We start from the raw sequence: 57,480 nt of genomic DNA on the forward strand, positions 1-57,480 counted from the left end.
CCGCAACGGCTACCGGCACTACCGGTCCGACCCGGCACAGTGCAGGACCTGTCCGCTGCTGGCCTCCTGCACGTCGAACGCCAGGGCGGTTCGCACCATCACCCGGCATGTGTGGGCGGACGCCCGCGAACGGACGGACAGTTACCGCAAGACGGCGTGGGGNAAGGCGATCTACAAGCGACGCAAGGAGACGGTGGAGCGCTCGTTTGCCGACGCCAAACAGCTGCACGGGCACCGTTATGCGCGCTTGCGGGGGCTGATGAAGGTGACCTGGCAATGCCTGCTGGCCGCGGCCAGCCAGAACATGAAGAAGATCGCGCTGGCGATGACCCGCCAGCCCCGCCTGGCGGCGGCATAAAGCCCTCTCGCCCCTTCATTATCTTCACTTCGTCAGGCATCGGCAGCGCCCCCGCGCTCTGTCATCCCGCCCAAACAAAAAACCCGCCAAAAAATCGGCCGGTTTGTCAGCAGTCTGAAGGCCACCCGAAGGTGGCCTTGATCGGTCTTTTCTCGGGATCAGCGCGACACGAAGCAGCTGCCGCCTGCCGCCTTGTAGCGGGTGCAGAGCTGGATGGCCTCGTCGCGGCTCGATGCCGGGATGCGCACCCGGTAGTAGGTGCCGCGGCCCTCGATGTCGGCGCGGACGATGTCGACGCCCCTGCCCTGGAGCACGCTGCCATAGCGGCGGGCAAGATCCTGATAGGCGGCCTGCGCGCCCTCGGCGGTCGGCTGAGAGGCGATCTGCATCGACCAGCCGCCTGCAGCCTGGCCTGCCGGCGCGGCAGCGGTCGACGCCGAAGCCGGGGTCGGTGCCGGGGCCGCCTTCTGCTGCGGCTGCGGTGCCGCTGCCTGACGCTGCGGGGCCTGACCGGGCTCCACGCGAGGCGTCGGAACGACGGCGACCGTCTGCGGCGTCTCGACGACGATGCCGTCATCTTCTGCCTCGGCCGAAAGTGCGGCGGCGCCGTCAACCGAAGGTGTGCCGACAGCCGGAGCTTCCAGAACCGACGTCGCGGCATTCTGCTGTGCCGGAGCGGCTTCGGCGACCGGAGCCGGATCCTCGCGCGGCACCAGCGTGCCGTCCGGTCGGACGACCATGGTGCGCACCTTGCGCGGCGTGACGGCTGCGACTTCTTCCGCCGGTGCGTTTTCGGCCGGCTGGGCTGCCGGATCTATACGATCCTCGGACTTCGGCTGGCCCATCACGGCGGCGAGCTCATCGCTGCCGTCATCCTCGGAGCTGCCGACTTCCATGCCGACCATGTCGTCGGCGTTGCCCTGATCGTCGATACCCGGCGCAAGAGCGGAGTCGCTATCGGTCTGCTGCAGCACATCAACCGGCTCCTCGGCGGTCGAGATCAGGCGTTCCTGACCTGGAGCAGTTTCTGTGCCCTTGCTCGCAACGCTTTCATAAACCTTGCTGTTCTGGTTCGGCACTGTAGTACCGCCCGGGTTTTCGGGGCGAACCTTCAGCGGCTCGTCATCCGCCTTCACCAGCGCCGGGCCGTCAGAACCCTCGCCGAAGAACGATGCGCCGACGAAGCCAACGGCAGCGACGATGGCGATGCCAGCAACAGCGGCGGCGAGCATCGTGCCGCGGCGGCGGGGTGCCGCTTCGACGCGCTTGGGCTCATACGGAGCAGCAGCGAGTTCCTGATCGACTTCCGATTCATAGTCGAAGCTGTCGTCGGACATCGGCGGGGCGGAGAGCCAGCGGGCCTCCTCCTCGGCAAGATCCGGCTTGCTCGCGTCGGCCCTGGACGGCGCGGCAGCAGCCGGCGCAGTCGACGCGTGGGGATCCTGCATGTCATCGAAGCCATGCGCGAGCTCTGCCTCAAACGAGTCGAACGGATCGGCCGGAGGCGTGGGTTCCTCGTACGGGACTTCCGGAATGTCGAGGTCGTCTTCGAGGCGCGGAGCGGCCTCGACCACTTCGATGGTCTCGATCTCCGGGGCTTCCTCCTTTGCGGCAGCGGCCGGCGTGCCCCAGGACGAGGTGGCAGCAGAGGTCGAACCGTAAGAGGTCGACTGGCCATAGGAGGTCGTTGGCTCGGCCTTGGGCTCAGCTTCGCCGAAGGACGGCGTTGCACGCGATGTCCAGCTGCTGGCGGCTGCAGCACCAACCGCAGCGGCTGCACCGGCAGCAACGGCCGCTTGCGGGAAGTAGGACGGTGCCGGCTGGGCCTTCGGTGCCTCGTTCTCGACGTGAATGTCGAAGTCCTCGTCAAAGATGGCGTCGAAATCCGGCTCCTCAACCGGCGGCATCACGCGGCGCGGCGCTTCCACCACAACCGGTTCCGGCGCCTGCTGGGGCTCGGCCGCTACCGGCTCGTCAATATCGAGCGAGAAGTCACCAAAGATGTTGTCGAGATCATCGTGCTCCGGTTCCGGCTCACGAGAGACGGATGCAGGAGCGGGCTCCTCATCGAACGCGATTTCCGGCTCGGAAAGGCTGGCTCGACCGAATGTGTTGACCGAAGGCTGCCAGGAGTTGGCGGCCGGCTGCGGGGCCGGTGCGGCGACAGCGGCAGGCTTTTCCTCGGCATTCAGCAGCGCGGTCAGCTCGTCCTCGAAAGATGGCTCGGCCGGCGCGATGTGCAGGTGCGTCGTCGAAGTCGGGAAGATCGGTGCGGGATCAACGGCGACAGTCTCAACCACAGGGGCTTCGTCTGCCGGTTCATCGTTCAGATCGAACTCGAACGGCTCGAACGAGAAATCGTCCTCGGCAGCCTGAGCCGCAGGCTCCTCTGCGTGAACAGTCTCAGGCTCAAGTGCTACCGGCTCGGCCGGCGCGTCGGTGAGCTCAAGCTCGAACGGCTCGAAGTGGAAGTCATCGGCCGCATTATCGGCGATCTCAACCGGAGCAGCTTCTGCCTCGACGGCCTCAACCGTCTCTTCCGGCTCGGCAAGCGCCTCGTCGTTCAGGTCGAGCTCGAACGGCTCGAAGTCGAACGTGTCCTCGGTCGCCTCGGCAGCAACGGCCGGAGCAACGTCTTCGTCGAAAGCATCAGCCTCGAAGGTTACCTCAGGGACCTCGTCGTAGGCGGCGACAGGCTCTTCCTCGGCAACGGCCGCGAGCGGCTCGTCCTGTTCGAAATCGTCCAGAGGCCCAAAATCAAAGTCGAGATCATCGATGTCCGCAGCCTGCACTTCTTCCTCGGCAGTAGGCGCAAACTCCTCGACAGGTGCTTCAACCTCGGCGGTTACCGGCGCCACAACCGGAGCGACCTGCTGGACGACCGGAGCCACTTCAACGCTGTCAGCCGTCGATTCTTCCGGCTGCTGCTCGTCTTCTGCCTCGGCAGGAACCTCGGTCATGAAGGGCTCGAGCTTTTCGAGCGGCCAGAGTTCGTCGTTGTTGAGATAGAGTTCCGCGGCAGTCGCGATCACCTGGGCCGGGTCAACAACCTCGACCTCATCCTCCTCCTCGTCGGAGGTAGCCGCCGGCGCGGGTTCCGCGCGCGTGACGACCGGTTGCGGCGCAGGCTGTGGCTGAGCGACAGCCTGCGGAGCCTCGGCCTCTTCTTCCTCGTCAAATTCGGTGGTGGCGAGCAGCTCGCGCGCGAGAACTTCGTCCAGGCTCTCGTCCCAGTTCGACGCCTGCGGCTGCGGGGCAGGCTCGGGCTGGTGGGCGACGACAGGCTCAGGAGCCGGCTCAAATGTCGGTTCAGCAGGTGCTGCAGCGACGGATGCCGAATCGTCTGACCACTGGACCGACGGCGCAGCTTCCGGCTGGGCAAACTCGTCAGACGCGAGTTCGCCCATCAGTTCCTTTTCAAGGTCGATACCGAAATCGTCTTCCGCAGGCGCGGCGGGGGCGGCCGCCGAAGCGGCCGGGCGCGGGTCGAGACCCATTATGCGCGTGAGTTCTGCGAACGGATCATTGTCCGGCAACTGGCCGCGCGTGTTCTGATTGGTGTCTGCCATGCTTTTTCCCGCACTCGGACTCGATCGGACGCCGGCGACGTCACGTTAGGTTGCGTTACCAAGGCATTGTGGGCAAACGGTGGCAGAACGTTTTGAGAACCCTAGCGCATTTCCGTAGGCGCATCTGCGCCGATCAACGCAAGGCCAGATGTCAGAACATCCGAAACGGCCTGCACCAGTCCCAGCCTGGCGTGCGTCAATTCTGGTTCGTTAACCTTAATAATCCGTAACGACGGGTTGTCGGTGCCGCGATTCCAGTGCGAATGGAACACCTGCGCAAGATCATAGAGGTAGAAGGCCAGGCGATGCGGCTCCATCGACTGCGCAGCAGACTCGATCAGGCGCGGATATTCTGCCAGCTTCCGGATGATGGCGATTTCGCCTTCATCGACCAGCAGATGCGCGGTTTCCTGCATCTTCTTGCGGTCGGTCCAGCCCTCGCCGAGCTGTTCCTTCGCCTGCCGAAAGACAGAGTGACAGCGCGCTGAGGCGTACTGCACGTAGAACACCGGATTGTCCTTCGACTGCTCGGTGACCTTCGCGAAGTCGAAATCAAGCGGCTCGGTGTTCTTGCGATAGAGCATCATGAAGCGGATCGGATCGCGGCCTACTTCGTCGACCACGTCGCGCAGCGTGACGAACTCCCCTGCCCGCTTCGACATGCGGACCGGCTCGCCGTTGCGGAACAGCTTCACGAGGTTGCAGAGCAGGATCGTCACGTCGACGGAGCCGCCGGACAGCGCCTTGCCAAGCGCCTCCATGCGCTTGACGTAGCCGCCGTGGTCGGCGCCGAGGATGAACACCAGCTCCTCGAAGCCGCGGCTGATCTTGTCCTTCATGTAGGCGACGTCAGCCGCAAAGTAGGTGAACGAGCCATCGGACTTCACCAGCGGGCGGTCCTGGTCATCGCCGACTACCGTCGAGCGGAACAGGGTCTGCTCGCGGTCTTCCCAGTCCTCGCTCTTCTCGCCCTTCGGAGGCGGCAGCTTGCCCTTGTAGACGTGCCCCTTGAGGGTGAGGTCGGCGATCGCTGTGCGGATCGCGCTGCCATTGCCCTCATGCAGCGTGCGCTCTGAGAAAAAGACGTCGTGGCGCACGTTCAGCGCCTCGAGGTCCTCGCGGATCATCTGCATCATGGCCGCAATGGTGCGTTCCTTGACAATCGCGATCGCTTCGTCCTCGGCCATCCACAGCAACTTCTCGCCGAACTCGTCGGCCAGCGCCTTACCGACCGGCACGAGATAGTCGCCCGGATAGAGGCCCGACGGGATCTCGCTGATCTGCTCGCCCAGCGCCTCGCGGTAGCGGAGCATCACCGAGCGGGCCAGCACGTCGATCTGCGTGCCGGCATCATTGATGTAGTATTCCTTGGTCACGTCGAAGCCGGCGAACGCCATGATGTTGGCGAGCGCGTCGCCGACGACCGCGCCACGGCAGTGGCCGACATGCATGGGGCCGGTCGGGTTGGCCGATACGTATTCGACATTGACCTTGCGGTTGCCGCCCACCGTCGAGCGACCGTAATCGGTGCCCGCATCAAGGATTTCGCTGAGACGCTCCTGCCAGAAGCCGTCGGCAAGGCGCAGGTTGACGAAGCCCGGACCGGCAACTTCCGCTGCGGCCACATCGGCATCCTCGGCGAGCACCTTTGACAGCTTTTCGGCCAGCGCGCGCGGTTTTTCGCCGACGCTCTTGGCCAGCACCATGGCGGCGTTCGTGGCCAAATCGCCGTGGCTCGGATCGCGCGGGGGCTCGACGGCAATTCGCGAAAGGTCGAGCGTGCCGCCGTCTTTCGGCGTCAGCCCGAGCTGTTCAATCGCATTGTTGATGCGCGACGCGAACTGCGTGAAGATATTCATGGTCAGCTACCCAGCTTCGATGCGGGAATGGGCCGTGCGGCCCCGTGAATTTTGCGCTCCGCCTATCCCAATTCGGGAGTGTGGTCAAACAGGCGCTTGTGCTCGCGGATCGCGTAGGTGTCGGTCATACCGGCGATGAAGTCGCCCACATCGCGCGCTTTGATGCGATCTTCGGCCTGGTTGAGCCCCTCGCGCCAGCCCTCCGGCATGTCACGCGGATTGGCAAAGTAGTGACCGAACAGGTCGCGGACGATCTTGTCGGCGCCACGGCGCTTTTCCATCACGTCGGGATGGCGGTAGAGCCTCGAGTACATGAAGCGCTTCAGCTCCTTCTCCGCCGCCGTCATTTCCTCCGAGAAGGCGACGATCTGTCTGCCGGCATCGTGGATATCGGCCGAACTCTGCGGCTTCAACTCGTCCAGATTGGCCTTCGCGGTGCCGATCGCATCCTCGACCATGCGGGTGATCTGCCGACGCATCAGTTCGTGGCCGGTGCGCACCGCATCGAGCGCGGGATATTTTTCGCGCACCTCCGCAAGAATCTTCGACGGCAGCGGCGTATCCTCGAGCATCGACAGCGTCAGAAGCCCGGAACGCAGGCCGTCATCTATGTCATGCGCATCGTAGGCGATGTCATCGGCGAGAGCCGCCGCCTGCGCCTCGATCGAAGCGTGCTTGGAAAGCTCAAGGTCGAACAGCTCGTTGAAAGTGGCAATCGTCAGGGGTAGCTCGCCCTTTAGCGGCTTTCCCGTGTTGTCAGTCAGCGGGCCATTGTGCTTGACCAACCCCTCCAGCGTTTCCCAGGAGAGATTGAGCCCGTCGAACTCGGCATAGCGGCGCTCGATGCGGGTGACGATGCGCAGAGACTGGGCGTTATGGTCGAACCCGCCCCACGGCTTCATCATCTCGTCCAGCGCGTCCTCGCCGGTATGGCCGAACGGCGTATGGCCGAAATCATGGACGAGAGCGATGGCCTCGGCGAGGTCTTCGTCAACGCACAGCGCCCTCGCGAGTGCGCGGGCAATCTGAGCAACCTCTATCGAATGTGTCAGGCGCGTGCGGTAGTGGTCGCCCTCGTGGGCGATGAAGACCTGGGTCTTGTGCTTCAGCCGCCTGAAGGCGGTGGAGTGGATGATCCGGTCGCGGTCGCGCTGGAAGGGCGTGCGGGTCGGGCTTTCCGGCTCGGGATATAGGCGTCCGCGAGACTTCGCCGGGTGGCATGCATATGGGGCTCGGGGGCGATATCCGAAGCCGATCCCTTCGAGCGTTCCTGACAATCCGGTCACTTGAGACCCACCGCTTGTTGACTTGCCTGATGGCTGTTCATACCTATTGTGCAAATGCGAACGCAAGGTGACGGCTATGGGCGTCGATGCAAAGACAGGCATGAAGAGCGTCGAGCTGACCGACTCGGCTGCCAATCGAATCAAGAAGATTGTGGCTGGCGAGCCCGGCAAGATCGGCCTGCGCATCGCGGTTGAAGGCGGTGGCTGCTCCGGCTTCTCCTACAAGATGGATCTGACCGATACGCGCAATGACGATGACGTCGTCTTTGAAAAGGACGGTGCGATGGTGCTGATCGATGACCTGTCGCTCGTCTACATGGGCGGTTCGGTGATTGATTTCGTCGACGACCTGATGGGCCAATCGTTCCAGATCAAGAACCCGAATGCCGTGGCATCCTGCGGCTGCGGCACCTCCTTCTCGATCTGAGCTCCATGAAAATCGCGACCTGGAACATCAACGGCGTCAAGGCACGCATCGACAACCTGCTGACCTGGCTCAAGGACAGCCAGCCGGACATCGTCTGCCTGCAGGAAATCAAAACCGTCGATGAGGGTTTTCCGCGACTCGAGATCGAGTCGCTCGGCTACCACGTCGAGACTCACGGCCAGAAAGGCTTCAACGGCGTAGCGATTCTGTCGAAGCTGCGCTTCGACGAGGTGAACCGCGGCCTCCCTGGTGACGATGAAGACGAACAGGCGCGCTTCATCGAGGGTGTGTTCTCGACATCGCAGGGCGCGCTGCGCGTCGTCTCGTTGTACCTGCCCAACGGCAACCCGATCTCAGAGGATCGCAAGTTCGGCTACAAGCTGCGCTGGATGGACCGGCTCGAGCGTTGGGCGAAGGACCGGCTCGCGCTGGAAGAGCCGCTGATCCTTGCTGGCGACTACAACGTGATCCCCGAACCGCAGGACGCGAAGTACATCGAACAGTGGTTCAACGACGCCCTGTTCCAGCCTGAGAGCCGGCAGGCGCTGCGTCGCATTTGGCACCTCGGCTTCACCGATGCGATCCGCACCACCACAGATGAAGCCGGCGTTTATACCTTCTGGGATTACCAGGCCGGCGCCTGGCAAAAGAACAACGGCATCCGCATCGACCACCTGCTGATGTCGCCGGAAGCCGCGAACTATCTGACCTCGACCAGCGTCGAGAAATACGTCCGCGCCTGGGAAAAGCCGTCAGACCACGTTCCGGCAGTCGCCGAACTCGCGCTCAATTAAGACTCAGAAGAGATCGGGAGCAGAGGGTCAGTTCTCGCCCTGGACGAGCATGTCCTGAGCAAGGGCGATAGCCGTCCTGCGGTCAGCTTCGTCAGCCAGCGCGAACGCCTCTTCCTGCATGCCCCGGATCCACTGCTTGTCGCCCGGACGGGCACGCTCAAGCGCAGCAGTCATCATGGCGAGGCCACGGACCACCTTGCCGCTCTGGAAAAGAAGGTTGCCAAGGGTCGCCTGCGCGCCCGCGTGGCCCTTCTGGGCAGCGAGCTGGAACCAGCGACCCGCCTGCTGGATGTTGGCCTTCATGCCCCCTTCCCCGTTCAGCAGCATGTTGCCGACCTCGAACTGGGCCTCGGGGTTGCGGTAGGTCGCGGCGGCGCGCATGAAATAGTCCTGCGCGGCAGCGGGATTAGGCTGGACCGGAGTGCCGGGAATGCCCCACTGGGTGTAGCGGCCAAGCGCCACCAGCGCGTCGGCGACATAGCTGCCGTCGGGCGAGCCGGGCTCCACATCCTGCGCCGCGATCTCCTGGAAGAACTTGTACGCTTCGTAGTCGTTGCGGGTGACGCCGTCACCCTCGGCGTACATGCGGGCAAGCTTCCAGCGGGCGCCGAGCTGGCCGTTTTCCGCCGCGTAGCGATAGGCCTCGATGGCCTGTTCCTTGTGCCCGCTCTTGTAGGCACTGAAGCCGAGACGGAAAACTGCCCAGGGATTTCGCTTTTCTGCTTCTTCCGGGGTGCCGATGACCGACTGATCGAGGGCAAAGGCGCTGGAAACCGTGAGTCCGCACGCCCCAAAGCTAGCGACTGAAAGAATCCCGATCCTGACGAACTCAGCTACACGCATGACGCCCTGTTTCCCACGTCCTGGCCACCCGGATCGCGGAGTTGGGCGTGGATTCCTTGCTGGTCGGCATGCGTCCGACCCGAACGAGGAATTTGTTACCGTTCCGCACTTCCATCATCATCCTTGTCGCGGGTGACGCGACGCCCTGTCCGTTTCGATGCTCTTACGGCACCTTGATAATAGAGACCTGAGGTGCGCCCGGTTTATGGCGGGAAATTGGCATTTCGAAGGGGGCACCTTGCGGTCCAGAGCGGTCGATCCAGCACTGTTGCACAACCGCCACAGAACGAAAAACGCCCGTGACAGGCACGGGCGTTTGACTGATCTCGAAGCGCTACCAGGTCAGCTTGTAGCTGCCGCCGAAGCTGACGGCCCAGCCGGAACCGACCGCCGCATTCCCCGACGGGTTGTAGGGCGATGGATACGCGGTTTCCCGCACCGAACTCAGGTAGCTCAAACCAACACCGCCGCGCAGCTCACCGCCGATGCTGTCCTTGTAGGAGACACCAAGACCGACAGTGTAGGTATCGCCCATCAGGTCGTAGCCGGTGGACACGCCCTTATCCCACTGGAAGTTGATCGTCCCGGAAAGGTTTTCCGTGAACTTGTGGCCAAGGCCCGCAGATACGGTCCAGCCATCGCGCCAGTAGTATTCGTTGCGGGTGACCAGTGAGCCAGTAGGACCAAACACGTCGAGCGTGTCGAGACGGCTCCAGTCGGTCCACTTGATCGAGCCCATCGCCAGCCAGCCCGGCGCAATGCCCGTCTGCATCTTGAACTCGACGGACTGCGGCAGACTACCGACGCCGGTCGCGTCAACCGTGACGGGGGCGACGCTCGGAGCACCCGGAATGAGCGCAGCCATCGGAGCGGTCAGCTTGCCGCTCGCGCCGAACGAGGTGCCCGAGCGATACATCAGCTGCGTACGCAGCGCGATCTCAGGGATCTCATAGGCGACGCCGAGGCGGTAGCCAACGTCGGTGCCGTCAAGCTGCAGCAGCGTCGGTGCGCGACCCAAGGTCGGCACGAAGCCCTCGCGCTCATAGTCGAAGTAGTCGACGAATGCGCCACCCAGGAGCCAGAGCTTGCCGCGACCAACTTCGATGTTGGCACCGCAGGTCAGGCCCGCTTCATGAACGATGAATTCCTCGGTCAGCTTGCCGGTGACGGTGCCACCGCCATCTGTCCAGTCACCCGCCGCGCCGAAGCCATGCGTATAGGTGCCAGCGCAGGCGAAATTCGGTACGATCTGGTACTTCACCGCGGCCGACGGAACAATGTAGTTGTCGAACGGGTTCTTGCCGACCAGTGCCGGGTTGGAATTTTCAGTAAATTTACGATTGACGATGACTGCGGTTGCACCCGCACGCGCAGCTATAGTGCCTGGTTCATACAGTATATCTGTATCTGCAGTGCCACGCGCAAACCCACCCGCCTGCGCTGCAGCTACTGAGAGCACGAACACTCCCGCCGCAGCACTTATTCCCCACACGCGCATTTAATCCTCCATGGTGCTTCGGGGGCCCCCGCCCTGCCGCTAACGCTACCCGACGGCAAGACTTGTCTTTGGCAAACTCATGCGGCGCTGAGTTGTTCGATCCGCAGCAATAGTATTTTGTTAAGGTTAATACTTCGTGAAGCTAACGGGCTGCTTAAGAACAAGAAATCCCTGCCACATCTCTGCAGCAGGGATTCATCGAGTAACGTACCGTTTACGTCTTGGACAAATCAGCCGGCGTTGCGCACGCGAATCAGCGCAGCGTCGAGACGAGCCCGCGCTTCCTGCAGTTCGGCGAGCTTTTCGCGCTCGGTTTCGACCACCTCGGGCGCTGCCTTGGCGACGAAATTCGGGTTGGCGAGCTTCTTTTCGATGCGGGCGATTTCGTCGGCGTTCTTGCCAAGCTCCTTGGCGAGACGTGCCTCCTCGGCCTTCAAATCGATCAGGTCGCCCAGCGGCAGGCAACCGGTCGCCTCGCCAATGACGATCTGCGCAGCCCCCTTCGGAGCCGCATCCGCGAAGCCCACTTCCGTAACGCGTGCAAGGCGACGGATCGCCGGGGCATGACGGCCCGCACGCTCGCGCGTCAGCGCATTCGCGCCAACGAGCACCAGCGGCGCGGTGGCAGCAGGCGGAACGTTCATCTCGGAGCGAACCGAACGAATGCCGGTGACGAGTTCGATCAGCCAGTTAATCTCAGCTGCAGCTTCCTCGTCCTCGAAGTCCGGCGTCGGCCACGCGGCGTGGCAGAGCAGCGTGTCGCGCTCTGCAGTCTGGCGCCAAAGCTCCTCCGTCATGAACGGCATCATCGGGTGGAGCAGCTTGTAGATCTCCTCGAGCACGTAGGCCATGCATGCACGGCTTTCCGCCTTGGCAGCCTCGTCCTCGCCGCTGAAGACGGGCTTGAGCAACTCGACGTACCAGTCGCAGACGAGGTTCCAGACGAAGCGATAGGCCGCCGAGGCCGCGTCATTGAAGCGGTACGACGTGATCGCGTCGGTGATCGCCGCCGTCGTGTGCGACAGCTCGGTCAGCGCCCAGCGGTTCAGCGTCAGCTTTGCGTCTTCCGGAACGAAGTTCGGGTCACGCTTGACCTCGTTCATCTCGGCAAAGCGCGTCGCGTTCCAGAGCTTGGTGCCGAAGTTGCGGTAGCCGGCAACGCGGGCCGGGTCGAGCTTCACGTCGCGGCCCTGCGCGGCCATGATCGCCAGCGTGAAGCGCAGCGCGTCCGCACCGTATTCGTCGATGAGCTCGAGCGGGTCGATGACGTTGCCCTTGGACTTCGACATCTTGGCGCCGTTCTTGTCGCGAACGAGCGCGTGGACGTAGACAGTGTGGAACGGCTCCTCCTTCATGAAGTGGAGGCCCATCATCATCATGCGGGCGACCCAGAAGAAGATGATGTCGAAGCCGGTCACCAGCACGTCGGTCTGGTAGTAGGTATCGAGCTCCTTGGTCTTCTGCGGCCAGCCAAGCGTCGAGAACGGCCACAGCGCCGACGAGAACCAGGTGTCGAGCACGTCCTCGTCCCGGGTGAGGATCTCGTCCGGCTTGAAGTTCTCCAGCTTGTCCTTGACCCATTCGCGCCACGGCGTGTCGACCGCGAGGTAATATTCAACCGCCTCGTCGAGGGCTTCCTTTTCGCTCTTGGCGACGAAGACGTGGCCATCCGGACCATACCAGGCCGGGATCTGGTGGCCCCACCACAGCTGGCGCGAGATGCACCACGGCTGGATGTTCTCCATCCACTCGAAATAAGTCTTTTCCCAGTTCTTCGGAACGAACTTGGTGCGGCCCGAACGAACGGCCTCGATCGCCGGCTGGGCCAGCGTCTTGGCGTCGACATACCACTGGTCGGTCAGGAACGGCTCGATCGGCACGCCGCCGCGGTCGCCATGCGGGACCATGTGGCGGTGAGGCTCGATCTTGGCGAGGTATCCGCCCTCTTCCATCAGCTCGACGATCAGACGCCGGGCCTCGAAGCGATCGAGGCCGTGCAGACGCTGCCAGACGGCCGTGCGCTCGTCAGTGGCCTCGACGCCCTCAAGGAAGTCCTCATTGTCGATGATGTTGACCGTGGCATCCGTGTTCAGGATGTTGATCATGCGCAGGTGGTGGCGCTTGCCGACTTCGAAGTCATTGAAGTCATGCGCCGGCGTAATCTTCACCGCGCCCGTACCCTTCTCCGGATCCGAATATTCGTCCGCGACGACCTGGATGCGGCGTCCGACCAGCGGCAGGATGACATTCTTGCCGACCAGCCCCGTGTAGCGCTCGTCCTCGGGGTGAACGGCAACACCCGTATCGCCCAGCATCGTCTCCGGACGCGTGGTCGCGACGGTGATGTAGGTCGACGGGTCTTCCGGATTAAACTCCACGCCCTCGACCGGATAGCGGAAGTGCCAGAGGTTGCCGTCCAGCTCGATCTGCTCAACCTCAAGGTCGGAGATCGCCGTCAGCAGCTTCGGATCCCAGTTGACGAGGCGCTTGTCCTTGTAGATCAGGCCCTCGCGATAGAGCGTGACGAACACCTCGAGGACGGCCTCCGAAAGGCCCTCATCCATGGTGAAGCGCTCGCGCGACCAGTCGCACGACGCACCCAGCCGCTTGAGCTGGTTGAAGATCATGCCGCCGGATTCGCCCTTCCACTCCCAGACCTTGTCGATGAACTGCTCGCGCGTGAGGTCGCGGCGGCGGATGCCTTCGGCCGCCAGCTTGCGCTCCACAACCATCTGGGTTGCGATGCCGGCATGGTCCATGCCCGGCTGCCAAAGCACGTTTTTGCCGCGCATGCGCTCGAAGCGGACCATGATGTCCTGCAGCGTGTTGTTGAGCGCATGGCCCATGTGCAGCGAGCCAGTGACGTTCGGCGGCGGAATTACGATCGCGAAGGACTCCGCTCCTGGCTGGGAGCCGGCGCCGGCTGCGAAAGCGTTCGCTTCCTCCCACGACTTCGCGATGATCGGTTCGACGGCCTTGGCGTCGTATGTCTTGTCGAGCATGAAGAGCTCCAGCCTGTTTGCGGAATTTCAGCGGTGTAAACCGGATGGGAGCATCCGAGTCAACCGGGCGGCATTGGTGCACCTATACCTATGCTTTTCGGGTGATTTCGCCAGCCTCTTCCGCGGCGCCGCCAAGGCTGTTGAACAGCGGCGCTCACGTGCCCGCGCGGGTTGTGAAATTCGCGCGGAGGTTTATCAGCGGCGTGAACCCACCACCACCCCGTTCGCAGGAAAGCAATCTTGAAGAACCATATCGTTGCCGTCATGGCGTGCGCGGCCCTGACAGCAAGCACGATCGTCGCACAGGCGGAGGACGCCGCGTACGCGTGCGTCACCACCGACAATGTCGGCTTCATCTACAATGAGTCAACGAAGCGGCGCGACCAGACGCCCTTCCACGACACGAAGTTCACCGCCATTCTTCGCGACAACGTCATGACCCTGAAGGAGGACGGGAAGGAAGAGGTTTACCGCTGCGAAGCGCCGTGGAGGACTTACTGTCCGCCGCGTGCCACGCGCTCGATCTCCTCGCGCACGAGGCGCTCAACCAACGTCGGCAGGTTATTGTCGAGCCACTCCTGCAGCATCGGGCGCAGCATCTCTTCCGCCATCTCGTCGAACGAGCGGCGGCGGCTTGCCGCGAATGCCTCGGAAAGCTCGCCGAATGCCGCCGAGACCTGGCGCTGCGTCGTCTCGGAAAGAAGAGCCGGACGCGCGCCGGAAATCGTCGTCTCGCCACCTGGTGCCGAATTCGGAGCTGCAGCCACAACAGGCTGTGCCTGCGGTGCAGCCGCCTGCGGCGCCGAAACGGCCTCCACGGCCTTCTGCACGTCGACGTCGGTCAGCTCCTCCGCAGAGAGCTGAACTTGCGGCACCTCGCGCACCTGCGGTTCTACGGGTGCCTCCGCCGCTGGAGCAGCCGGCTCAGCAACCTGCTCCGCCATTTGCTCGGCAACAGCCTCAACGGCCTCATCGAGCTCCGCCCGGAATGCCTGGACCTCGTCCGTGGCGGGAGCCTGCTCTTCCACTGCAGGCGAGACCACGCGCAATTCCGCGGGCTCTTCGAGTGGCTGCCTGACGCTGTCACTGTCCTCGATGATCCTGCGGATCGACGCCAGGATCTCTTCCATTGAAGGTTCGCGCTGCGCGCTGCCAGTCTGTGCCATCGTCACGTCCGCCGCTTATGCTATCGGCATCGTCCGGACGCTCACCGGACTGCCGAATCATCGCTTAGGCTAGCGGAGCGTTACTGAAGTGTGAATCGCCCCCTTGAAGGTGCTTCAGTTTCACACAAGTTTGCTGGGCGTCGCCTCCAGCATTTCAAGAAGTCCTAAATGAAAAAGCCGGACGAATGGTCCGGCTTTTTCAGCACTTCCCCCGCCTGTCACGGAAGTTGATTAGTTCACCGCGTCCTTCAGGCCCTTGCCTGCCGAGAACTTCGGCACGTTGCGAGCCGGGATCTTCACTTCAGCGCCGGTCTGCGGGTTACGGCCGGTCGTCGCTTCGCGCTTGGAGACCGAGAAGTTTCCGAAACCAACAAGGCGAACGTCGCCGCCGTTCTTCAGTTCATTAGCGATGACCGAAAAAACCGCATCGACAGCAGCCTGGGCGTCAGCCTTGGAGAGCTTGGCGGCGTCCGCTACCGCGGAAACGAGTTCATTCTTGTTCATGGAGAATTCCCTTCCCTGTGAAAAGACCGGTGACTGACTCATCCGGCGAGGAGCAAACTTTAGGAAATCAACAGGAATACACCAAGCGGGAAAGCGCGGAATTCCGCGGTTTTTCCCGGGTTTCTGCGGGTTTCAGCAAAAAAGCCGGGTCAAAAACCCGGCTTCAGTTTGTTGACAAACCCTCGACGCACCTTTCCGGAGCCCGAGATTCACGGAACGTCTCAGATTCAAAGTGAGAACGGGTCGGAATTAACAAGCCTGATTTGAAGGCTCGCGGAACTTTGTCAGCAGTCTGAAGCCGGGTCAAAAACCCGGCTTTTTCGTCATGAAGCCTGTTTACGTGGCGTCAGTGGGCCAAAGTGGTCGCCGAAGCGTCCTCTGTCTTCGCTGCAACCGGCTCTACCGGCTCCACCCACTCGATCGGTTCCGGCATACGCGTGAGCGCATGACGGAGCACCTCACCTACCCTGCTGACCGGTACGATTTCGAGGCCGCTCTTCACGTTCTCCGGAATATCCGCGAGGTCCTTCGCGTTCTCTTCCGGGATCAGCACCTTCTTGATGCCGCCGCGAAGCGCTGCAAGCAGCTTCTCCTTCAGGCCACCGATCGGCAGCACGCGGCCACGCAGGGTGATCTCACCCGTCATGGCAACGTCCTTGCGGACCGGGATGCCGGTGAGCACCGACACGATCGCCGTCGCCATCGCGGTACCGGCAGACGGACCATCCTTCGGCGTTGCGCCTTCCGGCACGTGGACGTGGATGTCCCGCTTGTCGAACAGCGGCGGCTCGATGCCGAAGTCGATGGCACGCGAGCGGACGTAAGACGCAGCAGCCGAGATCGACTCCTTCATCACGTCGCGCAGGTTGCCGGTCACCGTCATCTTGCCCTTGCCGGGCATCATGACGCCTTCGATCGTCAGCAGCTCGCCGCCGACCTCAGTCCAAGCCAGACCGGTGACCACACCGACCTGATCCTCGCCCTCGGCCATGCCGTGGCGATAGCGCGGCACGCCGAGATAGTCGGCAAGGTTGTCCTTGGTGATCTTCACGGACTTCTTCTTCGTCCGCAGGATCTCCGTCACGGCCTTTCGCGCGAGCTTCATCAGTTCGCGCTCGAGGTTACGGACACCGGCCTCACGCGTGTACTGCTGAATGGCCAGGCGCAGCGCCTCGTCTGTAATCGAGAACTCCCTCGGCTGGAGCGCGTGGTCGCGAACCGCCTTGGGCAGCAGGTGCCGCTTGGCGATCTCAACCTTCTCGTCCTCCGTGTAGCCGGCAATACGGATGATCTCCATGCGGTCCATGAGCGGACCGGGGATGTTCAGCGTATTGGCCGTCGTCACGAACATCACGCCCGACAGGTCGTATTCGACCTCGAGGTAGTGATCCATGAAGGTCGAGTTCTGCTCCGGATCCAGCACCTCCAGCAGCGCCGAAGACGGATCACCGCGGTAGTCCTGGCCGAGCTTGTCGATCTCGTCCAGCAGGAACAGCGGGTTCGACTTCTTCGCCTTCTTCATCGACTGGATGACCTTGCCGGGCATCGAGCCGATGTAGGTGCGACGGTGACCGCGGATCTCGGCCTCGTCACGGACGCCGCCCAGCGCCATACGGACATATTCACGTCCGGTGGCTTTGGCGATCGACTTCGCAAGCGAGGTCTTGCCGACACCGGGAGGTCCGACGAGGCAGAGGATCGGACCCTTGAGCTTCTTCTGACGGCTCTGGACCGCCAGATACTCGACGATACGCTCCTTGACCTTGTCGAGACCGAAGTGATCAGCGTCGAGCACCTCTTCAGCGTATGCCAGGTCCTTCTTGACCTTCGAGAACTTCTGCCACGGAAGCGACAGCAGCCAGTCGAGGTAATTGCGGACCACGGTGGCCTCGGCAGACATCGGCGACATCGTCCGCAGCTTCTTCAGCTCGGCCTCAGCCTTCTCGCGTGCCTCCTTGGACAGCTTGGTCTTCTTGATGCGCTCCTCGATCTCGGAAGCCTCGTCACGGCCGTCTTCGCCCTCGCCGAGTTCCTTCTGGATCGCCTTCATCTGCTCGTTGAGGTAGTACTCGCGCTGGGTCTTCTCCATCTGGCGCTTGACGCGCGAGCGGATGCGCTTTTCCACCTGCAGCACGGAGATCTCGGCTTCCATGAAGCCCATCGCCTTCTCCAGACGGTCCTTGACCGAAAGGGTGGCGAGGATTTCCTGCTTCTCGGTGATCTTGATCGCGAGGTGCGATGCAACGGTGTCCGCCAGCTTCGAATAGTCGTCGATCTGGCTGGCCGCGCCCACGACCTCCGGTGAAATCTTCTTGTTGAGCTTCACATAGTTTTCGAAGTCGGCCACGACGGAGCGCGCAAGCGCTTCGATCTCGACTTCGTCCTCCACCGGCTCGACGAGCACGGCGGCCTCGGCCTCGTGAAACTCCTCACGGTCGAGGAACCGGTTGATCTTTGCGCGAGCAGTGCCCTCCACCAGCACCTTGACGGTGCCGTCGGGCAGCTTCAGCAGCTGCAGGACATTCGCGAGCGTGCCGACGTCGTAGATCGCGTCACCAGCAGGGTCGTCATCCGCAGCATTCATCTGGGTGGCAAGCAAAATCTGCTTGTCGGCACCCATCACTTCCTCCAGTGCGCGGATCGACTTCTCGCGGCCGACAAACAGCGGCACGATCATGTGCGGGAAGACGACGATGTCGCGCAGCGGCAGGACCGCGTAGGTGCCTTCGCCAGCAGACCTCGGTGATGTGGTCATAGTCCAACCTTTCATATCGCGACCGCCCAATGGCCAGCCGCGATTCTCGATATTAGCGACCGCGCGCCCTTCCGCCTACCTCCGGGGACCGAGGTTCACAGCACGGTAGAACTGGGCGGTCATCTCGACTGCTTAGTTGGAGTGGCATTACCCCAAGATCAAGGGCCACCCAAACGAAAGCGGCGCCTGTCGGCGCCGCTCCAAAGAATTCGGCAATCAGCAAGCGCATCAGGCGCTTGCGGCGCTGCCCTTTTCCTTTTCCGCGTAGATGTACAGTGGACGGGCGTTGCCAGACACCACCTCGTCGGAGATGACGACTTCCTGGACGCCTTCCAGCGCGGGCAGCTCGAACATGGTGTCGAGGAGGATCGCCTCCATGATCGAACGCAGGCCGCGAGCACCGGTCTTGCGCTCAATCGCCTTCTTGGCGATCGCCGACAGCGCGCTCTCGTGGAACGTCAGTTCCACGTTCTCCATCTCGAACAGGCGCTGGTACTGCTTGACCAATGCGTTCTTCGGCTCGGTCAGGATCTGGATCAGCGCAGCCTCGTCAAGGTCCTCGAGCGTCGCCAGAACCGGCAGACGGCCGACGAACTCAGGGATGAGGCCGAACTTCAGCAGATCCTCAGGCTCAACCTGGCGGAACAGCTCGCCCGTGCGGCGGTCTTCCGGAGCCTCGACAGTCGCGCCGAAGCCGATCGAGGTCTTGCGGCCGCGATCCGAAATGATGCGGTCGAGACCAGCGAACGCGCCGCCGCAGATGAACAGGATGTTCGAGGTATCCACCTGCAGGAATTCCTGCTGCGGATGCTTGCGGCCACCCTGCGGCGGAACCGAGGCAACGGTTCCTTCCATGATCTTCAGAAGCGCCTGCTGGACGCCCTCGCCCGAAACGTCGCGGGTGATCGACGGATTGTCCGACTTGCGGGAAATCTTGTCGATCTCGTCGATGTAGACGATGCCGCGCTGGGCGCGCTCGACATTGTAGTCGGCAGCCTGCAGCAGCTTCAGGATGATGTTCTCGACGTCCTCGCCAACATATCCGGCTTCGGTAAGCGTCGTGGCATCAGCCATCGTGAACGGCACGTCGATGATTCGTGCCAGCGTCTGCGCCAGCAACGTCTTGCCGCAGCCGGTCGGGCCGATCAGCAGGATGTTCGACTTCGCCAGCTCGACGTCCTGGTTCTTCGAGGCGTGCGCGAGGCGCTTGTAGTGATTGTGGACGGCCACCGACAGCACGCGCTTCGCGTAGGACTGTCCGATCACATAGTCATCAAGCACTGCGAGGATTTCCTGCGGAGTAGGAACGCCCTCGCGGGACTTCACCATCGAGGTCTTGTTCTCCTCGCGGATGATGTCCATGCAAAGCTCAACGCACTCATCACAGATGAATACCGTCGGGCCAGCGATCAGCTTGCGAACCTCGTGCTGGCTCTTGCCGCAGAACGAGCAGTACAGCGTGTTCTTGGAATCGCCGCCACCGTTGCTGACCTTGCTCATGTTATCCAAGTCCTTTCGGCCTTACTGGGGCCCGCAACAAGCGTGGCCTTTCAGGTCTAACATAATGGCGGGAACGCGCCCCTGCCAATGCCTATGTCCCGCCCGCGTCGGCCGGCACCCTTGAGAAGGCCGGTACTGCAGCGAACGCCAGCGTTCCAAATCGGAAAGCTACGCGGTCGAAACTCAACATAGGCTTAACGTAGGTCGTCACCCGTTCCGTGGGAACAGCAAATTGTGACGGAAATGGCGCACGAGGCGAGAATTTTGCCTCATGCGCCATGCCTACATCAGTTACGTAGCGGAAGGAGCAGCGGCAGATGACGCTGTTTCGACGGCGTCGCGCGATTCGATGATCTGGTCGATCAGGCCGAAATCCTTGGCCTGTTCGGCAGTCATGAAGCGGTCACGCTCCAGCGCGGAGTGGATCGTCTCGTAATCCTGTCCGGTGTGCTTGACGTAGATCTCATTGAGACGGCGCTTCAGCGCTTCGGTCCACTGCGCATGAATAAGGATGTCCGTGGCCTGACCCTGGTATCCGCCGGAAGGCTGATGGACCATGATGGACGCATTCGGAGTGGCATAGCGCATACCCTTGGCACCAGCGCAAAGGAGCAGCGAGCCGGCAGACATCGCCTGGCCGACGCAGAGCGTCGAGACCGGCGGCTTGATGAACTGCATGGTGTCGTACATCGCCAGGCCCGAGGTCACGACGCCGCCGGGCGAATTGATGTAGAGGTTGATTTCCTTCTTCGGGTTCTCAGCCTCAAGGAAGAGCAGCTGCGCGCAAACGAGCGACGCCATACCATCCTCGATCGGACCCGTGATGAAAATGATGCGCTCCTTGAGCAGGCGCGAGAAGATGTCGTAGGCGCGCTCGCCCCGATTGGTCTGTTCGACCACCATCGGCACGAGATTCATGTAGTGTTCGACGGGGTCCCGCATCGAATGTCCCTTCCAGGAGATTATTACTCGGCCTGAAGGCCTGAATCGAAGTTTCTGTTCAGTCGCTAAATAGGATGCCCCATCCCGTTAGCGCAAGAGTATAGGCAGCGCAGGGTAAATGTGCGCAGGACAACTGCCGCAACGGCATGGATCAGACTCGTCCCTCGCGCAGCCACTTCTTCAGCCGCGGAAAGTCGTCCCGCTCAAGCGATTCAGCAACATGCTGGCCAACCGCCGCCCCGAACTTGTAGCCGTGCCCGGAGCAGGCCGAGACGATCGTGCATTTTTGCCGCTGCTGAGCAAAGAAGCGCTCGTCCTTCGTGAAGGTGTAGGCGCAGGTCACCGTGTCGGTGACCGTGTACTCGTCCACCTTAGCGATCGGCGGGGCAAACAGTTTGAGGATGTCGCGCCCCTCACCATCGTAAGGCACCCTGTTCCGGTCGGGATCGTCATCGGCAAAGCGGTGCGCCCCAGCGCCGAATTTCAGACCACCCTCGCCCGATGGCGGGATGATGTAGCCGTCGGTCGTGCCGCCGACGTCGAGGATCACCGGCGCGCGGGACCAGGCTTCCCTGAGGTCTGCAGGCGGTTCGAGATAGACGACAGCGGTACGCTGAACCGACAGTGTCGAGGCGAGATCAGGAAATAGCTTCGTCACCCACGCACCGGCGGTGACGACAACGTGATCCGCGGTGATCGTGCTGCCATCCGCAAGCCGCACCGTGCCGGTATCTGTCTCGATCTCTTCGACACGGACATGCTCGCGCAGGTCGCAGCCGTTACCGCGCAGCCACTCCGCAATGCCTGAGGCAATGCGCCGGCAATGCAGCGCCCCACCCTCGACAGAGTGAAAGGCATAGCGGAACGAGCCCGGCTCAAGGAATGGCCAGCGCTCGCATGCCGCATCCGGCTGCAGCAGCTGGAAATCCCAGCCGCCGGCGCTCATTCCCTCAAGATAGATTTCCGCCTCGTCGCCCTGTACGCGCGAGATGCACATGAAGCCGCGCGGATCGTAGTGGCTCTGGCCAAGGTCGCGCCAGAGTTCGTCCCAGGCGAGATAGGCGTCTGTGATCGCCTCGCCGTAACCAGTGCTGGCAGGATAGGCGCGACGGATGATGCGGTGATGGTCGCCGGAAGCCGACAGCGGGTTCGGGATCGACCCCTGCTCAAGCAACGTGACCTCGTGCCCGCGCCGGGTCAGCGCCCAGGCTGTCGATAGGCCGGCAATGCCGGCACCTACCACAGTCGTCTTCATGCGCCTCCCTCGCAGATGCACGGCTGCCTATGTGCGGATCACATATTCCTTGCGTGTCGTTTCAACGACTTCCCACGTGCCCTTGAAGCCGGGCCTGATGACGAAGGCGTCGCCTGCCCTCAACGTCCGGGATTCGCCGCCGTCTTCCGTCAGGATCGAGACGCCCGACAGAATGTGGCAGAACTCCCACTCGTCATAGGAGACGCGCCACTTGCCCGGCGTCGACTCCCACATGCCGGCATAGATGCCGCCCTCCGCCTCTTCGACGTTCCAGGTGCGGTGGACCGGATTGCCGGAAATGAGGCGGTCGGGGGCCGGAGCCCCCTCTTCCGCTTCGATGCCCGCAATCGAGATTGCGGCGAAGTGACTTGCGTACATCGGCTTACGCCTTTGCCAGTGCCTGCTCCAGGTCGGCAATGATATCAGCCACGTCCTCGATGCCAACCGAGATACGGATCACGTCCGGACCGGCGCCGGCAGCGACCTTCTGCTCGTCGGTGAGCTGGCGGTGCGTGGTCGAAGCCGGGTGGATGATCAGCGACTTGGTGTCGCCGATGTTGGCGAGGTGCGAGAACAGCTCGACGCCTTCCACGACCTTCACGCCGGCCTCGAAGCCGCCCTTGAGGCCGAAGGTGAAGACGGCGCCCGAGCCCTTTGGCGAGTACTTCTGCTGCAGGGCATGGTTCGGATCGTCCGGCAGGCCCGGATAGGAGACCCAGGCAACCTTCGGATGCGTCTTCAGCCACTTCGCGACTTCGAGCGCGTTGTCGCAATGGCGCTGCATGCGCAGCGGCAGCGTCTCGAGGCCGGTGGCGATCAGGAAGGCGTTGAAAGGCGAGATGGTCGGGCCAAAGTCGCGCAGGCCGAGCACGCGGCAGGCGATCGCAAAGGCGAAGTTGCCAAAGGTCTCGTGCAGGACGATGCCGGCATATTCCGGACGCGGCTCGGACAGCATCGGGTAGTTGCCCGACTTCGACCAGTCGAAGGTGCCGCCGTCGACGATGATGCCGCCCATCGAGTTGCCGTGGCCGCCGATGAACTTGGTCAGCGAGTGGACGACGATGTCGGCGCCGTGCTCGATCGGACGGACGAGGTAAGGGCTCGCCATGGTGTTGTCGACGATCAGCGGCAGGCCGTGACGGCGGGCAATGTCGCCGATCTTCTCGATGTCGACGAAGGTGCCGCCCGGATTCGCCAGGCTCTCGATGAAGATCGCGCGGGTGCGCTCATCGATCTGGCTCTCAAAGGAGTCGAAGTCCTGCGGGTCGGCCCAGCGGACCTCCCAGCCGAAATTCTTGAAGGCGTGGCCGAACTGGTTGATCGAACCGCCGTAGAGCTTCCGAGCGGCGACGAAGTTGTCGCCCGGGCGCATGATGGTGTGGAACACCAGCAGCTGGGCGCCGTGACCGGACGAGGTGGCGACGGCTGCGGTGCCGCCCTCGAGGGCTGCAACGCGCTCCTCCAGAACCGCCTGGGTCGGGTTCATGATGCGCGTGTAGATGTTGCCGAACGCCTTCAGGCCGAACAGCGACGCCGCGTGATCGACGTCATCGAACACGAAAGACGTCGTCTGGTAGATCGGCGTGGCACGAGCGCCGGTCGCAGGGTCAGGCTGGGCGCCTGCATGAACCGCGAGCGTATTAAAACCGGGCGTGCGCTGAGACATGGAATTCCTCCTGGCGGTTGTGTCGTTAGGGCATTGATCGCAAAGCCCACGCGCAAACGCAAAGAGGATTTTTCCCGAATCCGATCACGGATCCATTCGTCGTTCGGAAAACCGTGAGTTTTCCGAAAAAATTTTGCGCTCAGCGACTGCGGATGCCGAAGCTCTGGAAGCCGCTGCGAAGAAGCGGCTTCTTCGAGGAGATGACGCGGCTGTTGACGCCGTTCCAGCCGATCTCGCCGGCAAGGCGGGCGTACTCGATCTTCGGGCAGCGGTTCATCACCACCTTGAGCCCTTCCGCCTCGGCGCGCGCAGCCGCTTCGTCGTTGCGGACCGTCAGCTGCATCCAGATGACCTTCGGCTTCGGGTCGAGCGCGAGCGCTTCCTCGACGATCGGAGGCACCGCGCTCGAGGCGCGGAAAATGTCGACCATATCGATCGGCTCGGGGACATCCGCGAGCCTGGCATAGGTCATGCGGCCGAGGATCTCCTTGCCTGCGTGACCCGGATTGATCGGGTAGACGGTGTACCCCTTATCGATCAGGTACTTCGTCACGAAAAAGGACGGGCGCACGTCATTGGCCGAGGCGCCGACGATGGCGACGGTCTTCACCTCGCGCAGGATGCCGGAAATGTAGGAATTGTCGTAGTTGTCGTGGTTCATTTAAGGCGGCTTCTCTTCAATCTCGCATGGCCGCTCGAAGCGGCGCTGTTTTCAACTCATGAGGCGCTGCCGCCTACTTGCCCGTCCATTCCGGCGTGCGCTTCTCGATGAAGGCCGAGATGCCCTCGCAAGCGTCATGCGTCAGCATGTTCTCGACCATCACCCGCGCCGTGTACTCATAGGCTTCCGACAGGCTCATTTCGGCCTGGCGATAGAAGGCTTCCTTGCCGATCTTCAACGTCAGGGGCGATTTCGAGGCGATCGTCTCGGCGTACTTATTGACCACCTGCTGCAGGTATTCTTCCGGCACGATGCGATTGATCAGGCCGAACTCGCGCGCCGTCCCGGCGTCGATCTGCTCGCCTGTCAGCAGCATCTCCATCGCATGCTTGTTGGAGACATTACGCGACAGGGCAACCATCGGCGTCGAGCAGAACAGGCCAATGTTGACCCCCGGTGTGGCAAACGTCGCCTTGTCGGTGGCAATTGCGAGATCGCAGCTAGCAACGAGTTGACATCCCGCCGCGGTTGCAACGCCCTTCACTTCGGCTATGACCGGCTTTGGCAGGCGCACGATCGACTGCATCAGCGTGGCGCAGATCTTCATCGTCTGCTCGTAGAAGGCTTCGCCGCCGTCGGGATCAGAGCGGTGCGCCGCCAATTCCTTGAGGTCGTGCCCCGCGGAAAACACCTTTCCGGCAGATCCCAGCACCACGACGCGCACGGACGCATCGTCGCGTGCCTCGTCCAGCGCTTCCTGCAGCTCCGTCATCATCCGAACGGATAGTGCGTTCGCAGGAGGGTTCGCCAGCGTCAGCCGCAGCACGCCTCCCGTCTGCTCCTTACGGACCGGCCCTGGTGCCTCGTTCTGCTTTTCGATCGCCGCCATGCTGCTCACCCGCGTATCCATGCTTTTCTGGAAACTAAGCATGTGACGCCTTGAAGGAAAGCGGCGAAACGGCAAAAGTCCGCTCCAGCCACAGGTCCGGGAGGGAAATTCATGTCCGCGCTGACGCCAGTAATGAGCGCCGCCACGATCAACGAGTACCTGAACAAGGTCTTTCCGCAGCTCAACAACGGGCATCAGGACTACGAGGCTTTGGATATTTTTCCCGGCGGCTGCACAGTGCGGCTCAATGCCTGCGAGCGCCACATCCGGCCCGGAGGCACCGTCTCCGGCCCCGCCCTGTTCGCGCTGGCGGACATTGGCGGCTATGTCTGCGTGCTCAGCCACGTCGGGCCGGACGCGCTATCGGTGACGACCAACCTCAACATCAACTTCATGCGCAAGGCAGAGCCCGGCCCGATCGACGGCAAATGCCGCATCCTCAAGCTCGGCAGGAGCCTGATGGTCTACGACATCGAGATCGTTGCCGGACCCGAGCAGCACATCGTCGCGCATGCGACAGGCACCTATTCCATTCCGCCGAAACGCAATTTCGATGCGGTAAAATAATACCGCATTCCTAAGGTGCTGTTTTAGTTAGGTTCTTTTAGACGTTGTCCACCGCCAGCCGGTTGACGCGGTTTTGCGCCTCTTCTATAAGCCGCCACAAATGCGGAATGCCTCAAAGGGTGCCCCGTATTCAGTTGCAGTCAGCTCGCTGCCCGCAACGCAAGCAACAAGAAACGCCTTTACCGCCGATAAAGCGGGAAGGATCAACCGAAAGCAGAAACCATGGCTACCTTTTCGCAGAAGCCTGCGGACGTGGTGAAGAAGTGGGTGCTGATCGACGCTGAGGGTGTTGTCCTCGGCCGTCTGGCAACCATCGTCGCCAACCGTCTCCGCGGCAAGCACAAAGCTACCTTCACGCCGCACGTCGACGACGGTGACAACATCATCATCATCAACGCCGACAAGGTCGTCCTGACCGGCCGTAAGTACACCGACAAGAAGTACTACTGGCACACCGGTCACCCGGGCGGCATCAAGGAGCGCACCGCTCGCCAGATCCTCGAGGGCCGCTTCCCGGAGCGCGTCATCGAGAAGGCCGTCGAGCGCATGATCCCGCGCGGCCCGCTCGGCCGTCGCCAGATGAAGAACCTGCGCGTCTACGCCGGTGCCGAGCACCCGCATGAGGCACAGCAGCCTGAGAAGCTCGATCTCGGCGCGCTCAACAGCAAGAACAAGAGGACCGCATAATGGCTGACCTTTCTTCCCTCGCCGAACTCGGCCAGGCGACGGCCGCTGCGCAGCCGGCAGCCCCGGTCCACGTCCAGAAGCTTGACGCCCAGGGCCGCGCCTACGCGACCGGCAAGCGCAAGGACGCCATCGCTCGCGTTTGGGTCAAGCCGGGCTCGGGCAAGATCATCGTGAACGACAAGGAGTACGACAAGTACTTCGCTCGTCCGGTCCTGCAGATGATCCTGCAGCAGCCGATCGTGGCTGCGAATCGTGCCGGCCAGTACGACATCGTCGCTACCGTCGTCGGTGGCGGTCTGTCGGGCCAGGCTGGTGCCGTTCGTCACGGCATTTCCAAGGCGCTGACCTACTATGAGCCGGAGCTGCGCGCTGTCCTCAAGAAGGGTGGCTTCCTCACCCGCGACAGCCGTACCGTCGAGCGTAAGAAGTACGGTAAGGCCAAGGCCCGCCGTTCGTTCCAGTTCTCCAAGCGCTAATCGCGCCGGGATATCGGACAAAGGAAAAGCGGGCCTTCGGGTCCGCTTTTTTTGTTGCACAGCGTCTGCATCCGTCCAATAGCTTCGTTCCACATCGTGGGAGACGCCAATGCCATCGAATGCAATCGACCGTGCCTTTACCGCAGGAAGCAATGTCGGCAGCGAAGCGGAGCCGACCTATGCAGGTGCCCTCTCCTTCATGCGCCGCCGCTACTCGAAGGACGTGGCAGGCGCCGACGCGGTCGTCTGGGGCATTCCGTTCGATGCGGCCGTCTCCAACCGGCCGGGTTCGCGCTTCGGCCCGCAGGCGATCCGCCGCGCCTCGGCGATCTTCGACGTCGACCCGCAGTACCCGTTCCATCTCGACCTGTTCGAGAACATGTCGGTCGTCGACTACGGCGACTGTCTTCTCGACTACGGCAATCATCAGGAGACGCCCGTACGGATCGAGCGCGAGGCCGCGCACATCCTCAGCCAGGCTGGCTTCCTGCTCTCTCTGGGCGGTGACCACTATGTCACGTGGCCGCTGCTGAAGGCGCATGCGGCAAAGCATGGCCCGATGGCGCTGGTGCAGTTCGATGCGCATCAGGACACCTGGTTCGATGACGACAGCCGCATCGACCACGGCTCGTTCGTCGCCCGCGCGGCACGCGCCGGCATCATCGACCCGTCGCGCTCGATCCAGATCGGCATCCGCACGCACGCGCCGGAAGATTGCGGCATCAAGATCATCTACGGCGAAGAACTCGAGGAGATGCGTGCGAGCGAGATCGCCGCGGCAATCCTGGAGCGCACGGCAGGCGCGAAGACGTACCTCACCTTCGACATCGACTGCCTAGACCCGGCCTATGCACCGGGCACCGGAACCCCGGTGGCCGGCGGTCCGTCGTCGGCGAAGATGTTGTTGGTGCTGCGCCAGCTCGAAGGGCTGGACATCGTCGGGGCCGATGTCGTCGAGGTTGCACCGGCCTACGATCATGCCGATATCACGGCGATTGCTGGCGCGACCGTCGCGATGCACTATCTTGGTCTTCTGGCACGCAGGAAAGCTGCCGCAGGCCGATCCTGAGAAACAGATTCAACTACCTGACAAAGAGAATCCGGCTGGCGACGTAAGTCGCTGGATTCGCTACAAAATCCGGAAAGTGGAAATGAAACCGAAAATCTTCATCGACGGCGAACACGGCACCACCGGCCTTCAGATCCGGCAGCGCCTTGCCGGGCGCACCGACCTCGAGATGCTGTCGATCCCCGAGGCGGAGCGCCGCAACGCCGACATGCGCCGCGACATGCTCCACGCCGCGGACATTGCGATCCTCTGCCTTCCGGACGACGCAGCGCGCGAATCGGTTGCGATGCTCGAGGGCAACAACTCGACACGCGTCATCGACACCTCGACCGCCAACCGCATCAATCCGGACTGGGCCTACGGCTTCGCCGAGATGGACAAGGAGCAGCGCGCGAAGATCGCTTCGGCGCGCTTCGTCGCCAATCCAGGCTGCTACCCGACTGGCGCGATCGGCCTGATCCGTCCGCTGGTCATGGCTGGCATCCTCCCCGCGAACTACCCGATCAGTGTAAACGCCGTGTCGGGTTACACCGGCGGCGGCAAGCAGCTTATCGCGCAGATGGAGAACACGGAAGCGGCCGACCACATCGCCGCACCGCACTTCCTCTACGGCCTGACGCTGTCCCACAAGCACGTCCCGGAGATGAAGCTGCACGGCAAGCTTGACCGCGCGCCGATCTTCGCGCCGAGCGTGGGCCGGTTTGCGCAGGGCATGCTGGTTCAGGTGCCGCTTCATCTGGACCTTCTGGCTGAGGGCGCGACGCTCGCCCGCATCCATCAGGCGCTGGCGGATCACTATGCCAGCCAGAACATCGTCGAGGTAATGCCGCTCGAGGCCGCCAAGTCGATGCCGCGCATCGACCCGACCGCCCTCAACGACACGGACCGGATGCAGCTCTTTGTCTGCGGCACGGAAGGCAAGGGCCAGGTCAATCTGGTCGCGGTGCTCGACAATCTCGGCAAGGGCGCTTCGGGCGCCGCCGTCCAGAACATGGAACTGATGCTGAAGAACTAAAACGACTTTACGGGCTTAGAAAAAGGCGGCCTTCTGAGCCGCCTCAGACTGCTGACAAAGTTCCGCGAGCCTTCAAATCAGACTTGTTGATTCCGATCCGTTCTCACTTTGAATCTGAGACGTTCCGTGAATCTCGGTCTCCGGAAAGGTGCGTCGAGGGTTTGTCAACAAACTGAGGCGGCCTTCTGAGCCGCCTTTTTGTTATGCCCTGAGAACTCTTGTCTCGCTTGGATAGCTGCCCTTCGTCGCGCGCCAATGGGCGGCGGCAAAGCCGAGCACGATGATTGCGAAGGCATGGTGAGTGATCGCCGGGTGCAGGCTTGCCGCGGTGACAAGCGTGAAGATGCCGAGCACGGCCTGCAGCGTCACCATCGCGAACAGCACCACCGCTCGGCGGGCATGCGGCGTTCCGGGCTCGGCCCGCCAGGTTGCGAGCGCATGCCAAAGGGCAGCGACGAACACGACGTAGGCGCCCATGCGGTGGGTGAACTGCACCGTCTTTACGTTCTCGAAGAAGTTGATCCACCACGGATCCATCAGCAGCAGCTGGTCCGGCCAGATTTTTCCGTCCATCAATGGCCAGGTGGTAAAGGTCATGCCGGCGTGAAGGCCGGCCACCAGGGCGCCGAGGCCGATCTGGATCAGCACAAGAACAACCAGCCAGCCCGCGAAGCGGCGGGTGCCTTCCCTCGCCGGTCCGACCGAATGGTTTGCCAGCCCGCGCGCGATCAACACGGTCGCGGTGAATATGAGGCAGGCCATCAGAAGGTGCGTCGCGAGCCGGTACTGGCTGACGTGCGTGCGCTCGGCGAGGCCCGACGCCACCATCCACCAGCCGATGAAACCCTGCAGGCCGCCCAGCGCTAGCAACCCAACGAGTTTTGGCTTCAGGTGCCTCTCAAGACGCCCGGTGAGCCAGAAGAAGGCGAGCGGCAGGGCAACGAGCACGCCGACGCTGCGCGCCAGCAGTCGGTGCGCCCATTCCCACCAGAAGATCGTCTTGAACTCGGACAGGGTCATACCCTGGTTGAGCTGCTTGTATTGCGGGATTTCCTGGTATTTGGCGAACTCTTCCATCCACTCCGCCTCGTTGAGCGGCGGGATGACGCCGTGGATCGGCTTCCACTCGGTGATCGAAAGGCCGGAACCAGTCAGGCGCGTCGCACCGCCGACCACGAAAAGCGCAAACAGCACGAGTATGACGAGGTAGAGCCACCAGCGGACCAGGCGCCGGTTTTGCTGTTCGCGATCAAGGGCAACGGATGGGAGAAGTGCGTTGGAAGCCGCGTGTTCGGCCATACCTGATACCTTCACGATGACGGGTGCGGGTGTCGTCGCCTATCCGCTACGTCAAGGCAAGCATAAGCCGCGCGACACGCCGTCGCGGCGTTATTCATTTGCACGCAGTGGCCTCGCAGCATAGAACGCCGCGTAAAGGAAGAATAGCGATGCCCGTTCGTCTCAAGAAACTGATCGGTACTGTGCTGCTGGTGATGCTGGTGTGTGTCTACGCGATCGTCGCTACGATCGTCGCGGTCGCGCAGCTTGCGGAATCAGGTGCACTCGTGCACCTCGCTTATTTCTTCTTCACCGGCATTCTGTGGGTGCTGCCGGCGATGCTCATCATCAAGTGGATGGCAACGCCCCCTCACCCGAAGGTGCGCTAGAGCGTCACCAGCGTCCGGCCGCGATTGGCTATCGCCGTCGAGAGCCCAGACAGCAGCGTCCTGACATAAGGCAGGCGCTGATATCTTCCGTTGATCGAGATTCGCGGCAGAGCGTGCAAATGCTCGCGGTGTTCGTGCTGCAGCACGCCGTGGCGTGTCGTCACCGCTGACGCGAAGCCTGCACCCTCGGCAAGCCTTGCCTCCCGTTCGCCGGCAGCCCTCGGGGAGCCGTACGGATAGGCGAAATGGCGCGGCCTCCTGCCCGTCTCGCATTCGATAATGCGAGCGGATTCGACCATCTCGAACAATGCAGCGTCTTCATCAAGCCGGCGCAAGTTGTAGTGATGCACCGTGTGCGCACCAATCGTCGCCAGCGGGTGCGATGACAGCAGTCTAACCTCGTCCCAGTTCAGGAATTTGCGCGGCTTGCTGTCGTCGATCGCGCCGATGCGGCGCAGAAATGCCTGCTGCTCAGTTTGCGGTATCTCTCGCCAGAGATGGCGGATCAGTGCACGGATCTGAGATTTGCTGTCGCCCGCAGCCTGGACGGTGGGAAGATCGACTTGCCCGCCAACCGCCACGAACTCCTCGACAACCTCCCACCAGGGCGCGACCTCGCCGCATACAAAGCCTGTCGTGACGTAGACGGTGAAAGGCACGTTGTGCGCCTCGAACACCGGCAGCGCATCGGTGAGATTGTCGAGCCAGCCGTCGTCGAGCGTAACGGCCACCGTTCCGGTGCGTCCCTTAGCCAGATTCTCGACCATCTCGTCCATCGAGACGAAGGCGAGGCCCTGCCGGCGGATGTCGCGGAGCACAACGTCGAGAAATTCCGGCGTGATGGTCAGGTGAGTATTGAAGTTGAGGGGGGAAGGCCCACCGGCGTTGACCCGATGCAGCATCAGGATTGCGCCGCAGCCGGAAAGGAAACGGGAAGCAATGGCGGCCGCGCCGCTCCAGTACGCGCCACTCAACACCAGCTTCTGCGCCGTGTGGCGCACGTCGAACATTGATTCACCTTTCTCGGCTACCGTGACGGCAGTATGGGCTGGAAGGATTTCATTATGGTTGACAACGGAATAGCGCGCTCTGCGATTTCCAGCGCCGTGTCCCGCCCCTTTCCTTCGTCGGTCGACGTGCGACCAGCGGATGACATCGGCCTTGCGGAATACGAAGCCTTCTGCGCCACCGCCATCGTGGGCCCGGCTCAGCACCCGCTTTGGCTCCGCGCCTGGATCGAGGCGAGCGGTACCGATGCGCTGATCGTGATGATGCGCCGCAGCGGCGTGCCGATGTTTGCGCTAGCCTTGGAAGTGGTGCGCGAGGGGCCGTTCCTGGTCGCCCGTTTTCCCGCTGGCGACCATGCCAATGGCAACTTTGCCGCCGTGGCTGCCGATGCCCACCAGCTGAGCGAAGCCGATGCGCGGACGCTCTGTGTCGCCATCCACGCGGCGCGCCCCGATATCGACCTGATCAGCCTGCAGCGCCAGAACCCGACAATCGGCGAGTTCGCCAATCCGTTGGCAGGGCTTGCATACATGCGAAGCCCGAACGTCTCCCTCGCCGTAGACCTCAGCGGCGGTTTCGACGCTGTGCTCTCGCGCCATAACGGGCGCAAGAAGCGCAAGAAGTTTCGCGGTCAGTTGCGCAAGTTCGAGGAGGTCGGCGGCTACCGCGTTATCACCGCTTCTACACCGGAAGAAGTCGACAGCATCCTCGATGCCTACTTCGAAATGAAGGCGGCACGCTTTGCCGAAAAGGGTATCCCGAACGTCTTTGCGCCGATCGAGGTGCAGACCTTCTTCCGCAGGCTCTACTCCAGCTGCCTCCACCTTCCGGCACACATGCGTCCCTTCGAGTTGCGCGCGGTGGAAGTCGAGGGCGGCCTCGTTGCGGTGCACGGCATGTCGCACACGCCACACAGCATCCTCTGCGACTTCGGCGGGATGCGCGAGACGGCCGCGGCGCAGTGCCCCGGCTACTTCTTCGATTACCTCTGCATCGAAGATGCCTGCAATAATGGCAAGACCATCTACGACTTCAGCGTCGGCGACGAGCCCTATAAGCGCAGCTGGTGCGACGTTGAGACCTGGCAGTTCGACACGCTGCTGCCGCTCACCGCCAAAGGCCGCGCCGCCTGGGCGCTTGCCACGGCGCGGGCACACGCGGTGCGCCTCGTCAAATCGAACGCCGCGCTCTGGTCGCTCGTCAAGCAGCTCAGAACGAAAGTGGCTGGAACCAAGGTCCAGCCACACCAGGAAGACTGATCTAAATTTCGCCTGACCCGTGTCAGGCGACCGAACGACGACCTTCCGGCGCCGGCGGCTGGCGATAGCCGACCGGCGTCACACGCAGCACCTCTCTATAGCCCGACTCGGCCAGATCCAGCGACGTCTCGCGGATCGCCTCGTCTTCCGCCTCGATGACGCTGACGAGGATCTCGGTCGTGTCCGTGACGACACGCGAGAGGCTTTCGGCATCGGTCGGGCCGCACTCGACGATGATGAGGTCGTAGGCGGTCTCGAGCGAGGCGAGGATGATCGGCAGGCGATCGATCGCGCGCATCGCCTTTTCCATCTGCGCGGTGCCTACCGAAATGACGTGGCAGTCCGAGTAAAGATCGGCGCGAATGATCTCGGAGAACTGCGCTTCGGCGGCGAGCAGGTTTGTGATGCCCGGATAGCGGTTGCTTTCAAGCATCGTCGCCGACGGCGTACCGGTCGAAGTGAGGTCGAGGAACACGACCCTGAGCCCGGCATCGGACACCTCGCGGGCCACGAGCACGGAGGCTGCCGCGGCCTCATCGCCCTCCGGCGAGATGAATACCGCACGGCTCACATTGCTTTCCACGAGACGATCAGCAGCTTCCTCGATGGTGAGCTCAGCCCGCTGGGCGCGGATTTCCTCGATCGGATCCTCAACGACTTCCTCCGCCTCGTCAGCATCGGCGGCGCCTTCCACGTTCGCAACGCTGAGGGCTGGCATCACGATCTCCTCGACTGGCTCGATCACACGCGGTGCCGGGCGCATCGCGCGGCCGCTGAAGAGCTCGGCAAGCAGGGTGAAGATCGCGAGCAACAGCGCGGAGCCAACGAACGCGGCGGCCGTGATCGGCAGGACCTTCGGGAAGTACGGCTCGTAGGGCTGCGTTGCACGCGAGAAGATCCGGGCATCGGCGGGCAGATAGTTGCGGTCAGCGCGCGAAGCTGCCTCGCGGTAGCGGGTCAGGTACGATTCCAGCAGGGCACGCTCGGCAGCCGCCTCGCGCTCCAGGGCGCGCAGCTCTACCTCGTCACCGCCTGCCTGAGCCGCCGCCGCCTTCAGGCGGTTGAGGTCACCGGTAAGTTCCGTCTCGCGCGCCCGCATGGAGCTGGCTTCGCTTTCAACCGAGGCGAGAACCTTGCGCGCTTCGCTGCGGATCTGCTGCTCAACCTCGGCCAGCTGGGCTTTGAGCGAGCGAATGCGCGGGTGGTTTTCGAGCAGCGTCGTCGAGGCATCGGCGAGATCAGAGGAAAGCTGCGCCTGGCGCTCGCGCAGGCGCTGGATCACCGGGGCATTCAGCACTTCCGGAATGGATTCCGCCGAGGCGCCAGACGCCAAGGCGTCACGAATGGTCTTGGCGCGAGCTTGGGCGGCCGAGCGCGCGGCACTGACACGAACAAGCTCCGACGAAATTTCCGAAAGCTGCTGGTTGGCAATGACGGTGTTGTTCTGGCCGCCTGCAAGCAGGTCAGCCTTGGCGCGATAGTCGGCAACCCGCGCCTCGGCCTCACGCACACGCTTGCGCAGATCGGCGATCTCCGGCTCCAGCCATTCGGTGGCGTCGGCTGTCGTCAGGCGCTTAGCCTGTTCCTGGACGGCGAGATAGGCGTCAGCGATCGCGTTCGGAACGTCGGCCGCGAGCTTCGGGTCGGTCGACGAGAAGCTGACGACGATCACGCGCGAGCGGTCGACATTATAGACATTGAGGCGCTCGCGCATGGCGCGGATGACGCGGTCCTCGACCGAAGCCTGCGACGGGTCACTCTTAAGCCCCGTGAGGATCAGCAGGTTGCCGATGGCGGAAGTCTCCCCCCGAGCGCCGAACTCATCATGGCTGGCGAGCTTCAGCTTGCGTGCAACCTCGCGCAGGATGTCATTGGAAGAGATTACCTCGACCTGGCTGGCGACGGCCTCGCTGTCGAGCAACGGCCGGTCAGCCTCGCTGGCCCCGGTGGTCGGACGCGCGTAGACGGACTCGCGGTTCTCGATGAGGATGCGGGTCTCGGCGCGATAGTGCGGAGTCGCCATCGAGGCGAACATGAAGGCAACCGCGGTCACGCCAACCGAGACGGCGACGATCCGCTTCCAGTTGCGGGCGAGGCTTCCGAAAAGCCTGCCCAGATCGACATCGACGTCCGCAGAACCTGCCCCAGTCATGTGAATACTCCGATACACGTCGCTGGGTAAGGTAAACGGGTATGGTAACCGGGCCGTTAAGCCGCGCGTAAGGATCTGTTTTCCTTTGTTGACAAAGGGTTAATTGGTGAACGGGCGGCAAACACAATCGCTTTCCCTTTACCCGCTGTTAACCCTGTCTCACGAATTATCATCGCAACGAGACGGGCCGCAGCGGCCTGACTTCACAGGACGAAAGTAGCCACCTGCACATGAACAAGCCGACCGTTGCCCTCATCCTCTGCGCTGCCCTTGCAGCCGCCGGATGCTCAAGCTACCGGCCGGCTCCGGCTGCCTTCAACGAGGCGGTGACGAAGCCCTATGTGCTCGATGCAGGCGACCGCATCCGCGTGACCGTGTTCGAGCAGGACTCGCTTTCCAACGTCTATGCCGTAGACCAGTCCGGCTATATCTCCTTCCCGCTCGTGGGCGCTGTGCCGGCGCGTGGCCATACCGTGCAGCAGGTCGAGGCGCTGATCGCCGAGAAGCTGCGCAACGGGTATCTGCGTGATCCCGACGTTTCGGTCGAAGTCGACCGCTACCGCCCGATCTTTGTGATGGGCGAGGTCGGCGCGGCCGGCCAGTATTCCTACGTGCCCGGTCTGACAGTCCAGAAGGCGATTGCCTCGGCCGGCGGCTTCACGCCACGCGCCAATCAGGTGAACGTCGACATCACGCGCACCATCAACAACGAGGTGATGACAGGTCGGGTCTCGACGTCCGATCCGGTGCTGCCGGGCGACACGATCTATGTCCGCGAACGGTTGTTCTAGAGCGTGACGTGTCAGGCAGTCTGCGCATCATTCACTGCTTTCGCTCGCCCGTCGGCGGCATCTTCCGGCATGTCCGGGACCTTGCCGTGGCGCAGGCGGCAGCCGGCCACAAGGTCGGCATCATCTGCGACTCCTCGACGGGCGGCGCCCTCGAGGATCGCTACTTCGACGAGCTCAGGCACGCCCTCGAGCTTGGCGTGTCGCGCATGCCGATCCAGCGCAGGATCAGCATTGGCGACATCGCGGCCGGAGTGCGGACCTTTCGTCTGCTCAAGGAATTGCGGCCGGACGTGCTGCACGGTCATGGCGCCAAGGGTGGCGCGCTCGTGCGGGTCTTCGGCTCAGTGTTGCGGGTTTTCAGGTATCGCGTTGCCCGCGTTTATTCGCCGCATGGCGGGGTCCTGCATTACGACCCCGCCACGCGGAAGGGACGTCTCCTTTTTTCGCTCGAACGGCTGCTGACGCGCCTGAGCGACCACATCCTGTTTGTGTCGGAGCATGAGCGGCAGGCCTTCTTCGCCAAAGTCGGCCGCCTGAAGACGCCGACCTCGATGTTTCATAACGGCGTCAATGGCAGCGAGTTCATCCCGGTCGAGAATGCGCCGGATGCCGCCGACTTCATCTATATTGGCATGATGCGAGACCTGAAGGGTCCCGACATCTTTCTCGACGCCCTCGCCTTTGCCGAAAAAGTTACGGGCAGGCGCCTGCGTGCCGTGATGGTCGGAGACGGTCCGGATCTTCCGCGCTACCAGAACCGGGCAAAAACTCTGGGCATCGACGTGACCTTCTTTCCGCCGATGCCCGCACGCGAAGCCTTCGCACTCGGACGTACCGTCGTCGTGCCGTCGCGCGCAGAGGCAATGCCTTACCTCGTTCTCGAGGCGCTGGCGGCCGGCAAGCCGATGATCGCCACGGCCGTCGGCGGCATTCCGGAGGTATTCGGCGCAGACTCCCCTGCCCTTGTCATGCCCGAGCCGCCCAGCGTTGGCGACGCCATGGTGCGAGTTCTTGCGGACGAAGCCGCCTATCGCGGAGTGATGCCATCGCGCGAGGAGCTGATTGCCCGCTTCAGCGTCGAGACGATGGCGGCAAACATCGAAACCGTCTACCGCTCCTGCCTCGCCAGCTGACGCTACGGGAAGCGGTCAAGGTTTCCTTAGCAGCTCTCTGCTAAGGCATTTCTGAGCCAGGGGGCGCAGAGATGGCAAAGAGGAAACCTGACCACCGCTTCACCCTTGATGCGGTTCGCGCATTCCGGGACGAGCAGGACACGAACGGGCCGGACCAGATCAGTCCACTCGCCCGGCAGATCGCGACGCAATACCGGAACGACACGATGTCGCCGGTCATGGTCATCGGCGTCGTGCGCGTGCTCGAATTCGTGCTGCTGGCTCTCACCGGCGTGGGGCTGTGGTTTGCCTATGTTGGCTGGCACCCAGAACTGGTCCTCCACTACGCCGTCCTGATCATCGCCTGCCCGGCAGTCACCGTCGTTCTGCTCGAGATCGCGGGCAACTATCAGCTGCCACGCCTGCAGCAGCCGCTGCACAGCATCGGCACCTGCTTCCTCGTCTGGGCCGGCGCCCTGGCGGTGATGGCGGCGGCCGGCTTCTTCCTGAAGGTTTCGATCGAATTCTCGCGCGTCTGGGCGGCCAGCTGGTTCGTTGGCGGCATGGCCGTGATGCTCGTCTACCGCTTCGTCGTCTCGCGTCTGGTGCGCCGCTGGGCACGCAACGGCCGGATGGAGCGCCGTGCCGTCATCATTGGCGGCGGCCAGGCAGCCGAAAACCTGATCCGCCAGATCGAGCGCCAGCCCTACAACGACATCCGCATCTGCGGTTTCTTCGACGACCGCGACGACACCCGCTCGCCGCCGGTCATCGCCGGGTATCCGAAACTCGGCTCCGTGAGCCAGCTGGTTGAGTTCGCGCGCATCGCGCACATCGACATGCTGGTCGTCGCTCTGCCCCTGACGGCCGAGAAGCGCGTGCTGCAGCTTCTCAAAAAGCTGTGGGTGCTTCCCGTCGACATCCGCCTGTCGGCACATTCGAACCAGCTGCGCTTCCGCCCGCGCTCCTATTCCTACATCGGCACAGTGCCGATGCTCGACATCTTCGACAAGCCGATCAACGATTGGGATTCGGTCGCCAAGCGCGCCTTCGACATCGTGTTTTCGCTACTCGGCATCATCCTGTTCTCGCCGGTGATGCTCGCCACCGCGATCGCCATCAAGCTCGACAGCAGCGGGCCCATCCTCTTCAGGCAGAAGCGCCACGGCTTCAACAACGAGGTCATCGAGGTCTACAAGTTCCGCTCGATGTATGTTGACCAGTGCGACCCAACTGCGAAGCAGGCGGTGACGAAGAACGACCCGCGTGTGACCCGCGTCGGCCGATTCATCCGCAAGACCTCGATCGATGAGCTGCCGCAGTTCTTCAACGTACTCGCCGGCAGCCTGTCGCTGGTGGGTCCGCGCCCGCATGCGGTGGCCGGGCAGACGCGCAACCTGCTTTACCATGAAGTGGTCGACGGCTACTTCGCGCGCCACCGCGTGAAGCCCGGCGTCACCGGCTGGGCGCAGATCAACGGCTGGCGCGGCGAGATCGACAATGACGAAAAGATCCGGATGCGGACGGAATACGACCTCTACTACATCGAGAACTGGTCGCTCTGGTTTGACCTCAAGATCCTGTTCCTGACGCCGATCCGCCTCTTCACCTCAGGAAACGCCTATTGAGCACGGTCACGGAAAGCGGCCTGCCTCGGGAAGTCGTGCAGGCGAAGGCGATCTCGATCATCACCTCGGCCGCCGTCACCTTCGGCGTGTTTCTTGGCGGGTTCGTTCTGTTTGAACCGGCTCCCTACGAGCTCTACATGGCGGGGCTGATCGCGGTATGGGCGTTGTTCGGACTGCGCATCTCGAAGTACGCAGCAATTTTGCTGACGCTGCTGGTGCTGTTCAACGTTGGGGGGCTCATCTCGATGGGGGTGATGGGAGACCTCTACCAGACACCGCTCTATCTCGCCGTCTCCCTGTTCCTCGCCTTCACCGCCGTATTCTTCGTCGCAATCGTCGAAGGCGACCACACGCGCTACCGGCTGATCGTCCTCGGCTGGGTAGCGGCCGCGCTCGTCACGGGAACGCTAGGCATAGCCGGCTATTTCCATTTGTTTCCGGGCGCAGACAAATTCACGCTTTACGACCGCGCCTCCGGCGCCTTCGCTGACCCGAACGTCTTTGGGCCTTTCCTGGTACTGCCAGCGATCTGGCTGTTCCACCGGCTCCTCACCGGCAATCCACTGCTCCTGCCAGTGACGGCCGGCGCATTCGTCCTCATCGTCGCGGCGATCTTCTTCTCCTTCTCGCGCGGTGCCTGGGGCCTGTTTGCGATGTCGGCGGTCCTGCTGATGATCGCGCTTTTCCTGCGCTCGCAGAGCAGCCTGTTTCGCCTACGCCTCGCGCTGATGGCCGTGCTCGCCATTTCGATCCTGGTTGCCGCAATCCTGGTCGCGCTGCAACTGCCCGGCGTCGCGGACTTCTTCGCGATGCGCGCCAGGCTGGTGCAGGAGTACGACGGAGGCCATCTCGGCCGCTTCGCCCGCTTCGGCATCGGCTTCCGGATGGCCATGGAGCATCCACTCGGCATCGGTCCGCTGAATTTTGGCCGAATGCTCGGCGAGGATACGCACAACATCTGGCTGAAGACGCTGATGGACTATGGGTGGCTCGGCTTTGCCTCGTTCCTGACCATGGTGCTGTGGACCATCGTCGGCGGCTTCCGCATCCTGTTCCGCGAGCGGCCCTGGCAGCCCTATCTCCTGTGCGCCTATGTCGTCTTTCTTGGCCACCTCGGTCTCGGCACCGTCATCGACATGGACCACTGGCGCCACTTCTACCTGCTGATCGGCCTGATCTGGGGCGCGATGGCACTCGAACAGCGTTATCAACACCGGATGCTGGCCCGGTAGGGAACAGCTGACGGATTCGCCGCGCGCAAGGCTGCTTCGCAATTTCGCCGGAGCCCGAATCGTGAACCTACGCTAGGGTGAGGCGTTCGCTCTTCATCCGCCTTGTGAATGAGGATTTTCGCCGCCTTGTCCGCCACTTCTCCCCTCGCACCGTTCAAGCAACCCGTCTTCCGCTCGATCTGGCTTGCGAGCCTTGCCTCCAATTTCGGATCACTGATCCAGACGGTGGGCGCGGCCTGGCTGATGACGATCATTGCGACCTCGGCGGACATGGTGGCACTGGTGCAGGCCTCGACGGCGATGCCGATCATGCTGTTCTCGCTGGTGGCTGGCGCGATAGCGGACAATTTCAACCGCCGCCGTGTCATGCTCCTGGCGCAGGGGTTCATGTTCTGCGTCTCGATCCTGCTCGCCCTGTTCGCCTATGGCGGCCTGCTGACGCCCTGGCTCCTGCTGACCTTCACCTTCCTGATCGGCTGCGGCACCGCGCTATACAATCCGTCCTGGCAAGCTTCGGTCGGCGACATGGTCCCGCGCGACGTGATTCCGCAGGCGGTTGCTGTCAACAGCATGGGCTTCAACCTCACTCGCAGCGTAGGTCCGGCCATTGGCGGCGCTATCGTGGCCGCTTTCGGCGCGGCGGCGGCGTTCCTCGTCAATGCCTGCAGCTATGTCGCGCTGCTCATCGTCCTCTATCGCTGGAAGCCGGCGCCGCGTGCCTCGACTTTGCCGCGCGAGCCGCTGGGCCTCGCGATTACTTCGGGCCTGCGCTACATCGCCATGTCGCCGAACCTGCAGAAGGTGCTCTTCCGCGGCTTCTGGTTCGGCTTCAGCGTGATCACCATTCTCGCCCTGCTGCCGCTCGTTGCGCGCGACATGCTGCAGGGCGACGCCCTGCTTTATGGCATTCTGTTCGGCGCCTTCGGCGTTGGCGCGGTCGGCGGAGCAATTGGCAGCGGATACCTGCGCGAACACCTGACCACTGAATCGTTGGCGCGCCTTGGCTTCCTTGGCTTTGCCGTGTCTGCCCTCGTCCTTTCCGTCGCCCCGCCCGCATGGCTCGCAGTGATCGTGATCCTGCTCGCTGGCGCCTGTTGGGTGATTTCCCTGTCTAGCTTCAACATCACGGTCCAGCTGTCGACGCCGCGATGGGTGGTGGGACGGGCGCTTTCGCTCTATCACACCTGCACTTTCGGCGGCATGGCATCGGGAAGCTGGGTCTGGGGCCATCTGGCCGAGACCTCGGGGCCGGAAACGGCACTGCAGATCGCGGCCGTCGTGATGATCGCGGGCGCAGCAGTGGGCCTGATCCGGTGGCTTGCACTGCCGGCCATCGAAGCGCTCAATCTGGACCCGATAAACCGCTGGAAGGAGCCTCGGCTCGAACTCGACATCACCCCCCGCAGCGGGCCGGTTAAGATCATCATCGAGTACATCATCCCGCAGAAGGATACGGCGACCTTCCTCGCCATGATGGCCGAGCGGCGCCGGATCCGGAAACGCGATGGCGCCCGGCGCTGGAGCCTGACGCGTGATCTCGAACATCCTGAGCGCTGGATGGAAAGCTATCAGCTGCCGACCTGGCTCGAATATGTCCGCTACAACCAGCGCATGACGAAAGCGGACGCGCTGGTCGGCGACGAGATCCGCCGGCTGCACGCGGGCGAAGAGCCACCGAAGGTGCACCGCATGATCGAACGTCCAACCGGCCGCCGCGAATGGGACATTCATCCCAAGGGCGTCGTGGAACTGCACCAGCAGTAGGCCGCGGTCGCGGCGGTCACAGTGGTGGCTATGGAAACGGGAACGACGACTAGTGCGTTAGCACCGATCCTTCATGGTGCCTGAGAGGCTCCGGACATCTGACCGAACGACGAACGGCGCGGTTCCTGCGGCTGCCCACAGTTCGCCTTTCCGGGCTTCCCGGAACGTTGTCCTCTTGCCGCGAATTCCCACCTCCCGCCGGTAACTTTCTTCCGGAGCCACGAGCTCGGCCGTCGAACCATGCTGCTGAACAAACAAAAACGGCCGCGTCATCCGCGGCCGTTTTTTCGGAACAGTGCGATAGTTGCTTAGCGGCCGTCGGGCGTCCGTGTGCCGTACCACTTGTCCTTGACGGCGTTGTAGTGCTCCGAAGGATCGTAGACCGCAACGTTCAGGCTGAGACGCTGGGGCGACAGGCGGCCCATCGCCGACAGGATGGCGTAGCTTGCCGCCACCACGTCACGCTCCGACTGAGCAAGGCTGATCTGCGCCGAGATCACGTCCGCCTGCGCGTTCAGCACGTCCAGCGTGGTGCGCTGGCCCACATTGCGCTCCTCGACAACGCCCTGAAGGGCAAGCTGCGCAGCGGAAACCAGCTCCCGGCCGGCGTTGACCATTTCGACCGCGGCAACGTATTGCGCCCAGGCAGCCGTAACGGCCTGACGAACGCGGTCGCGAGTGACGTCCACGTCGATGCGCGCCTGGCCGAGCTGTTCCTTGGCCTGGCGAATCGTCGCCGAAGTGCGGCCACCCTGATAGATCGGGATCGAAAGGTTCAGGCCAACCGACGCTGCGGTCGACGTGCCGTCACGTCCACCAACACCTGGCAGGCCGCCATACGTCTTCTGGTTGCTGGTCGAAACGCCAGCCTGCGCGCTGACCTGGGGCAGCATGCCACCCTCGGCGGTCTTAACCTGGTAGGCGGCCGCATCAACGAGGTGCTCGCTGGCGCGAATGGCCGGGTGCTCGGCAAGCGCGATCTGCTGCGCCTGTTCGAGGCTCTTGGGAACCAGATGGCTCGCTGCCTTGGCGACGTCGAGCTTGCCCGGACGGTCGCCGACGATCTGGAAGTAGATCGCCTCGCTAGCCTGCACCTGCGCGCGGGCGGCGCTCAGCTGGGCCACCGCGGCTGCCTGCTGTGCGCGGGCCTGCGCCACGTCGGTACGCGTGCCCTCGCCCACTTCAAGGCGCGAGTTGGCAGCACGAACCTGCTCGCCAAGGAACTCGAGGTTGCGCTCGCGGAAAATCGCTATCTGCCGGTCGCGCAGCACGTCGACATAGGCTGCGGCGGCGTTGAAGAGGATGTCCTGTTCGCTGTTGCGCAGGCTCTCGTTCGAGGCGCGCACGCGGGCTTCCGCCGCATAGACGGTGTTAAGGGTTTGAAAGCCGTCGAAGATCGACTGCTGGATCTGGACGCCGAAGGAGCCCGAGCGGATCTCGACACCCTCATTGTCCGTATAGGTCAGGCTGCCGCTTGCTCCGATCGTCGGGCGCCAGCCGGACTTTGCGATCGCGACGCCTTCATCCGTGACACGGACGCCGGCGCGTGCGGAATTGAGAGACGCATTGTTGGAATACGCCTTGGCCAGGGCACCCTGCAACGTCTCACCGAAGGATGGAGTCGATGCCAGCGCTACACCCGAAACAAGCGCGGCAAACAAACCTTTGCGGACAGAAAACAAGTGCCACCTCTTAATATGCCCAGTGGCGGGTACGCCTCCCGCCTAACGCGAACCAATCCCCGCGCGTCAATACGCGAGTCGGCTGGCAGTACATGCGTACAGTCAGCCGACGGTCCGGACAATACACTGATTTTCCGAGAGGGGGCGTTACCGAACGGTAACAATCCCGAACTTTTTTATTGTTCAGGGAAATTAGAATTCGAAGGCAGGAACACGGGCGAATTCTGCGAGCGGGCGAACAGCCGCATTGAACGCCGAACGTGCCGAGACGAGGCCTTCGTGATCCCTGACGTAGATCATGGCGCGGGCAGCGTTGCCCTGACCGAGAACAGTGACGAGGCGGCCGCCCTTGGCGAGCTGATCGATCAACGTCTGCGAGACCTCGTCGACAGCGCCGTTGATGACAATGACGTCATAGGGAGCCTTGGCGGCGTAGCCAGTAGCAAGCGGACCTTCGACGACCTCGACGTTGGAGACACCCTGCGCGGCAAGGATTTCCTTTGCTTGGGCAGCAACCGGCGCGATGCTCTCAAGGGCGATGACTTCCCTGGCGATCCGTGCAAGGACCGCACTGGAGTACCCGGTGCCGCAGGCAACGTCGAGAACGCGATCGCTTTCGCGGATCTCGGCGAGCTGAACCAGCTTGGCGAACGGCGACGGCTCCATCAGGTAGCGGGCTTCGTGACCGTCTGCAGCCGGAGCGACTTCGAGATCCTCGTCAATGTAGGCGATGACGCGGCGCTCTTCCGGAACGAATTCTTCACGGGGAACCGAGAGGAGCGCGGAAAGCAGGTTCACCTGTGTGACATCGGTCGTGCGAACCTGACCGTCGACCATCTTCACCCGAAGCTGCTGGAAATCGACCGTCATCACTTAACCTGTCTGGCGCTACGCGATTGCATTCGGCTGGAACGTTCGAAGGAGTGGAGGCCTCGGCCGGAATCGAACCGGCGTGCAAGGATTTGCAGTCCTCTGCGTCAACCACTCCGCCACGAGGCCCCGTCTTCAGCGCGTTCCAAACGCTTGGCGCACTTAGTCTTTTCGACACGGGCCCGTCAAGGGGGTTTTTAGTGCGCTGTCACAATGTCACCGATTTGGCACAGCTTGTCACAGCGTTTTTGCGGCCTACGAGAGGGCCTGAAGTGCTACGTCGAGGTGCTTCGGTACGAGGGTGATGTACCGGTGGGTCACCTTCGTCGAGCTGTGGCCGAGCCACTGAGCGATGTGCATCAGCGGGACTCCCGCAGCGCACAGACGGGTAGCGCAAGTGTGCCTGAGCATGTGTGGGACAAACTCGTTGTCGTCCTCGACGCCCAGGTGTTCCTTGAGCTGGTGCCACCGCTCCATGAAGGTCCGGTAGGTCACCTTGTCGCCAAACGGCATGGGGGCGTTCGACATCCTGCAGATGGCCTCCCAAGCTTCCTTCGCTTTCGGAGGGAGCGGGATGACGCGGGTCTTCTTGTTCTTCGTCTTGGTGCGGACGAAGGTCGCATACCCGTCGCTCACATGCTTCCGGTCAAGCGTCAGTGCTTCACCGATGCGGCAACCCGTGTAGAGCATGAAGACGAACAGATGCTTGTACGCGATCTGACACGTCTGATCGAACCAGAGGATGCACTTTCGCTCTTCCTCTAAGGTGAGGACACGCTCACGGCCCTCACCCTCGTCTGCTTTCTCCCACCCGCAGGGCAGCTCTGGGATAACCTTGCGCGTGAAGGCGTCCTTCAGCAGGACGTTGAGATTGGACAACTTGCGGTTGATCGTACCACCCGCTTTACCGTCCACTACCATCCGGTAGATCATGTCCTCCACGGTAACTCGGTTGATCGAATCCAGCGGTGTATCCTTCGGGATGTACTGGAAGATCACGTTGAAGTTCGACTTGATGTACTTCGGAGCCTTAGAGGACTTCCAGATGCGGTCGAAGTTCTCCACAAAGTAAGTCCCGATGGTGGTGTTAGGCTCCGGTCGGTAACCTTCTGCAATTGCTCTCTCGTATCTCTCTGCTTCCTCCTTGGTGTTGAATGTCAAGCGACGACGCTTACCGTCGATGAAGAAGTCCGCTTGCCACTTGTTACCCCTTGGTCTTGCCAATGCCTTTCACTCCTTCAATGATCTGGTTGGCTAATGCTCTACCCTTCGGGTTCAGAGACAGGAGGCGCTTGCGCCGGTCTTCACGGGAGACAGTCACGTCGACGAGGTCGTAGCCGCCCTTCATCTCCTTGTGGCCGTCTGCCCAGTAGTAGATGTTCCGCGAGGCCGTGCCGGAGTGGAGGCCGACACGCTTCTCGACATCGGTGTTTGTGCAGGGCTCTCCCTTCATGTCTGCCTTCGCGATCTCAAGGAACGTGAGGACAGTCGACACCTGCATCTTCGGATCGAACTGATTGAACTTACGAAGAGCTTCTATGAGAACGGAAAGAGCGTGTGCGTTAACGTTAGTTTCGATCATGGGAATATCCTTAGTTTAAATAATAGCCCCATTTCTACGATTTCTCCGTTAACGTCAAGAGAACGAAGGGAGAACGGGGCTGCTAACTACAACGGATAGAACAAGGTCGGGACGCGCGGTTCCGAGTTGATCAATGCCGTAGGGGGTTCCGGCTGCTCCTCACACAAGACGTCGAAATCGACTGCATTCGCGAAGTGCTCCCGCTGGATTTTGTGCCCGAGTTCGCAAGCGACCCAGGTGTCGTCGGTCTCTACACAAGCACGACCGACAATAGTTTCTTCTTCTGAATAGAAGACGATGATCATTGTTGTTATGCCTCTAATACGCTTGAACTGGGTGCCACAAAGGACACGAGCGCGGGGGCATTGTTACATGCCCCCACGAGTAATTTGGTCGAACAGCCATAGCGCTGCCCCCCATCACAACGGAGTCCTACTACTTAGTTTCGTTAACGTAAGCAAGAGCTCTCAACGCTGTTATGCACTATGGCGGATAGACCGGTCATTTGGCGTTGTTCACGCTATCAGTGGTTGTTTCCTCGTTGACCTTCTCCACTACCGGATGTTCCTCTGCGTGACCCGAAGTAGCCGATCCAGCCCACCAACCGAGGAACAGCGGCAGGGCCCAACTCGTCCAGCTACTGGTGGACGGCGCAGGGGTGTTCAACTGATTCGTCCTGGCTGCGGTCGAGGTCGTCGCTGGCTTAGTCGCCGGTGTGGTCGTACGAGGAGTCGGTGCCGGTGCCTTCATTGGGGTCGACACGCGGGGCATCGACGGTGCGACTCGCGGTACCGACATGACCGATGGTCGGACGCTCACGTATCGCGCTTGTGCCTCCAGCGGCACCACGAGAGCGATCAGGACTGCGGTTGCGGCTGCTGCGATCTTCTTGGACATGGTTCAATCCCTCAGTCAGTTTGTTGTGGCTTCGGTATAGGAGGACAAAGAGGACCAGTGGGACGCCTAGACAGACGCCCCAGTACACGGCCAGTGCGGTCGACATTCTCAGTCCCCGGCGGCGGAGGTGGATAAGTTGGCGTTCGTGGAAGGCAGCACATCAGCCCTCCACATGCTGCGGCTCGGAGGAGTCCACGATTTGGGCGATGCTCCAGCAGTAGACATCGGCATCGAGCTTGAGACGTTCCGCCTCTTCCTCGGCTTCCCTCCTATTGTGGGTGGTAATCCAGCGATCCTCGGGGCTCCCCTCGCCCCGCAGGACGGTCCAAGCGACGATGAACATCACTGATACCTCGGCTTGCTGCTCATTAGATGCGATCCTCCATAGTACTCTGCAGCAGGACGTCGGTTAGCGTGTTGATGCAGTCCTGCTCCATGTCGTCCTCGGCGTAGTCCAGCGCCTCACGCATGGGCCCGAGGATGTTGCACATGACGCCGTAGGCATCCTCGAAGGTCTTGAAGTCGCCGATGGCTTCGGCCAGGCCTTCCTCATCGATGCCGTAGAGCGTCCAGAAGACGTCATCCGCGCCCTTACCGACGCTCTCGGCGTAGGCCTTCGCCTGTTCGTAGGCGCTCTCTGGTGTGCAGACGTCGGTCCCTCGCGATTGGCACCACTGGGGCTCCCCGAGGAAGCTGGTGACGCGGTCATCGTGTTCGACGCACGGGCGGATTTCGTAGTAGCGGTAGGACATCAGTTGAACACCCTCACTTTGCCAGTGCGACCAGCCAGCAGACGGGCGGTCTTCACGGCTTCTCGTTTCGTCTCGTAGGTGGCGATGCGGAAAGCGACCCGATCCTCGTCGGGCTTCTTGGAGAGCACCCACGGCTTGCGCGTGGGCTCCTCCGCACGGTGTACGGTGTAAATCTCAGGCATATTCAGACAGCTCTGGCTCGAACTCGACCATGAGGGGCTTGCCCTTGTGGCCTCGGTTGATACCGATCCGCATGAGGATCATGGGACCACTGTGGGCCGGTTCAGCGATGGGTGGTTCGTACTGTGGCCGGTATAAGAACGTCCCGGCTTTGTACGGGTTGTAGCTCACGGGTTTTCCGTAGGAGTACGCCTTGCGATCCAGCTTGACCGCTTCGGCCTTCCACGCTGGCGCAGCACCGATGGCCGCGCCTCGCTCGGTCGCCCTGCCCTTCCACCAGCGAAGATCGCCACGGACAAAGGCATGTACTTCCTTGCGCTTGGTGGCGAGCACCCTCGCCCGACCAGCTTGGTTGACGACGTACCTGGGCTTCTCGATCAGGAGCTTATGGGCGTGGCCGATGACCACACCCTTGTGTCGGATCGAGTAGCACCCGAGGTGGACGTTCCAGTAGACGTCGACCTTCATGCGACCTCCTCCTCGGCCTCCAGCTCGACCAGACGCTCGCGGAGTTGCTTGAGGCATCCCTCGGTGTCGCTGATGGTGCCCATGAGGACGTCGACCACCGGGATCACCTCGGCGGTCTCGCCCTTGCCGTTCCTAATGGTGAGACGCTGGCGACGAGCGGCCTCCTCCTCGGTCGCGAAGATGGTGCCCCATGCCGCGCCCGTCACATGGACGTCCTCGCCGTCCCAAGCGCAGACAAGCTTGTAGTGCGGCCAGCCCACGAACCAGCCCTCCTGCGGGATCGAGCGGAGACGCGACAGGTTCTTCTCCATTTCCGCGATGAGGTTGTTGCAGACGTTGATGCTCTCCTGCTTGCCCATGTTCAAAATCTCCATCCGATGACTGAAAAGCCCTGAATTTCCCTGCGGATGTGCAGCTTGGTGCCGTATTCGATTGGTCGGTATTTGCGGTAGGTGCGCCGCACGAAGCGCCGCGCGTCCTCAAGCGAGTGAAACTGTTCGTCGATCTGGACCATGGCCGCGCCTCACACCGTGGCCGAGAGGACGAGGAGCACGGCAGTCACAAAGGCAGTGATGGCTGCAGCGGCGAGAATGTCCTGCAGGATGTCGTGCAGCATGGTCACGCCCTCCCGCCGATGATGCGGACGACGGACGTCACGCGCTTGTTGAGCAGACGGGTGCCCTCCAGCGGGACAAACTCGCGGGTGTACTGGTCGACGTACTGACCATTGTGGACCGTGATCGCGTGACCAGTGACGGTCACCAAGTAGACAAGCGCGGTGTTCAGGTGAGGCACCCAGTCCTTCAAGCGGTCACCCCGCTCGCGCCGGGAGAGCTTCACGTACTCGACCGAGTGACGGACACCGAGCGCATTGAGCGCGTCGACGCGGTCGTAATGGGTGGTCCTCCCCTTCCACGATCCGCCGCGCTTCACACGGTTCTTGATGACGTCCCACGCCTTCTCGAATGGGACACCAGCGCAGACAGCTACGGCAGTGACGCCGCAGTTAGGCATGTGATTAGGACCAATGGAGCCAGCAAGGTTCAGGTTCATGGTGGTGCTCTCGCGGTATAGGAAACGGTTGTGGAGCGCCTATCGAAGACGCTCCGTTATCGAAGGGATTAGCCCAAAACGAAGCCGGACTCGTCCTGCTTGGCGGCACCCTTGGCGTAGAGCCCGACGATGACGCCCTTAGGATCGAGGAAGCGAAGATCGGTCTGGTCACCGTCGATGACACGGCGGTTCAACCATGTGCCACCGCGGATGCCGATGGTGTCAGCCACGGCGGCAGCGCGGGAGTCGCGCAGAGCCTTGTCGCGGTAGACAACAGCGACGTTCGCGCCGGTATCGTGCGCAGCCTGGACGACCTTCTCCGCGTACGCTTCGTTCGCTTCGCTGTAAGACAGAACCAGCACGTAGTTTGCCGGAAGCTGGCGGTACACGCGCTTGTAGATCTTCGTGTAGTCGTAGAACTGCACCTCCGGGAATGCCTCAAAGATGTTGGCGAAGCGCTTCGGCTCGGCAATATAGGTGAAATGCGGGTGGCTCTTGCGGACAATCCGGGTGACCGGGTGAGCTACTTCCCACTGAATGTCGCTGGTGCCGTTCAGGCGCACTGCTGGCTTCACGCCCTTCTTCTGGCAGTACACCACGAAGCGCTCTAGGTCCGCCACCAGCTCGGCCATGAAGGCAGCGCGGTCGGCAAGGTAGCGCTTGGTCTTGTTGAGACGAGCGAGTTGGACGTTGTTGAACCGTCCACGGCCAGCCGTATTGAGACAGCCCCGGATGCAACCCGCAGTTTCCGCCATTGCGCAGACATTGCGACCGGCCAGAGTGGCTGGTGCGAGATACATGATGGCCGTCTCGTAGACGTCATCACCCTTGACGGTCTTAGCGTTGTTACCAGAGCGAATGAGCTTGCCACGGAACATGGTTATCGTCCTCGAAAAAAGTGTGACCCTACCGAGCCCGTCAGACCTCACCTGACGAGCTTGGAAGAGCCACGCCGCATGGACGTGGGGTTTGGGGGTTGGGCGATCCCTTTGTGCGGCTAGGCATGGATCGCATCGCCTAGTGGAGTGGCATTGAAGACCGTGAGTATCCCGTCTACCGAAGACATCCAGACGCACCTGTCGAGCCCACTAGCTTCGATCCCGCTAGGGAGATCAGCCAGTTAAACCGTTGGTATCGCGACTGGGGCTCTTGCCCTCGGGCTGGGACGCGCAGCGCCCTCTAGCCAGTCCAACGTATTCACCATGTCAAAGAACCGGAGACCCCCAGCGGTACATCCGACGCCCACCTCGGTGGTGCGATTTCGTTTGTGTCGCTACCCTAGATCGCTTCGTTACCGGAGTCAATCCCTTTTTCACCCCTGCCCTTCCGTCGTGTGCCTGTCGTGAAAACCAGTAAGCGCGTCAGGTTGCCGGAGCGATTAGACGTATGCGCTACCAGTAAGCCGATGGCTTGGAAGCTATGGGGTTCAGCGGGTTGGTCCGGTGTGTCACCTCCTCGGTTCGTGTTTCGATGGTCAAACCATAGATCAGTCCGTTCGCCATCGTCAAGCGGGTTAGTCGAGTTATTTTCGTTAACGTGAATATCTGGCGGGATCAGCACGGGTGTACGCGCGTGTGCTTTAGTAGGACCAGGGTGTGACATGCGTGTAGTGCATAGCTGCCATGCAAAAAGGTGGGAGCTAAAATTAGGTCAGTATTGTTGACCTATCGAAAAAAGGACAGTAATGCTGACCTATCTGGCGTGGCTCTGGTGCAATAGGATGCGCAATCCCATGCGAACACCAATGAAATCAATAGGTTAGGTCATGGTTGGTGGCACAGCTCGTGCCAACGATGGTGCGGGATAGGGATTTTCCGGGCTTTTCAGGGGGGGTACGGGGGGATTCAGGGGGGACCAGGTAAGCGGATATCGATTCAGAAGTTTTCCCAACAAGGTCGCGGGGGTCACACTCGTGACCAACCTGGGTGTCCTCACGGGTTTCTCACGGGAGCCTCTCGGGTCTTTCCTCCTACGAGGACTACCACCACGATGTGGACACAGGGGAACACGGGGGTGTCACCTGGGGGACACCTGGGGGATCAATGGTCGGTCATACTCCTGACCAAGCTAAGGGTGACCCTAGTGTCCATCCTCAGTCACACTCCTGACCGACACTAGGGTCACACTAGAGTTACACTAGAGTGACACTACAGTATGTATTGTCTCTCCCCTCTATATGAGGGGGAAATTACCCATACAATATGTAGTGGTTGTCTCACACAAGAGAGGCCCACATATGGTGTCCCCCGTTTCCCTGGAAGTTCCGGTTCAGGGGGCTCTCGTGGTACCTCTCCAGCTCCTTCCTGAGCCATTCCGCGTGTTGCTCTGCTGCGAGCTTGGCAGCGTCCTGGTTCATCATCTCCAGGAAGTGCCCCACGAGCATCGCCAGGGCGTCCAGACGGTCGTCATGCCGTAGGGCGTCCTTCTGTCGGCAGATGTGGGTCATCTGGTGGAAGAGGCTCTTGTGGCTGCGGATCATGGCCTCGTACTTCTGGATCGTCTCGTCGTCCTTCTCGAACACCGTGGGGTCCACGATGAGACGATGGGCCGAAATGACGGGCTCCAGCGTGTCGAGGATACGCATCTCCTTCATGGTGGTCGACCGTGTCTCCACGATCTCGGCCTGGACGCCTTCCTTGAGCAGCACCGGTTCGAGCAGCTTGGCGAACATGCCGTCACCGAAGTTGCTCTCGATCACGATGGACTGGACCTTGTGCTTCTTGGCGGTCTTCGCCAGACGCTCCAGGGTTTGCGGCTCGTAGCCACCCTCCAGGCCACCGGCCTCGGGAATCCAGATGTTCGACGCCAGCATGTAGCCGACCGCGTAGCCTGTCTCGTCCTTACCGCGACCGGAGGGATCTATCGACATGGCCTTCATCTGGTAGGCGGCGAACTCACTGGACATGCCAGCGGCCTGATAGAGCTTGTCACCGGCCATGCCGTAGTTCGGCAAATCCTTCAGCTCGCGATCCGGGTTGGGCAACCAGTAGACCTCCATGGGGGCCTTCTCTGGTGGCACCGGCATCACCACGAGGTTCTTGAGCTTGAGCGGATAGCGCTCCTCGTCCGAGAGCTTCGTGTTGAGCATGAACTGTAGCTGGTAGCCAGCAGCACCATACTCCGCACGACGCTGGATGAGGTCGTCTTCGCTGAAGCGACGAGGATCGGTCGGCTGGCCGTGCTTACCCTCCCGGTACATCTTTTCGATCATCGGTGCGAGGTCACCACCGTAACCGGCGTATTCCTCCTGGGTGGGCACTTGGGCAGGCCAAATCCGCTTCGTGAAGGTCTCGGGGAGCTTGTTGTAGATGGAGTCCTCGGTCTGAGGCGTACCGAGGTAGATGATGCGTGAGACGGTGTTGAAGCCGTCGATTGGCTTGAGGATAGCCGAGTACTCGCGTGTCTTCTCGATCAGGAGGTCACGAGCCGCGACGGTCTGAGAGTTGTTCCAGACCTCAACGTCGTCTGACACGATGATGTTGGCGCGACCACCGGCGAGCTGGCTGTCGATGCCCTTAGCGAACACCGACGGGCTCTGGTCGGCCACAGCGGGGCCCACGTCGAACTCGACCGAGCTTGCTCGCTGCCCTTCCCTCGGCTTCAGATGGTGCAGCTCCGGTACCAGGTGGATGAGCTGCATCGTGAACTTCACGAAGTTGTCCGCGCGGTTCTTCGAGGCGGACACCACCATGATCTTGAGCTGCGGGTTGCAGTAGAGGCACCACAGGACGAAGGCCGAGGTGATGAAGCTCTTACCGACGCCACGGAACGCCTCGATGCAAATCTTGTCGGGCCCGTGCTGCAGGAAGTACGCGATGTCGTACTGGACCGGGGTCGGCTCAGGGAGCCCGAGGTACTTCCAGATCAGCCAGACGAACTTGCGAAAGTCGGCCATCAAGGGGTCGACCGGCGTCATCGACGATGAGCCAGCAAGGTGTTGATTCAGTTCAGACAAAGGGGGTTCAGAATCGCTCAGGGAAGCCCAAGGACGCCCACGAGGACCGCTCCGGTGTTACCCACGCGGGAACACTCCAGAGCGGCCTGTGAGCCATCTGTGGCTTACTGGACGGTGTCTGCCTCGTTGTCGAAGACCGGGAACTGATGAGCCAGGGAGGTCATCAGGGGGTTCTTGTCGACACGGACCTCGATACCGTTGTCTTTGAGGAACTTGATGGCGTTGCTGATGTCCGCTGCGGTCGCGTCACCAGACTTGATCCGGTCGATCAACTCCTGGGCGACACTCGCGTGGAGCGCCTCCATCACGTCCATGGATGCCGTCTTAGTCACCCTTCTGGTCCTTGTTGGTCAGGGCCTGTGTGAGCTTGACGGCTGTCAGGACGATACCGAGCGTCGTCAGTATCACCGTCAGGATTTCATTGATGTTGTTCAGCACTGATCCCCACACAGGAGAAGTGAGCGCGAAACCGATGATGCTGTTCGTTTGGGTGGTCTCGTTCATCACTGCTTCCACCTACCGATAAGGCTCTTGGCTCCGTCGATAGCGAACACAGCGAGGAGGATTTCACCCGCCCATTCATCAAACGGCGCAGGGAGAGGGTGAACGGTCCAGCCGTACTGCGGGAATGCGGACACCCAGTTGAGCGCTGCCCAGTGGACACCAAGCGGGACAATGAAGAAGAGCTGGAACCACCAGGTTCGACCGGCCATGAGCTGCGTCTTGGCGGTGATGTAGACCTTGGTGACCTCGGCCTTGATCTCTTCCTTGAGGACTTCGTTGTCCATTCGCTTCTCGATTGTGTCGAGCAGCTTGTCGAGGGTACCACCCGTGAGGATACCCGCGAGCCATGTGAAGGGTTTCAAAAGGAAAGACACGTCAGCGTCTCACGAAGCGCTTGAGGAGCCGATAGGCGAGCCAGATGACCGCCCAAAGACCCCCAGAAAGCCACACAGAACGCCCAGGATCGGCAGGAACGTTCTCCGTGGGGGTTGGGACCGGACGGAAGCTCTCCGGCCTCCCTGAGTCTCGCAGGGCCCTTTCGTAAGCCATTGCGATGTCAGCGATTTCCGCGGCTTTGTCCGTGCCGTTGACGACGCGACGAGCGTTGATGTGTTCCCTGCGATCTTCCGCGTCATCCTCGTCGATGCCATCGAGGTAGTCCCCGAGCTTCTTGCCGGTGAACCAGCCTTCGATCATTCCGACGATGAGGATGATGACTGCGTATTCTGGCTTCAGAGCCAGGTCGGGATCGTTGACGAAGTCGGCGTCGATCTTGAGGGTCTCGCGGAAGTACCGCGTGGCCTTCTCGTAGTTGGCTCGTCCGGTGATCTGGACGTAGCCTCGGCCTCGGTAGCGATAGCCGTCACCCTTGTGGGTGTTGCCGAGCGCCCTGCCGATCTTGGTGTTCGGCTCGTACTTGTCGAAGTAGGCGACGTTGCCCCTCTCGGTGATCGGCTGCATCGTGCGAGCCGTCTCCCATGTGGTCGTCGCGAGTATGTTCGCCAGGTACTCGTTGTTGACGTTTCGCTTCTGAGCCTCCGCGAGGATGTACTCGATGCCGTCAACCTGGCCCTGCGTGAGACGACCGCCGAAGACGGTTGACCTCACCGCGTTGAAAAACTTGGTCTTGTCCATACTCCACGCTGGAGTGATCGGAGGGGAAGCCCCGAAGGGCCTCCCATTAGACGTCCTTAGCCAGCAGCCAGAGTTCGTCGATGCGCTCCTCAGTCAGACCGAAGATGGTACCGATCTGAGAGATCATCGGATGGGTCCGCTGGTAGTTCGTGCGGGACTTCCAGTTGATGCGCGAGATTTCCCGCTGGGTCTCGTCGGGGATCGCCTCAATGGCCGCATCGATCTGGGCCTCGGTGATCCTCTCTTCCGTGAACAGCGTCAGCAGAATCTGTGCGCGAGACAGCGAAGGCATCAACTCTCGCTTCTCTTCCGGCGTCCGCAGATCGACCGTCTCGGTCGCGTTCTGTCGCTGGTACTCCCAAGCGATCTGGTCACCCACGTAGGCTTGGATCGTCGGGAGTTGCGGAACCATGAACGCCTGGACAGCCGCGAGAACACTCTCGGGAGTCGCTTGGTCTGCGGGAATATCGCCAGGTACCGGCGTGATCCCAGTGTGGGGGATCATGATGCCGGGGTACTGGTCGTCAGTGAAGTCGATGCGCCACTCTGCGGTCGCAACGAGGTTGGTCGTGGGATTGACGCTGTAGCTCTTCAGGCTCCAGCTAGAGTTCATCACCATTCGTGCTTCAATCCGTTGATTGTGCCGGTCACCACGAAGGTCGTGAGTGACGGGTAGTGAGAGAGTGCGACACCTGCAGGAGAACCAGCAAGACCGGGGGAGCCATTGGTGTAGGTGCCGTTGATACCGGCAGTACCGGTCAGGCCCTGCTGACCCCAGTCGCCGCCCCAGTTACCGTGACCACCGCCACCAGCGCCGTGACCGCCACCACCGCTACCCGGAGAGCCCTCGCCTCGTGGCTGGTTGTAGCCTCGACCGAGACCACCAGGGCCACCAGTGCCACCAGCAACCGGAGTTCGGGTGGTGACCACGCGGTGCAGCGAGGAATATATGCCGACACCTGCGCCTTCTCGGAAGCTACCACGGTAGTAGGTGATGAAACCCACCGTGACCGTGGACTGGCTGACGGACGAGAGCTTACCGGCCCACGCAACGTTCGGGCCGCCCCAGTAGATGTCGCAGTTGGCGCTGGAGTCGTAGTACCAGTAGTAGTTGTCGCTGCCGTTGTTCTGGTACCATTCACCAGACGGAGGCTCGCGGTTCGATGTGTCGTAGTAGCCTTGACCACCTTGACCGCCGTTACCGCCTCGACCGCCACCACCACGGATCGCCCCGTAGTTGTAGACCTTGGTCGGGATCGTGACACCGAGACCCAGGCCATGACCACCAGAATACCAGGTGTGGTTACCACCGCGTCCCTGGATTTCACCCCGGTTGATCAACTCCAGCTCACCATTCGTGAGGTTCGTGATGGTGAGTGCGTAGCCGTGCTGCGTGGTGCCACCGATGACAGCGCCAGAGACCACCTCGATGATCTTCTTCCAGTCGTCGGCGTTGTCGGTACCAAACTGCCCGGAGATGTAGGTGTCAGTACCGTTGCCGAGGGTAAGCTTCCAAGCGGCCTCCTGCCCGTAGAATTGGCTGACCATCATAGGGCCCGACGTGGGGACACCGGCAGACATATTCTGCGCGACGTTCCCCGCCGAGTTGTTCCTAACGATGGAACCGCCACGGTAGAGCGAGGAGAGCATTCGAGGTACAGACGGAGACGCCTTGTACTCCGCCAGGACTTCACTGAGCATCAGCGGTCCAGAAGTCTTGATAGCCATTGGACCTCCTTAGATCGTCTGGTTGATACCGATGTCGCCCTTCGTGAGGAACGTGCCGCTAGGCGTCAGCTTTGCGACGACGACGTCGTTGAGGACGAACTCCATCTCGCCGTTGGCGTTGATGCGAGCGAACGTCAGCGAGCCAGCCGCAGCCAGAGCAATATCGCGAGCCGCTTCTGCAGCGTCCTTGGCGGCAACCGCAGCGTCTCGCGCGTTGATCGCCGTGTTCTTGTCGGAGGCAACCGTGGCCTTATCGGCAGCGACGTCGTTCTTGTAGCCGAGGACGGTCGCCTTATCGGCTGCTACCGTGGCCTTGTCCGAAGCGACCGTGGCTTTGTCAGCCGCGACCGTTGCCTTATCCGCAGCCACGATGGCCTTGTCATTAGCTACCGTAGCCTTGTCGGCAGCGGCGGCAGCGGCAGAGGCAGCAGCTTCCCCGGCCTTTGCCGTGGACGTACCGGCAGCGCTGATCGCCGTGTCCCTGGCCGCAATTGCAGCGTCCCTCGCGGCCTCCGCAGAGTTCTTAGCGGAGATCGCCTGAGCCAGGGTCGAGGTCATGGAGGTCTCGGCCCACTGCCGGGAGACGGCGTCCGTGGGGTTCACGGGAGTACCGAGATTGGTCACGCGGAGGCCTACAGCATCCCAGTGGCCGTCTTCGCCCTTCGTCAGAGCAGCGTCAGCCACCTCATCGGCCACCATAAGCGACTGCCAGAACGAGGCGTTCAGGTCATCGTCGATCAGGATGGAGCCGTCGCTGTAGACGTTGATGAGAGAGTCGCGAGGGGTATCACGATAGATGCGAAGCTCGCCAACGGGTGCCGGTTCGATCTTGATCGTGAATGTGCTGATCCAGGTAAACGGGACCGAAGCCCCGTCTACCGTAGCCTTCACATGCTCCTTCGCGAGGTACTGGAACGGAAAGGTGAAATCCGTTTGGGCCCCGGTGAGGCCGGGGAACACGATGCTAACTGGGTTAGACAATCCTGATCACTTAGCTGATCGAAAAGACGTCATCCAACGGATTGCCACGGGTGGTCTGAACCTCCGCAGCCTTCTCCTTACCGAGCTTGAACAGCACGTCGAGCGTCTCGGGTGACGTCGTGAGAGGACCATAGCGGTCTTCGCGAGTGAAGGTGCCAGCCGGGACAACCACGGACTTGGCGATCTCTTCCTTTGCGGTCTTCTTGAAGAAGCTGAACAGCTCCCTCCAGACCTTCGCGCGAGCATCAGGGGTGAGCTTCTGGTAGCCATCCGAGGCTGTGATGCGACGGAGA

At 62.0% G+C, this 57,480-nt stretch carries 56 protein-coding genes and 1 tRNA gene (1 of these 57 only partly in view); 15 read left to right on the forward strand and 42 right to left on the reverse strand.

The window, feature by feature from the left end; translation table 11 throughout:
* Positions 1-358 (forward strand): transposase (locus L630_RS21175; RefSeq protein WP_034329729.1); only part of this gene is annotated, 358 nt, incomplete at its 5' end.
* A gap of 158 nt (positions 359-516) precedes the next feature.
* Here the strand turns inward: L630_RS21175 and L630_RS0108210 are convergent.
* The 3 genes from L630_RS0108210 to L630_RS0108220 form a co-directional block, all read right to left on the reverse strand.
* Complete coding sequence (locus L630_RS0108210; RefSeq protein ID WP_024847781.1) at positions 517-3,927, reverse strand: SPOR domain-containing protein; 3,411 nt, start codon at positions 3,925-3,927, stop codon at positions 517-519.
* A 101-nt stretch (positions 3,928-4,028) separates the two neighbouring features.
* Positions 4,029-5,786 carry an arginine--tRNA ligase gene (gene argS / locus L630_RS0108215; RefSeq protein WP_024847782.1) on the reverse strand — a complete coding sequence of 586 codons (1,758 nt, stop codon included), beginning with the start codon at positions 5,784-5,786 and terminating at the stop codon, positions 4,029-4,031.
* 62 nt (positions 5,787-5,848) lie between these two features.
* On the reverse strand, positions 5,849-7,063 hold the full coding sequence (locus L630_RS0108220) for a deoxyguanosinetriphosphate triphosphohydrolase (protein WP_024847783.1): 1,215 nt from the start codon (positions 7,061-7,063) through the stop codon (positions 5,849-5,851).
* An 85-nt stretch (positions 7,064-7,148) separates the two neighbouring features.
* Here L630_RS0108220 and erpA point away from each other — a divergent pair, with 85 nt between their 5' ends.
* Positions 7,149-7,499, forward strand: a complete 351-nt coding sequence (erpA, locus tag L630_RS0108225) for an iron-sulfur cluster insertion protein ErpA (protein ID WP_024847784.1) — start codon at positions 7,149-7,151, stop codon at positions 7,497-7,499.
* 5 nt (positions 7,500-7,504) lie between these two features.
* Positions 7,505-8,293, forward strand: a complete 789-nt coding sequence (xth, locus tag L630_RS0108230; RefSeq protein WP_024847785.1) for an exodeoxyribonuclease III — start codon at positions 7,505-7,507, stop codon at positions 8,291-8,293.
* Between the two features lie 27 nt (positions 8,294-8,320).
* Here xth and L630_RS0108235 read toward each other — a convergent pair whose 3' ends face one another.
* From L630_RS0108235 to L630_RS0108295, 13 genes are all read right to left on the reverse strand, one after another.
* Positions 8,321-9,136, reverse strand: a complete 816-nt coding sequence (locus L630_RS0108235; protein ID WP_024847786.1) for a tetratricopeptide repeat protein — start codon at positions 9,134-9,136, stop codon at positions 8,321-8,323.
* Positions 9,137-9,470: 334 nt separating this feature from the next.
* Positions 9,471-10,595: an outer membrane protein transport protein gene (locus L630_RS0108240; protein WP_245263689.1), complete on the reverse strand. Its 1,125-nt coding sequence runs from the start codon at positions 10,593-10,595 to the stop codon at positions 9,471-9,473.
* Between the two features lie 269 nt (positions 10,596-10,864).
* Positions 10,865-13,636: a valine--tRNA ligase gene (locus L630_RS0108245; protein WP_024847788.1), complete on the reverse strand. Its 2,772-nt coding sequence runs from the start codon at positions 13,634-13,636 to the stop codon at positions 10,865-10,867.
* Positions 13,637-14,130: 494 nt separating this feature from the next.
* Complete coding sequence (locus tag L630_RS0108250; RefSeq protein WP_024847789.1) at positions 14,131-14,802, reverse strand: PopZ family protein; 672 nt, start codon at positions 14,800-14,802, stop codon at positions 14,131-14,133.
* Positions 14,803-15,033: 231 nt separating this feature from the next.
* On the reverse strand, positions 15,034-15,306 hold the full coding sequence (hupB, locus tag L630_RS0108255) for a DNA-binding protein HupB (RefSeq protein ID WP_024847790.1): 273 nt from the start codon (positions 15,304-15,306) through the stop codon (positions 15,034-15,036).
* Positions 15,307-15,652: 346 nt separating this feature from the next.
* Entirely contained in the window at positions 15,653-18,061 is a 2,409-nt protein-coding gene (gene lon / locus L630_RS0108260; protein ID WP_024847791.1) for an endopeptidase La, read from the reverse strand.
* Between the two features lie 228 nt (positions 18,062-18,289).
* Positions 18,290-19,561 (reverse strand): ATP-dependent Clp protease ATP-binding subunit ClpX, encoded by a 1,272-nt coding sequence (gene clpX, locus L630_RS0108265; RefSeq protein ID WP_024847792.1) that lies wholly within the window; start codon positions 19,559-19,561, stop codon positions 18,290-18,292.
* Between the two features lie 291 nt (positions 19,562-19,852).
* On the reverse strand, positions 19,853-20,503 hold the full coding sequence (locus L630_RS0108270) for an ATP-dependent Clp protease proteolytic subunit (protein WP_024847793.1): 651 nt from the start codon (positions 20,501-20,503) through the stop codon (positions 19,853-19,855).
* Positions 20,504-20,654: 151 nt separating this feature from the next.
* Positions 20,655-21,758, reverse strand: a complete 1,104-nt coding sequence (locus L630_RS0108275) for an FAD-binding oxidoreductase (RefSeq protein WP_024847794.1) — start codon at positions 21,756-21,758, stop codon at positions 20,655-20,657.
* A 27-nt stretch (positions 21,759-21,785) separates the two neighbouring features.
* Entirely contained in the window at positions 21,786-22,136 is a 351-nt protein-coding gene (locus tag L630_RS0108280) for a cupin domain-containing protein (protein ID WP_024847795.1), read from the reverse strand.
* Positions 22,137-22,140: 4 nt separating this feature from the next.
* Entirely contained in the window at positions 22,141-23,424 is a 1,284-nt protein-coding gene (locus L630_RS0108285; protein ID WP_024847796.1) for an O-acetylhomoserine aminocarboxypropyltransferase, read from the reverse strand.
* 139 nt (positions 23,425-23,563) lie between these two features.
* The gene (locus tag L630_RS0108290) at positions 23,564-24,085 is read right to left on the reverse strand and encodes a CoA-binding protein (protein ID WP_024847797.1); all 522 of its coding nucleotides are present in this window, start codon (positions 24,083-24,085) and stop codon (positions 23,564-23,566) included.
* A gap of 73 nt (positions 24,086-24,158) precedes the next feature.
* A complete protein-coding gene (locus tag L630_RS0108295; RefSeq protein WP_034329732.1) occupies positions 24,159-24,974 on the reverse strand; it encodes an enoyl-CoA hydratase in 816 nt (271 codons plus the stop codon).
* Between the two features lie 111 nt (positions 24,975-25,085).
* Here L630_RS0108295 and L630_RS0108300 point away from each other — a divergent pair, with 111 nt between their 5' ends.
* The 5 genes from L630_RS0108300 to argC all read left to right on the forward strand — a co-directional run bounded on the left by L630_RS0108300 (position 25,086) and on the right by argC (position 28,788).
* Positions 25,086-25,541 carry a PaaI family thioesterase gene (locus L630_RS0108300; RefSeq protein ID WP_024847799.1) on the forward strand — a complete coding sequence of 152 codons (456 nt, stop codon included), beginning with the start codon at positions 25,086-25,088 and terminating at the stop codon, positions 25,539-25,541.
* A gap of 222 nt (positions 25,542-25,763) precedes the next feature.
* Entirely contained in the window at positions 25,764-26,228 is a 465-nt protein-coding gene (rplM, locus tag L630_RS0108305; protein WP_024847800.1) for a 50S ribosomal protein L13, read from the forward strand.
* The gene (gene rpsI, locus L630_RS0108310; RefSeq protein WP_024847801.1) at positions 26,228-26,704 is read left to right on the forward strand and encodes a 30S ribosomal protein S9; all 477 of its coding nucleotides are present in this window, start codon (positions 26,228-26,230) and stop codon (positions 26,702-26,704) included. Before rplM ends, rpsI begins: the two co-directional genes overlap by 1 nt.
* A gap of 109 nt (positions 26,705-26,813) precedes the next feature.
* Positions 26,814-27,773: an agmatinase gene (speB, locus tag L630_RS0108315; RefSeq protein ID WP_024847802.1), complete on the forward strand. Its 960-nt coding sequence runs from the start codon at positions 26,814-26,816 to the stop codon at positions 27,771-27,773.
* Between the two features lie 82 nt (positions 27,774-27,855).
* A complete protein-coding gene (argC, locus tag L630_RS0108320) occupies positions 27,856-28,788 on the forward strand; it encodes an N-acetyl-gamma-glutamyl-phosphate reductase (RefSeq protein ID WP_024847803.1) in 933 nt (310 codons plus the stop codon).
* Between the two features lie 201 nt (positions 28,789-28,989).
* Here the strand turns inward: argC and L630_RS0108325 are convergent, their stop codons facing one another.
* On the reverse strand, positions 28,990-30,087 hold the full coding sequence (locus tag L630_RS0108325) for a COX15/CtaA family protein (RefSeq protein ID WP_024847804.1): 1,098 nt from the start codon (positions 30,085-30,087) through the stop codon (positions 28,990-28,992).
* A 149-nt stretch (positions 30,088-30,236) separates the two neighbouring features.
* On the opposite strand from L630_RS0108325, the gene L630_RS0108330 reads away from it, so the two are divergent.
* Positions 30,237-30,455 carry a DUF2842 domain-containing protein gene (locus L630_RS0108330; protein WP_024847805.1) on the forward strand — a complete coding sequence of 73 codons (219 nt, stop codon included), beginning with the start codon at positions 30,237-30,239 and terminating at the stop codon, positions 30,453-30,455.
* Here the strand turns inward: L630_RS0108330 and L630_RS0108335 are convergent.
* On the reverse strand, positions 30,452-31,465 hold the full coding sequence (locus L630_RS0108335; protein WP_024847806.1) for a polysaccharide deacetylase family protein: 1,014 nt from the start codon (positions 31,463-31,465) through the stop codon (positions 30,452-30,454). The two genes, L630_RS0108330 and L630_RS0108335, sit on opposite strands and share 4 nt — an antisense overlap.
* 54 nt (positions 31,466-31,519) lie before the next feature.
* On the opposite strand from L630_RS0108335, the gene L630_RS0108340 reads away from it, so the two are divergent.
* Positions 31,520-32,722, forward strand: a complete 1,203-nt coding sequence (locus tag L630_RS0108340) for a GNAT family N-acetyltransferase (protein WP_024847807.1) — start codon at positions 31,520-31,522, stop codon at positions 32,720-32,722.
* Between the two features lie 22 nt (positions 32,723-32,744).
* Here L630_RS0108340 and L630_RS0108345 read toward each other — a convergent pair whose 3' ends face one another.
* Positions 32,745-34,874 carry an exopolysaccharide transport family protein gene (locus tag L630_RS0108345; RefSeq protein WP_024847808.1) on the reverse strand — a complete coding sequence of 710 codons (2,130 nt, stop codon included), beginning with the start codon at positions 34,872-34,874 and terminating at the stop codon, positions 32,745-32,747.
* A 230-nt stretch (positions 34,875-35,104) separates the two neighbouring features.
* Here L630_RS0108345 and L630_RS0108350 point away from each other — a divergent pair, with 230 nt between their 5' ends.
* The 5 genes from L630_RS0108350 (at position 35,105) to L630_RS0108370 (ending at position 41,401) form a co-directional block, all read left to right on the forward strand.
* Positions 35,105-35,665 carry a polysaccharide biosynthesis/export family protein gene (locus tag L630_RS0108350; RefSeq protein ID WP_024847809.1) on the forward strand — a complete coding sequence of 187 codons (561 nt, stop codon included), beginning with the start codon at positions 35,105-35,107 and terminating at the stop codon, positions 35,663-35,665.
* Between the two features lie 8 nt (positions 35,666-35,673).
* Positions 35,674-36,798: a glycosyltransferase family 4 protein gene (locus L630_RS0108355; protein ID WP_024847810.1), complete on the forward strand. Its 1,125-nt coding sequence runs from the start codon at positions 35,674-35,676 to the stop codon at positions 36,796-36,798.
* Positions 36,799-36,869: 71 nt separating this feature from the next.
* Positions 36,870-38,405 carry an undecaprenyl-phosphate glucose phosphotransferase gene (locus L630_RS0108360; protein WP_024847811.1) on the forward strand — a complete coding sequence of 512 codons (1,536 nt, stop codon included), beginning with the start codon at positions 36,870-36,872 and terminating at the stop codon, positions 38,403-38,405.
* Positions 38,402-39,637, forward strand: a complete 1,236-nt coding sequence (locus L630_RS0108365; RefSeq protein WP_024847812.1) for an O-antigen ligase family protein — start codon at positions 38,402-38,404, stop codon at positions 39,635-39,637. The genes L630_RS0108360 and L630_RS0108365 overlap by 4 nt, the downstream gene beginning before the upstream one ends.
* A gap of 126 nt (positions 39,638-39,763) precedes the next feature.
* Positions 39,764-41,401 carry an MFS transporter gene (locus L630_RS0108370; RefSeq protein WP_245263690.1) on the forward strand — a complete coding sequence of 546 codons (1,638 nt, stop codon included), beginning with the start codon at positions 39,764-39,766 and terminating at the stop codon, positions 41,399-41,401.
* Positions 41,402-41,709: 308 nt separating this feature from the next.
* Here L630_RS0108370 and L630_RS0108375 read toward each other — a convergent pair whose 3' ends face one another.
* From L630_RS0108375 to L630_RS0108490, 23 genes are all read right to left on the reverse strand, one after another.
* Positions 41,710-43,083: a TolC family outer membrane protein gene (locus L630_RS0108375; RefSeq protein ID WP_024847814.1), complete on the reverse strand. Its 1,374-nt coding sequence runs from the start codon at positions 43,081-43,083 to the stop codon at positions 41,710-41,712.
* Positions 43,084-43,275: 192 nt separating this feature from the next.
* The gene (locus L630_RS0108380) at positions 43,276-43,953 is read right to left on the reverse strand and encodes a protein-L-isoaspartate O-methyltransferase (protein ID WP_024847815.1); all 678 of its coding nucleotides are present in this window, start codon (positions 43,951-43,953) and stop codon (positions 43,276-43,278) included.
* A 54-nt stretch (positions 43,954-44,007) separates the two neighbouring features.
* Positions 44,008-44,082: transfer RNA gene (locus L630_RS0108385), tRNA-Cys, on the reverse strand.
* Between the two features lie 126 nt (positions 44,083-44,208).
* Positions 44,209-45,177 carry a site-specific integrase gene (locus tag L630_RS0108390; protein WP_024847816.1) on the reverse strand — a complete coding sequence of 323 codons (969 nt, stop codon included), beginning with the start codon at positions 45,175-45,177 and terminating at the stop codon, positions 44,209-44,211.
* Positions 45,158-45,535, reverse strand: coding sequence for a hypothetical protein (locus L630_RS0108395; RefSeq protein ID WP_024847817.1), 378 nt, complete (start codon positions 45,533-45,535; stop codon positions 45,158-45,160). Before L630_RS0108395 ends, L630_RS0108390 begins: the two co-directional genes overlap by 20 nt.
* 86 nt (positions 45,536-45,621) lie before the next feature.
* Positions 45,622-45,840 carry a hypothetical protein gene (locus L630_RS0108400; RefSeq protein WP_024847818.1) on the reverse strand — a complete coding sequence of 73 codons (219 nt, stop codon included), beginning with the start codon at positions 45,838-45,840 and terminating at the stop codon, positions 45,622-45,624.
* A 752-nt stretch (positions 45,841-46,592) separates the two neighbouring features.
* Positions 46,593-46,775 (reverse strand): hypothetical protein, encoded by a 183-nt coding sequence (locus L630_RS0108405; protein WP_024847819.1) that lies wholly within the window; start codon positions 46,773-46,775, stop codon positions 46,593-46,595.
* Positions 46,776-46,800: 25 nt separating this feature from the next.
* Complete coding sequence (locus L630_RS0108410; protein ID WP_024847820.1) at positions 46,801-47,184, reverse strand: hypothetical protein; 384 nt, start codon at positions 47,182-47,184, stop codon at positions 46,801-46,803.
* Positions 47,184-47,366: a hypothetical protein gene (locus tag L630_RS0108415; RefSeq protein WP_024847821.1), complete on the reverse strand. Its 183-nt coding sequence runs from the start codon at positions 47,364-47,366 to the stop codon at positions 47,184-47,186. Before L630_RS0108415 ends, L630_RS0108410 begins: the two co-directional genes overlap by 1 nt.
* Complete coding sequence (locus L630_RS22135) at positions 47,359-47,832, reverse strand: hypothetical protein (RefSeq protein WP_024847822.1); 474 nt, start codon at positions 47,830-47,832, stop codon at positions 47,359-47,361. The genes L630_RS0108415 and L630_RS22135 overlap by 8 nt, the downstream gene beginning before the upstream one ends.
* Positions 47,829-48,191, reverse strand: a complete 363-nt coding sequence (locus L630_RS0108425; protein WP_024847823.1) for a hypothetical protein — start codon at positions 48,189-48,191, stop codon at positions 47,829-47,831. Before L630_RS0108425 ends, L630_RS22135 begins: the two co-directional genes overlap by 4 nt.
* A gap of 2 nt (positions 48,192-48,193) precedes the next feature.
* Positions 48,194-48,346 (reverse strand): hypothetical protein, encoded by a 153-nt coding sequence (locus tag L630_RS22795; RefSeq protein ID WP_156941754.1) that lies wholly within the window; start codon positions 48,344-48,346, stop codon positions 48,194-48,196.
* Between the two features lie 104 nt (positions 48,347-48,450).
* A complete protein-coding gene (locus tag L630_RS0108440; protein ID WP_024847824.1) occupies positions 48,451-48,885 on the reverse strand; it encodes a hypothetical protein in 435 nt (144 codons plus the stop codon).
* Between the two features lie 68 nt (positions 48,886-48,953).
* Positions 48,954-49,763, reverse strand: coding sequence for a hypothetical protein (locus tag L630_RS0108445; RefSeq protein ID WP_024847825.1), 810 nt, complete (start codon positions 49,761-49,763; stop codon positions 48,954-48,956).
* Positions 49,764-51,100: 1,337 nt separating this feature from the next.
* Complete coding sequence (terL, locus tag L630_RS0108450) at positions 51,101-52,840, reverse strand: phage terminase large subunit (protein ID WP_198019538.1); 1,740 nt, start codon at positions 52,838-52,840, stop codon at positions 51,101-51,103.
* A 104-nt stretch (positions 52,841-52,944) separates the two neighbouring features.
* Entirely contained in the window at positions 52,945-53,172 is a 228-nt protein-coding gene (locus L630_RS0108455) for a hypothetical protein (protein ID WP_024847827.1), read from the reverse strand.
* Positions 53,165-53,344, reverse strand: coding sequence for a hypothetical protein (locus tag L630_RS0108460; RefSeq protein ID WP_024847828.1), 180 nt, complete (start codon positions 53,342-53,344; stop codon positions 53,165-53,167). Before L630_RS0108460 ends, L630_RS0108455 begins: the two co-directional genes overlap by 8 nt.
* A complete protein-coding gene (locus tag L630_RS0108465) occupies positions 53,344-53,718 on the reverse strand; it encodes a hypothetical protein (RefSeq protein ID WP_024847829.1) in 375 nt (124 codons plus the stop codon). Before L630_RS0108465 ends, L630_RS0108460 begins: the two co-directional genes overlap by 1 nt.
* 1 nt (position 53,719) lies before the next feature.
* A complete protein-coding gene (locus tag L630_RS21190; RefSeq protein WP_024847830.1) occupies positions 53,720-54,478 on the reverse strand; it encodes a hypothetical protein in 759 nt (252 codons plus the stop codon).
* 46 nt (positions 54,479-54,524) lie between these two features.
* Positions 54,525-55,091, reverse strand: coding sequence for a hypothetical protein (locus L630_RS22140; RefSeq protein WP_144708620.1), 567 nt, complete (start codon positions 55,089-55,091; stop codon positions 54,525-54,527).
* A complete protein-coding gene (locus L630_RS0108480) occupies positions 55,091-56,206 on the reverse strand; it encodes a hypothetical protein (protein WP_024847832.1) in 1,116 nt (371 codons plus the stop codon). The genes L630_RS22140 and L630_RS0108480 overlap by 1 nt, the downstream gene beginning before the upstream one ends.
* Before the next feature lie 9 nt (positions 56,207-56,215).
* Entirely contained in the window at positions 56,216-57,187 is a 972-nt protein-coding gene (locus tag L630_RS0108485) for a phage tail fiber protein (protein ID WP_084465852.1), read from the reverse strand.
* 10 nt (positions 57,188-57,197) lie between these two features.
* Positions 57,198-57,480, reverse strand: the final stretch of a protein-coding gene (locus L630_RS0108490; RefSeq protein ID WP_024847834.1) for a hypothetical protein. The gene runs 3,557 nt beyond the window's last position; only the last 283 of its 3,840 coding nucleotides appear in the window; its start codon lies off the right edge, out of view; the stop codon is at positions 57,198-57,200.

It is taken from the genome of Aminobacter sp. J41, from assembly GCF_000526635.1.
GTDB lineage: Bacteria > Pseudomonadota > Alphaproteobacteria > Rhizobiales > Rhizobiaceae > Aerobium.

Bases quoted from the DNA above. Each gene is read 5' to 3' on its own strand.
- rpsI (WP_024847801.1), top strand. From the start codon at position 26,228: ATGGCTGACCTTTCTTCCCTCGCCGAACTCGGCCAGGCGACGGCCGCT.
- L630_RS0108270 (WP_024847793.1), bottom strand. From the start codon at position 20,503: ATGCGGGACCCCGTCGAACACTACATGAATCTCGTGCCGATGGTGGTC.
- L630_RS0108445 (WP_024847825.1), bottom strand. From the start codon at position 49,763: ATGTTCCGTGGCAAGCTCATTCGCTCTGGTAACAACGCTAAGACCGTC.
- clpX (WP_024847792.1), bottom strand. From the start codon at position 19,561: ATGAGCAAGGTCAGCAACGGTGGCGGCGATTCCAAGAACACGCTGTAC.
- L630_RS0108440 (WP_024847824.1), bottom strand. From the start codon at position 48,885: ATGAACCTGAACCTTGCTGGCTCCATTGGTCCTAATCACATGCCTAAC.
- L630_RS0108330 (WP_024847805.1), top strand. From the start codon at position 30,237: ATGCCCGTTCGTCTCAAGAAACTGATCGGTACTGTGCTGCTGGTGATG.
- L630_RS0108300 (WP_024847799.1), top strand. From the start codon at position 25,086: ATGTCCGCGCTGACGCCAGTAATGAGCGCCGCCACGATCAACGAGTAC.
- L630_RS0108380 (WP_024847815.1), bottom strand. From the start codon at position 43,953: ATGACGGTCGATTTCCAGCAGCTTCGGGTGAAGATGGTCGACGGTCAG.
- L630_RS22135 (WP_024847822.1), bottom strand. From the start codon at position 47,832: ATGAAGGTCGACGTCTACTGGAACGTCCACCTCGGGTGCTACTCGATC.
- xth (WP_024847785.1), top strand. From the start codon at position 7,505: ATGAAAATCGCGACCTGGAACATCAACGGCGTCAAGGCACGCATCGAC.
- L630_RS22140 (WP_144708620.1), bottom strand. From the start codon at position 55,091: ATGAACTCTAGCTGGAGCCTGAAGAGCTACAGCGTCAATCCCACGACC.
- argS (WP_024847782.1), bottom strand. From the start codon at position 5,786: ATGAATATCTTCACGCAGTTCGCGTCGCGCATCAACAATGCGATTGAA.
- L630_RS21190 (WP_024847830.1), bottom strand. From the start codon at position 54,478: ATGGACAAGACCAAGTTTTTCAACGCGGTGAGGTCAACCGTCTTCGGC.
- erpA (WP_024847784.1), top strand. From the start codon at position 7,149: ATGGGCGTCGATGCAAAGACAGGCATGAAGAGCGTCGAGCTGACCGAC.
- L630_RS0108295 (WP_034329732.1), bottom strand. From the start codon at position 24,974: ATGGCGGCGATCGAAAAGCAGAACGAGGCACCAGGGCCGGTCCGTAAG.
- rplM (WP_024847800.1), top strand. From the start codon at position 25,764: ATGGCTACCTTTTCGCAGAAGCCTGCGGACGTGGTGAAGAAGTGGGTG.
- L630_RS0108285 (WP_024847796.1), bottom strand. From the start codon at position 23,424: ATGTCTCAGCGCACGCCCGGTTTTAATACGCTCGCGGTTCATGCAGGC.
- lon (WP_024847791.1), bottom strand. From the start codon at position 18,061: ATGACCACATCACCGAGGTCTGCTGGCGAAGGCACCTACGCGGTCCTG.
- L630_RS0108415 (WP_024847821.1), bottom strand. From the start codon at position 47,366: ATGCCTGAGATTTACACCGTACACCGTGCGGAGGAGCCCACGCGCAAG.
- L630_RS0108280 (WP_024847795.1), bottom strand. From the start codon at position 22,136: ATGTACGCAAGTCACTTCGCCGCAATCTCGATTGCGGGCATCGAAGCG.
- L630_RS0108275 (WP_024847794.1), bottom strand. From the start codon at position 21,758: ATGAAGACGACTGTGGTAGGTGCCGGCATTGCCGGCCTATCGACAGCC.
- L630_RS0108235 (WP_024847786.1), bottom strand. From the start codon at position 9,136: ATGCGTGTAGCTGAGTTCGTCAGGATCGGGATTCTTTCAGTCGCTAGC.
- L630_RS0108245 (WP_024847788.1), bottom strand. From the start codon at position 13,636: ATGCTCGACAAGACATACGACGCCAAGGCCGTCGAACCGATCATCGCG.
- L630_RS0108395 (WP_024847817.1), bottom strand. From the start codon at position 45,535: ATGATCGAAACTAACGTTAACGCACACGCTCTTTCCGTTCTCATAGAA.
- L630_RS0108410 (WP_024847820.1), bottom strand. From the start codon at position 47,184: ATGTCCTACCGCTACTACGAAATCCGCCCGTGCGTCGAACACGATGAC.
- speB (WP_024847802.1), top strand. From the start codon at position 26,814: ATGCCATCGAATGCAATCGACCGTGCCTTTACCGCAGGAAGCAATGTC.
- L630_RS0108210 (WP_024847781.1), bottom strand. From the start codon at position 3,927: ATGGCAGACACCAATCAGAACACGCGCGGCCAGTTGCCGGACAATGAT.
- L630_RS0108335 (WP_024847806.1), bottom strand. From the start codon at position 31,465: ATGTTCGACGTGCGCCACACGGCGCAGAAGCTGGTGTTGAGTGGCGCG.
- L630_RS0108340 (WP_024847807.1), top strand. From the start codon at position 31,520: ATGGTTGACAACGGAATAGCGCGCTCTGCGATTTCCAGCGCCGTGTCC.
- L630_RS22795 (WP_156941754.1), bottom strand. From the start codon at position 48,346: ATGGTCCAGATCGACGAACAGTTTCACTCGCTTGAGGACGCGCGGCGC.
- L630_RS0108290 (WP_024847797.1), bottom strand. From the start codon at position 24,085: ATGAACCACGACAACTACGACAATTCCTACATTTCCGGCATCCTGCGC.
- L630_RS0108250 (WP_024847789.1), bottom strand. From the start codon at position 14,802: ATGGCACAGACTGGCAGCGCGCAGCGCGAACCTTCAATGGAAGAGATC.
- L630_RS0108405 (WP_024847819.1), bottom strand. From the start codon at position 46,775: ATGTTCATCGTCGCTTGGACCGTCCTGCGGGGCGAGGGGAGCCCCGAG.
- L630_RS0108345 (WP_024847808.1), bottom strand. From the start codon at position 34,874: ATGACTGGGGCAGGTTCTGCGGACGTCGATGTCGATCTGGGCAGGCTT.
- L630_RS0108360 (WP_024847811.1), top strand. From the start codon at position 36,870: ATGGCAAAGAGGAAACCTGACCACCGCTTCACCCTTGATGCGGTTCGC.
- L630_RS0108460 (WP_024847828.1), bottom strand. From the start codon at position 53,344: ATGAACGAGACCACCCAAACGAACAGCATCATCGGTTTCGCGCTCACT.
- hupB (WP_024847790.1), bottom strand. From the start codon at position 15,306: ATGAACAAGAATGAACTCGTTTCCGCGGTAGCGGACGCCGCCAAGCTC.
- L630_RS0108325 (WP_024847804.1), bottom strand. From the start codon at position 30,087: ATGGCCGAACACGCGGCTTCCAACGCACTTCTCCCATCCGTTGCCCTT.
- L630_RS0108350 (WP_024847809.1), top strand. From the start codon at position 35,105: ATGAACAAGCCGACCGTTGCCCTCATCCTCTGCGCTGCCCTTGCAGCC.
- L630_RS0108480 (WP_024847832.1), bottom strand. From the start codon at position 56,206: ATGGCTATCAAGACTTCTGGACCGCTGATGCTCAGTGAAGTCCTGGCG.
- argC (WP_024847803.1), top strand. From the start codon at position 27,856: ATGAAACCGAAAATCTTCATCGACGGCGAACACGGCACCACCGGCCTT.
- L630_RS0108400 (WP_024847818.1), bottom strand. From the start codon at position 45,840: ATGATCATCGTCTTCTATTCAGAAGAAGAAACTATTGTCGGTCGTGCT.
- L630_RS0108425 (WP_024847823.1), bottom strand. From the start codon at position 48,191: ATGGGCAAGCAGGAGAGCATCAACGTCTGCAACAACCTCATCGCGGAA.